The sequence below is a fragment of the Niastella sp. OAS944 genome, assembly GCA_024809215.1.
Classification (GTDB): Bacteria; Bacteroidota; Bacteroidia; order Chitinophagales; family Chitinophagaceae; genus Niastella.
Genome location: JANUBW010000005.1, coordinates 115,344 through 173,014 on the forward strand (window position 1 = coordinate 115,344; position 57,671 = coordinate 173,014).

General features: G+C 43.8%; 42 protein-coding genes and 1 tRNA gene (2 of these 43 cut by a window edge). 19 read left to right on the forward strand and 24 right to left on the reverse strand.

Translation table 11 applies throughout. The features are described 5' to 3' along the window. Nucleotides 1-677 carry the 3' portion of an acyl-CoA desaturase gene (locus GGD38_RS21295; RefSeq protein WP_375301218.1) on the forward strand. Its footprint begins 82 nt before the window's first position, so the window shows 677 of its 759 coding nt (coding positions 83-759); the start codon falls outside the window, past its left edge; the stop codon is at nt 675-677. Between the two features lie 4 nt (nt 678-681). On the opposite strand, the gene GGD38_RS21300 is transcribed toward GGD38_RS21295, so the two are convergent. From GGD38_RS21300 to GGD38_RS21325, 6 genes are all read right to left on the reverse strand, one after another. Beyond that, nucleotides 682-1,827 (reverse strand): formylglycine-generating enzyme family protein, encoded by a 1,146-nt coding sequence (locus GGD38_RS21300; protein ID WP_375301219.1) that lies wholly within the window; start codon nt 1,825-1,827, stop codon nt 682-684. 120 nt (nt 1,828-1,947) lie between these two features. After that, the gene (locus GGD38_RS21305) at nt 1,948-3,423 is read right to left on the reverse strand and encodes a T9SS type A sorting domain-containing protein (protein ID WP_375301220.1); all 1,476 of its coding nucleotides are present in this window, start codon (nt 3,421-3,423) and stop codon (nt 1,948-1,950) included. A gap of 306 nt (nt 3,424-3,729) precedes the next feature. After that, complete coding sequence (locus GGD38_RS21310; protein WP_375301221.1) at nt 3,730-5,076, reverse strand: TolC family protein; 1,347 nt, start codon at nt 5,074-5,076, stop codon at nt 3,730-3,732. Between the two features lie 154 nt (nt 5,077-5,230). Next, nucleotides 5,231-8,362 carry an efflux RND transporter permease subunit gene (locus GGD38_RS21315; protein ID WP_375301222.1) on the reverse strand — a complete coding sequence of 1,044 codons (3,132 nt, stop codon included), beginning with the start codon at nt 8,360-8,362 and terminating at the stop codon, nt 5,231-5,233. A gap of 211 nt (nt 8,363-8,573) precedes the next feature. Continuing rightward, nucleotides 8,574-9,641: an efflux RND transporter periplasmic adaptor subunit gene (locus tag GGD38_RS21320; protein ID WP_375301223.1), complete on the reverse strand. Its 1,068-nt coding sequence runs from the start codon at nt 9,639-9,641 to the stop codon at nt 8,574-8,576. Between the two features lie 134 nt (nt 9,642-9,775). Continuing rightward, entirely contained in the window at nt 9,776-10,051 is a 276-nt protein-coding gene (locus tag GGD38_RS21325; RefSeq protein WP_375301224.1) for an ArsR/SmtB family transcription factor, read from the reverse strand. A 148-nt stretch (nt 10,052-10,199) separates the two neighbouring features. Between GGD38_RS21325 and GGD38_RS21330 the strand changes: the two genes are divergently transcribed. Next, on the forward strand, nt 10,200-12,794 hold the full coding sequence (locus GGD38_RS21330) for a phosphatidylglycerol lysyltransferase domain-containing protein (protein ID WP_375301225.1): 2,595 nt from the start codon (nt 10,200-10,202) through the stop codon (nt 12,792-12,794). Here the strand turns inward: GGD38_RS21330 and GGD38_RS21335 are convergent. Together GGD38_RS21335 and GGD38_RS21340 are read right to left on the reverse strand one after the other, a co-directional pair. After that, complete coding sequence (locus tag GGD38_RS21335) at nt 12,759-13,409, reverse strand: DUF998 domain-containing protein (RefSeq protein ID WP_375301226.1); 651 nt, start codon at nt 13,407-13,409, stop codon at nt 12,759-12,761. The two genes, GGD38_RS21330 and GGD38_RS21335, sit on opposite strands and share 36 nt — an antisense overlap. 77 nt (nt 13,410-13,486) lie before the next feature. After that, complete coding sequence (locus GGD38_RS21340) at nt 13,487-15,874, reverse strand: outer membrane beta-barrel protein (RefSeq protein WP_375301227.1); 2,388 nt, start codon at nt 15,872-15,874, stop codon at nt 13,487-13,489. A 197-nt stretch (nt 15,875-16,071) separates the two neighbouring features. On the opposite strand from GGD38_RS21340, the gene GGD38_RS21345 reads away from it, so the two are divergent. Continuing rightward, nucleotides 16,072-17,097: a sensor histidine kinase gene (locus GGD38_RS21345; protein ID WP_375301228.1), complete on the forward strand. Its 1,026-nt coding sequence runs from the start codon at nt 16,072-16,074 to the stop codon at nt 17,095-17,097. Nucleotides 17,098-17,101: 4 nt separating this feature from the next. Then, nucleotides 17,102-17,809 carry a LytR/AlgR family response regulator transcription factor gene (locus tag GGD38_RS21350; RefSeq protein ID WP_375301229.1) on the forward strand — a complete coding sequence of 236 codons (708 nt, stop codon included), beginning with the start codon at nt 17,102-17,104 and terminating at the stop codon, nt 17,807-17,809. Between the two features lie 12 nt (nt 17,810-17,821). On the opposite strand, the gene GGD38_RS21355 is transcribed toward GGD38_RS21350, so the two are convergent. Further along, the gene (locus GGD38_RS21355) at nt 17,822-19,519 is read right to left on the reverse strand and encodes a carbamoyltransferase (protein ID WP_375301230.1); all 1,698 of its coding nucleotides are present in this window, start codon (nt 19,517-19,519) and stop codon (nt 17,822-17,824) included. 516 nt (nt 19,520-20,035) lie between these two features. Here GGD38_RS21355 and GGD38_RS21360 point away from each other — a divergent pair. From GGD38_RS21360 to GGD38_RS21370, 3 genes are all read left to right on the forward strand, one after another. Beyond that, nucleotides 20,036-20,106: transfer RNA gene (locus GGD38_RS21360), tRNA-Cys, on the forward strand. A gap of 42 nt (nt 20,107-20,148) precedes the next feature. Continuing rightward, the gene (locus GGD38_RS21365; protein ID WP_375301231.1) at nt 20,149-21,630 is read left to right on the forward strand and encodes an MBOAT family O-acyltransferase; all 1,482 of its coding nucleotides are present in this window, start codon (nt 20,149-20,151) and stop codon (nt 21,628-21,630) included. Next, nucleotides 21,630-22,520 (forward strand): hypothetical protein, encoded by an 891-nt coding sequence (locus tag GGD38_RS21370; protein ID WP_375301232.1) that lies wholly within the window; start codon nt 21,630-21,632, stop codon nt 22,518-22,520. The genes GGD38_RS21365 and GGD38_RS21370 overlap by 1 nt, the downstream gene beginning before the upstream one ends. On the opposite strand, the gene GGD38_RS21375 is transcribed toward GGD38_RS21370, so the two are convergent. Both GGD38_RS21375 and GGD38_RS21380 read right to left on the reverse strand, forming a co-directional pair. Further along, the gene (locus tag GGD38_RS21375; protein WP_375301233.1) at nt 22,517-23,593 is read right to left on the reverse strand and encodes an SMP-30/gluconolactonase/LRE family protein; all 1,077 of its coding nucleotides are present in this window, start codon (nt 23,591-23,593) and stop codon (nt 22,517-22,519) included. The genes GGD38_RS21370 and GGD38_RS21375 overlap by 4 nt on opposite strands. Nucleotides 23,594-23,687: 94 nt before the next feature. Next, nucleotides 23,688-24,665 (reverse strand): YncE family protein, encoded by a 978-nt coding sequence (locus GGD38_RS21380; protein ID WP_375301234.1) that lies wholly within the window; start codon nt 24,663-24,665, stop codon nt 23,688-23,690. 349 nt (nt 24,666-25,014) lie between these two features. Between GGD38_RS21380 and GGD38_RS21385 the strand changes: the two genes are divergently transcribed. After that, nucleotides 25,015-26,397: a sigma-54-dependent transcriptional regulator gene (locus tag GGD38_RS21385; RefSeq protein WP_375301235.1), complete on the forward strand. Its 1,383-nt coding sequence runs from the start codon at nt 25,015-25,017 to the stop codon at nt 26,395-26,397. On the opposite strand, the gene GGD38_RS21390 is transcribed toward GGD38_RS21385, so the two are convergent. The 7 genes from GGD38_RS21390 to GGD38_RS21420 form a co-directional block, all read right to left on the reverse strand. Continuing rightward, entirely contained in the window at nt 26,384-27,217 is an 834-nt protein-coding gene (locus GGD38_RS21390; RefSeq protein WP_375301236.1) for an amidohydrolase family protein, read from the reverse strand. The two genes, GGD38_RS21385 and GGD38_RS21390, sit on opposite strands and share 14 nt — an antisense overlap. Before the next feature lie 75 nt (nt 27,218-27,292). Continuing rightward, on the reverse strand, nt 27,293-28,117 hold the full coding sequence (locus GGD38_RS21395; RefSeq protein ID WP_375301237.1) for a hypothetical protein: 825 nt from the start codon (nt 28,115-28,117) through the stop codon (nt 27,293-27,295). 91 nt (nt 28,118-28,208) lie between these two features. Beyond that, the gene (locus GGD38_RS21400; RefSeq protein WP_375301238.1) at nt 28,209-29,318 is read right to left on the reverse strand and encodes an aminotransferase class I/II-fold pyridoxal phosphate-dependent enzyme; all 1,110 of its coding nucleotides are present in this window, start codon (nt 29,316-29,318) and stop codon (nt 28,209-28,211) included. Nucleotides 29,319-29,325: 7 nt separating this feature from the next. Further along, a complete protein-coding gene (locus tag GGD38_RS21405; RefSeq protein WP_375301239.1) occupies nt 29,326-31,344 on the reverse strand; it encodes a hypothetical protein in 2,019 nt (672 codons plus the stop codon). Nucleotides 31,345-31,385: 41 nt separating this feature from the next. Further along, entirely contained in the window at nt 31,386-32,660 is a 1,275-nt protein-coding gene (locus GGD38_RS21410) for a hypothetical protein (protein WP_375301240.1), read from the reverse strand. Further along, on the reverse strand, nt 32,615-33,187 hold the full coding sequence (locus GGD38_RS21415) for a hypothetical protein (RefSeq protein ID WP_375301241.1): 573 nt from the start codon (nt 33,185-33,187) through the stop codon (nt 32,615-32,617). The genes GGD38_RS21410 and GGD38_RS21415 overlap by 46 nt, the downstream gene beginning before the upstream one ends. Before the next feature lie 38 nt (nt 33,188-33,225). Further along, nucleotides 33,226-33,927, reverse strand: coding sequence for a hypothetical protein (locus GGD38_RS21420; RefSeq protein ID WP_375301242.1), 702 nt, complete (start codon nt 33,925-33,927; stop codon nt 33,226-33,228). Between the two features lie 292 nt (nt 33,928-34,219). On the opposite strand from GGD38_RS21420, the gene GGD38_RS21425 reads away from it, so the two are divergent. Beyond that, a complete protein-coding gene (locus GGD38_RS21425; RefSeq protein ID WP_375301243.1) occupies nt 34,220-37,606 on the forward strand; it encodes a gliding motility-associated C-terminal domain-containing protein in 3,387 nt (1,128 codons plus the stop codon). 55 nt (nt 37,607-37,661) lie between these two features. On the opposite strand, the gene GGD38_RS21430 is transcribed toward GGD38_RS21425, so the two are convergent. From GGD38_RS21430 to GGD38_RS21455, 6 genes are all read right to left on the reverse strand, one after another. Next, complete coding sequence (locus GGD38_RS21430) at nt 37,662-38,840, reverse strand: Gfo/Idh/MocA family protein (protein WP_375301244.1); 1,179 nt, start codon at nt 38,838-38,840, stop codon at nt 37,662-37,664. 174 nt (nt 38,841-39,014) lie between these two features. Beyond that, the gene (locus tag GGD38_RS21435) at nt 39,015-39,383 is read right to left on the reverse strand and encodes a hypothetical protein (protein WP_375301245.1); all 369 of its coding nucleotides are present in this window, start codon (nt 39,381-39,383) and stop codon (nt 39,015-39,017) included. Between the two features lie 163 nt (nt 39,384-39,546). Then, nucleotides 39,547-42,366: a carboxypeptidase regulatory-like domain-containing protein gene (locus GGD38_RS21440; RefSeq protein WP_375301246.1), complete on the reverse strand. Its 2,820-nt coding sequence runs from the start codon at nt 42,364-42,366 to the stop codon at nt 39,547-39,549. Nucleotides 42,367-42,369: 3 nt separating this feature from the next. Further along, nucleotides 42,370-43,611: a 6-bladed beta-propeller gene (locus GGD38_RS21445; protein ID WP_375301247.1), complete on the reverse strand. Its 1,242-nt coding sequence runs from the start codon at nt 43,609-43,611 to the stop codon at nt 42,370-42,372. A gap of 118 nt (nt 43,612-43,729) precedes the next feature. Further along, nucleotides 43,730-45,595 (reverse strand): sigma 54-interacting transcriptional regulator, encoded by a 1,866-nt coding sequence (locus GGD38_RS21450; protein ID WP_375301248.1) that lies wholly within the window; start codon nt 45,593-45,595, stop codon nt 43,730-43,732. Between the two features lie 4 nt (nt 45,596-45,599). Next, nucleotides 45,600-47,801 (reverse strand): histidine kinase dimerization/phosphoacceptor domain -containing protein, encoded by a 2,202-nt coding sequence (locus tag GGD38_RS21455; protein WP_375301249.1) that lies wholly within the window; start codon nt 47,799-47,801, stop codon nt 45,600-45,602. Nucleotides 47,802-48,026: 225 nt separating this feature from the next. On the opposite strand from GGD38_RS21455, the gene GGD38_RS21460 reads away from it, so the two are divergent. The 10 genes from GGD38_RS21460 to GGD38_RS21505 form a co-directional block, all read left to right on the forward strand. Continuing rightward, on the forward strand, nt 48,027-48,815 hold the full coding sequence (locus GGD38_RS21460) for an alpha/beta hydrolase (protein WP_375301250.1): 789 nt from the start codon (nt 48,027-48,029) through the stop codon (nt 48,813-48,815). A gap of 25 nt (nt 48,816-48,840) precedes the next feature. Further along, nucleotides 48,841-49,590: an alpha/beta hydrolase gene (locus GGD38_RS21465; RefSeq protein ID WP_375301251.1), complete on the forward strand. Its 750-nt coding sequence runs from the start codon at nt 48,841-48,843 to the stop codon at nt 49,588-49,590. 27 nt (nt 49,591-49,617) lie between these two features. After that, nucleotides 49,618-50,592 carry an alpha/beta fold hydrolase gene (locus GGD38_RS21470; RefSeq protein WP_375301252.1) on the forward strand — a complete coding sequence of 325 codons (975 nt, stop codon included), beginning with the start codon at nt 49,618-49,620 and terminating at the stop codon, nt 50,590-50,592. 7 nt (nt 50,593-50,599) lie between these two features. Then, nucleotides 50,600-51,607 carry an MBL fold metallo-hydrolase gene (locus GGD38_RS21475; RefSeq protein ID WP_375301253.1) on the forward strand — a complete coding sequence of 336 codons (1,008 nt, stop codon included), beginning with the start codon at nt 50,600-50,602 and terminating at the stop codon, nt 51,605-51,607. A gap of 31 nt (nt 51,608-51,638) precedes the next feature. Beyond that, complete coding sequence (locus tag GGD38_RS21480; RefSeq protein WP_375301254.1) at nt 51,639-53,402, forward strand: amidohydrolase; 1,764 nt, start codon at nt 51,639-51,641, stop codon at nt 53,400-53,402. Further along, complete coding sequence (locus tag GGD38_RS21485) at nt 53,399-54,718, forward strand: alginate export family protein (RefSeq protein ID WP_375301255.1); 1,320 nt, start codon at nt 53,399-53,401, stop codon at nt 54,716-54,718. The genes GGD38_RS21480 and GGD38_RS21485 overlap by 4 nt, the downstream gene beginning before the upstream one ends. A gap of 68 nt (nt 54,719-54,786) precedes the next feature. Next, nucleotides 54,787-55,845, forward strand: a complete 1,059-nt coding sequence (locus GGD38_RS21490; protein WP_375301256.1) for a helix-turn-helix transcriptional regulator — start codon at nt 54,787-54,789, stop codon at nt 55,843-55,845. A gap of 202 nt (nt 55,846-56,047) precedes the next feature. Then, on the forward strand, nt 56,048-56,575 hold the full coding sequence (locus GGD38_RS21495) for a TolB family protein (RefSeq protein WP_375301257.1): 528 nt from the start codon (nt 56,048-56,050) through the stop codon (nt 56,573-56,575). A gap of 165 nt (nt 56,576-56,740) precedes the next feature. Continuing rightward, nucleotides 56,741-57,331 (forward strand): dihydrofolate reductase family protein, encoded by a 591-nt coding sequence (locus GGD38_RS21500; RefSeq protein WP_375301258.1) that lies wholly within the window; start codon nt 56,741-56,743, stop codon nt 57,329-57,331. A gap of 141 nt (nt 57,332-57,472) precedes the next feature. Next, on the forward strand, nt 57,473-57,671 hold the 5' portion of the coding sequence (locus tag GGD38_RS21505; RefSeq protein ID WP_375301259.1) for a hypothetical protein. It continues 56 nt past the right edge of the window; the window shows 199 of its 255 coding nt (coding positions 1-199); its start codon is at nt 57,473-57,475; its stop codon lies beyond the right edge, outside the window.

Sequence of the window (57,671 nt, forward strand, 5' to 3'; positions counted from 1 at the left end):
ACCAGGCATTTACCATGAACAAATTCTGGGAAAGGACTTTTTTTATTTTCACTTATATAACACAGGGCTCGTCTTATTTAAGTCCCCGTGCGTATGCAATTATGCACCGGATGCACCATGCCTATACCGATACAGAAAAAGACCCACATTCCCCGGAATATTCCCGCAATATGTTGCAAATGATGGTGCACACAAAGCAGATCTATAGCCGCATCTATAAAGGTGAATTGGAAGTAGAAGAGCAATTTACCCGTAATTTGCCCGATTGGCCGGCTTTCGATAAATGGGCGCACTCTACCTTTTCCCGCATATGCTGGATGCTTGCATATATAGCAATATTTCTGTGGTTAAGCCCATCTCTGTGGTGGTTGCTGTTGCTGCCTTTTGTATTTGTTATGGGGCCGCTTCATGGAGCCATCATCAACTGGTTTGCCCATAAATATGGGTATACCAATTTTAAATTAAAGAACACCTCGCAAAACCTGTTTTCGGTCGACTTTCTGATGCTGGGCGAATCCTACCATAATAATCATCACAAAAGTCCTACTGCTATTAACTTTGGTAAACGCTGGCATGAAGTGGATCCCGTTTATCCTGTTATCAGGTTATTGGCCTCGCTGCGGATCATTACTTTACGAACAGACAAGCATAAAACAAAGGAAACACTCAGAAAATAAGTTTTTACTCTGCTGCGCCTACAATAGCAAAGCGGTGGGTTATAATATCGCCAATGACCTGTTTTCGAAAATATTCCTGTACTGCTGGTGTAAATTCTCCCCCACTGGTTTTATAGAGATTTTCGACAATACCCGGTGGTAGCGGTGTTTTCCAGTTAATAGTTATAAATACAATTTTCTCAATATCCTGCCGACGGTATGTACGAAGATCAGCTAATGTATTGTTTGTTTTTTGTACGTCGTAAAAAGCAAAAGTAGTGGCCTCGCCCGCATTTGTAGCTTTAAAGTGGTTGCCATTATAAAATGATCTCAGTGGCAATTCCAGGTCGTTTAATAAAAAATAGAACGGCTTGTCGATATAGTGTGTGCGCCTGTCATCGAAAATGCATTTTATATACTTTACGGTATCGCCCTGAAAGCATTTTGGCTGCGGTATATATGGGATCAATGCAAGCCGGAACCCAACTTTGGCACTGCGATCATTCGCATAGCCCGTTTTACGGTCTTTTGCAAGCTGGCATTCCCCGGCACCAACGCCCCAGCTCCCACCCCGAATATAATATCCGGTTTTTGACCCATCCTTACACCATTCGGCAACGTTGCCGCTCATATCATAGAGGCCTAATTCATTCGGTTTTTTGCTTCCCACTGGTTGCGTATGACCGGTAACTGCCACCTCCTCAATATTATCACTGCCCGCATATTTATAACCCTTACTCTTTTTTCCGCCCCGCGCTGCAAATTCCCATTGCGCCTGCGTTGGTAACTGGTAGTACTTACCGGTAAGATCATTTAATTTCTGAATATAAACTTGAATTTCATTCCAGCTAACTTCTTCAACCGGACAGTTGCCACAACCCGCATGATGTGAGAAATTTGAGCTATCGCTCATTAGGGCCCGCCATTCGGCCCGGGTGACCTCGTATTTCCCGATATAATAATCGCTTACCGTTGCTATGTGGGTGCCTGTAGATACTCTAAATTCTTCGCGCGCTTCATCTTTTAGCAACCCCATCGTATACGTGCCTCCTTCAACAGGCACCACTTCCGGTTCCTTAAACTTACTTAATGCATCAGATTTGGCGGTTTGCGCCTGACAGGTATATGCACCATTTACAATCAAAAAGTAGGCTATGAAAGCGTTTTTCATGTTTCGATTTGCATATTGATGCCAGAAAGTAGTTAATTACATAACACAAACAAAAAAAATGGCCCTCATACCCCTGCGGGATAAAAGGGCCATATCTAACCACAAAAAAACGAAACGTATTTACTTTATTACTATCTTATATACCTGCTTTTCATTGTTCAACCTGGTTGTGATCACCAGCATGTACACGCCGGCCTTAATACCATCGATCAATAGCTTATCGCTGTGGTAGTTCTTCCAGGTCCTTACTATTCTACCGCTTAAGTCCATAACTGAAATATCATGGGTGGCGCTGTTTCCGAATAACACGTTCATATTACCCGATGTGCCGGGGTTGGGATAGATCGACACCCGGGCCGATTCTTCCATACCTCGCACACCAGCCGAAGCGCTGATCGTTGATGTGTTGTCTTTATCTTTTTGTACTAAGCGATACCAGGTAAAGCCGGCAGCGGTGTTTGTTTCATTATACTGGTAGGAAATTGGGGTATTGCTGGTGCCATCGAAGGCTTTGCTGGCCACATATCCGCTGTTTTGCCATACCCCGTCGCCCGTGCTGCGTTGAATTTTAAAACCAATATTATTGCTTTCTGCTGCAGTGGTCCATTGCAGATTTACGGTTGACCCGCTACGCTCTGCATTAAATTTAATCAGCGAAACTGGTAAATTAGACCCAACAGGCCAGTTTACGGTTACCGTGGCGTCGTTATACATATTATCCGCCAGGGTGGTGAAATCATTATCTGGTCCGTCATCCATTAAACGGTAAGTGAAGGTTAACTGTGTAACCGCAGTTGAATTCCGCCAAACAGCAACGCTGCCATCGTTATTTACCACTACACTGCCATTTACCGGTGGTGTTAACAACGACCATTGTAAATCACTATAATCGTCATTGGCGTCATTATCGATCCCTGTTGCATCAACAGCATACCCGGTTGGTACAGGAGGAAAGGAATTGTTTGAGCCGTATAATATACCATTAAAAGACAGCTCATTTATATCGCCCCTGTTAATGACATCATTGAGTGCAACAGGCGCACAATTCGTTCCGCCACATATGAGCCCAACTCCGCTTATGCATAAATTATCAAATATATACTTGAAGCCGCCTTGTATACAGTCGGCATGAAATGATATAAATACCTTGAAATCTGAGGCCGCTACTATAGCCGGAAAGGTAAATGTAAAACAGGTGGTGCCTCCGTTTTTAGGCAATATATAATTATCCTGCCTTGCATAGATGTTTTCCGCCAGTTCAGCGTCTCTTGAATCTTTTACGGTTGACTTCACAAATAAAATGTCGGCATAGGTAGTACATGGAAATGGTTCCTTATTAGTACCCTGCCCATAGGCATCGGTAGCCCATATATCGAAACATACTTTCATCTTGTCCGATGTTTTGTATACCGGCGGCGTTCCAATATTGGCCGGGTTAAAGCCACCTACTCCCGGAGTAAGAATAATGCCATTGGTAAATTGAGCACCCTGCGCTATTACCCAGCCTAATGGAGCCGGAATAAAACCTTCTTCGATCTGTGCATGTAATAACAATACAGTGGTTGCAAAAAGGGTAAGTAGTAGTAACCTTTTCATAAAATGCTTTTTGTGTTTAAGAAATGTTTGGGGGTCGTGCTTTCAGGAGAATATTGGGCGGGTTGTTAAATTAAATGTCTTGGGATGGACGTGTGATTAACTGAAGGCTTTGGTGGAAACAAAGGAAGAATTGGATACGGAGAGCTCTAATAAAAATAACACTTGTCATTCAAAAATGCAACAGGCAAAATATTTAATGACCTGAAACAAGTTCATAATAATCTGTGAACAATGTTGCTGCTCCAATAAATAAAAAACCCCCGGGTGATGATCCCGGGGGCGCTCGCTCACTTTTTAACTGTACATCTACTTGATGATGAAACCTTCGTTACCACTTGTTCGCGCTAACTCTATTGCTGCGCTTCTGTAATCAAACACTGCTTCCAGATAATTTAATTGAGCGGCTGTTAATGCCAGTTCTGCATCGGTTAAATCGAGCCTCGAGGTTACCCCTTTGGCATAACGGTATTGTACAATATCGTATCCCTGCAACGCTGTTTCTTTTACGTTTAACTGCGTTTGCATACGGTCGTAAGTTTGCTTTAAATTGGCGATTACCTGTTTAACTGTTGTCTTCAACGCCTGTTGCGCTTCTGTGAGGCGGATACCCGATTGATTGCGCGCCATTTCGGCCTGGCGGACCTTTGCCTGATTGCTAAAACCCGTGAACAGGGGCAATACCACCTGCGCGCCTGCAAATGAGGTGGAAGGCCAGTTGGCATTTGCAAAATCAAACTTACTGGCCTGTGTTTGCAGCTGGTATTGGGCTACAGCCGACACTACCGGCAACCGTGCGGCCCTGGCCAGCGAAGCTTGTTGTTCGCTTACCTGTTGTTGTAATGCCAATGCCTGCAGATCGGGCCGTTGATGAAGGGCCTGCTCGTACAATTCATTTTCTGGAGGAATGGCAATGGGTGCATTTACCACCAGTGAATCGGTAAGGGTGATTTGGGTAAGCGAATCCATTCCCATCAGCGTTATCAATTGTTGTTTGCCTACCTCAATAGCGAAATTGAGTTTAAGCATATCGGGTTTCAGGTTCTCTACTGCCGTGTATGCCCGCAGCGTATCAACACGTAGTCCCCTGCCCTGTGCCAGCAACGACCTGGCATCGGCCAGCGCTTTTTCATTTCTCAACAGGCTTTCCTGTTGCAGCTTTAACCGTTCGGCCAACACCAGTATACCCAGGTAGGTTTGTTGCACATCGGCTGCTACATCGATAGCTGATTGCCGGTACAGTTCGCGCGATACCTGTTCCCGTAATTGCGCCGCCTTGCGGGTAGGTGCAGCAACCGGATTGTAAAGCGGATAGCTGGCGCTTATAGCACCTGAAAACTGGTCACGGCCACCAAATCGGTCATAGGGAATTTTACTGCTGTTGCCGTTTGCGCCAAAACCGAAGAATGCAGGCAAGGCAAAATAATGCGTGTACTGCGCGCCCAGTTGGGCTGCAGGCAGCGAAAGACTTTTTGCTACCCGTACCTGCTCACCTGCAATGGAAATATCCAATGCACTGGCTTTTAGTGTTCGGTTATACTGTTTTGCCAATAGCACGGCATCCTGCAAACCAAGACTTCTTTCCTGTTGTGCACTGCCCGTAAACGGGGCTATCATCGCCAACAGCAGAATATAATAACTTAATCGTGCGTTCATGATAATACTGTATTGTGTTGAAGAAATTCAATAGGCAATAGACAATGGGCAATTGGCGAAGCCCGTTTATAGTCGGGAATTCCACATTATTACAGCCTTGCCAATTGTCTATTGCATATTGCCAATTGGTTCGCAAAGGCTGCCGATATTCGAACTACCCTATAATTGGCGAGCTTATTTGCTTATTATCTATTGCCAATTGTCTATTGCTTGTTGCCAATTGATTTTTCCGGCTAAAAAAGCTGTACACCGCAGGGATCACAAAAAGGGTAAGGATTCCGGCAAATACCAGTCCGCCTACTACTACAATGCCCAATGATGCGCGGCTGCCAGATGAGTTGCCCAAACTAAGTGCAATGGGCAGCGCGCCGAAGATCATAGCCAATGTGGTCATTAATATAGGTCTGAAGCGCGAAGCGGCTGCCGATATAACAGCATCACGTACACTCAGTCCTTCTTTCTTGCGGTGGTTGGCAAATTCCACGATCAGGATCCCATTCTTAGTGATCAAACCGATCAGCATGATCATACCTATCTGACTGAAAATATTGATAGAACTATCACTTACCCACAAGCTAATAAGGGCGCCGGTTACAGCCATTGGCACGGTAAGCAGGATGATAAACGGATCGATCAAACTTTCAAATTGCGCCGCCAGTACCAAATAGATAAGGATAATGGCAAAGATGAATGCAAACACAAGGCTCGAACTGCTTTCCTTATAATCGCGGCTTTGTCCGGCCAGTGCCGTAGTGAAACCTGCTGGTAATGTTTCTTTGGCAATACGGTCCATTTCGTCAAGCGCTTCGCCCATGCTCACACCTGCCGATGGTGTTGCCTGTATGGTTACACTATAACTTTGATTATAGCGGTAAATTGCGGGCGGACTAATTCCTTCATGCAACGATACCAGGTTATCTAACGGCACCATTTGGTTGTTGGATGATTTCAGGAAAATAGAACGAAGGTTTTCGGGAGTAGAACGTTCTGATCTTTCCAATTGCCCAATCACTTCGTATTGACGGTCGTTATAGATAAAGTATCCGTAACGGCGTCCGCTCAACGCCAGTTGCAGGGAGCGACCAATTTCCTGTGTAGAGATGCCTAACTGTGCCGCCCGGTGGCGATCGATTGAAATACTGATCTCGGGCCGGTTCACTTTAAAATCAGGATTTACAAAACTCAGCTTTTTGCTTCCATAAACAGCACCGGTGAGCTTCGGCATTACTTCGATCAATTGTTTCAGATCGGGCGCCTGCACTACATATTCAATGGGCTGACTGGATGCAAAACCGCCAATTGTGGGGATCTGTATAGGGATCACGATCACATTGCGGAACCGGTTGCTGGCAGCCACCAGTTTCTCATACACCTGTTGCTGCGTCATACCGCTTTTTCGTTTAGCGGGGTCTTCCAGAAACACCCACTGAAAGCCACTGTTCGCTGGTTGCACCAGTGAGCCTACACCCGCAGCTACTGCAGCATACGTAACGTTATTATTTAGATCGGGAATAGAATCTGCTACATAATTGCTGATCTCTTTCATGGATGCTTCCATGCTTTCGAAGGAGGTGCCTTCGGGTGCGATCACTGCCAGCCCTACCAGCGAGCGGTCTTCAAGCGGAGCCAGTTCTGAAGGCAGTTTGGGCGCCAGCCACCAGGCAATACCAAATGAAAGAATAAGTAATGCAAAGCCCAACCAGCGATATCGCATAAAGCCTTTCAGCAGGCTTTCGTAACCGTTATTCAGTTTTACAAAGAAAGGTTCTGTTTTACGGTACAGCCAGTTGTGATGGGCACCTGCTTTCAGCAGGTAAGCACTCATCATGGGCGACAAGGTAAGGGCCACAAATGCAGAGATCAATACAGAGCCGGCTACCACTACCACAAACTCCTTAAACAGCTTACCGGTAATACCACCAAGGAACATAATGGGCAGGAACACTGCTGCCAGTGTGATGGTTGTGGATATAACGGCAAAGTATATTTCGCTAGACCCTTTACGGGCTGCTTCCAGCGGGGTCATACCTTCTTCTACCTTCGAATAAATGTTCTCCAGTACCACAATGGCATCATCAACCACCAATCCAATAGCCAGTACCAGCCCCAACAGGGTAAGCACGTTGATGGAGTAATTCATTATGTACATTATAAAGAAGGCCGATACTATAGACACCGGAATTGCTACCAGCGGTATCAGCGTACTACGCCAGTCGCGCAGGAAAATGAAAATGATAATGGTCACCAGTCCAAATGCGAGGATCAAAGTTTCTTCCACTTCCGAAAGTGAGTTCTTTACCGGAACGGTGAAGTCTTTACCCAACCTGATGTTATATTCCTTTGGCGCTGTTTTGATGATCTCTTCAAACCTTTTATTAAATTCATCAACAATAGCGAGTGAATTGGCGCCGCGTTGTGGCTGCACCCCGGTTCCCACCCCATAGCGGGCGGTTTTCCCTTCTGCAACGATCATGGCTGTACGTTCGTTCTGCGAGCTCATGATGGCCTGGCCCACATCCCTGAAGCGAACAACGGCGCCGTTCTTTTCGCTGATGATCATGTTATTGAAATCTTCTTCTGTTACCAGGCGGCCCAATGTGCGAAGGGTCATCTCTGTTTCCTGTCCTTCAATACGTCCGCTGGGCAGGTCAACATTCTCGCGTTGTAATGCAGCCTGTATATCGGCTGGGGAAAGTCCGTAAGAAGAAAGTTTTACAGGGTCCATGCGCAACCGCATGGCGCGTTTGCGGCCTGCATACGATTCAACCAGCCGCACACCGGGTATAGATTGTAACCGCTCTTTTATACTGATGTTCACGAAGTCGGTAATATCTTCCAGACTTTTAGTATCGCTTTGTACGGTAAGAAACACCAGGAACTCTGGCGGCCCCGATTTTTCAACGATGGTGGGCTCAATATCTACAGGTAATTGCTGGCGCGATTTGGAAACCTTATCACGCACATCATTAGCTGCGGCTTCCAGGTCGGCATTCATATTAAATTCCACCGTAATGATGCTCACCTGCTCGCGGCTTACCGATGAAAGTGCCCGAATGCCGTTTGCTTCTGCAATGGCTTCCTCCAATGGTTTGGTTACCTGCGAGGCAATAATATCGGCACTTGCACCGGGATAAACGGTTGTTACGGTCACTATGGGCGAATCTGTTACCGGATACTCACGGGTACCCAGAAACGTATAGCCCACTATGCCAAATAAGATCAATAGAACTGACATCACCCCCGCCAGTACCGGCCTGGAGATGCTCATTTGTGAAATGGCGCTCATATAATTATTTGAGAATGATAAATAGAAGAGGTAAGGATCAGGATAAGGTTTAAGGCTGCATGGTCAAATGGTGAATCGTGAAACGTGAAACGGCAAACGTGAAAAAGCTCGCGAATTTTTCGGGATAATTACTGCCCGATTGCCGACTTAGTAGCGAACCCCGGGTATAGGACTTTCACGTTTCACGTCTCACGTTTTACGATAGCTGCTCTTACTTAAGATTCACCACCCTAACATCTGCGCCGGGTGACAAACGCAACTGGTTACTGACAATAATGGTATCGCCCGCCTGAATTCCTTTCGTTATCTGAACACGCTCTGCATCGCGCTGCCCAACTGTTACCGCTGTTATTTGCGCTTTACCATTCTTCAGCAGAAATACAGAATATCCCTGTGAGGAAGGCATAAGGCTTTGACTGGGTATTTGCAGGGCATCGTTGGATGTATGCAGGGCAATGGCCAGGTGTGCGCTTTGTCCGGCCACCAGTTTACTTTTTGGGTTAGCGGCAATCGCTCTTACCAACAGGGTGCGGGTGTCATGATCAACAAAGGATTCTTTGGAGATCACGGTGGCATTGTATTGGGTACTGTCGCCTTCAACAGTGAACAACTGCCGGCTGCCGGCATTTACCAGGCTGGCGTATTTCTCCGGAATAGAGAACTCTACTTTTATTTGTGCATCATCCACGATCGTTGTAAGCGGTACATTGGGTGAAACCAGTGCGCCGGGATAAGTGCGAATGATGCCGATCTTCCCGGAGAAAGGAGCCCTGATGCGTGTTTTGTCGATAGTGGTTTCCAGTTGCCTGATCTCCGCTTTTAGAACAGCCAGATTGGTAGCAGCCTGGTCATAGTCCTGCTGTGATGCGGCATCATGTGCAATCAGGTCTTTCATCCGGGCCTCATTGAGTGCGGCCAGTTTTTCCTGTTGACGAAGCCGCTCCATTTGGGCCTGCAGGTCGGCATCATCCAGTTGAAAAAGCAGGGCGCCCCTTGCAACGCTATGGCCTTCTTTCACGGGTACGCCTACAACTTTTTTGGTCAACTCGCTGGCGATGGATACTTCCTGGTTGGCAGCCAGTGTACCAGCGATCTCGATCATTTGTTGAACTGCCCCCGGCGCCACTATATGAACATCGGCAGGAATGCCCGGCGCGGCCGCAATAGCTGCAGTGGTGGCCGGCTCGCTCTGGTTAGCCCGGCTGGTACAGGCATCAAGAAATACTATAATGGATAATGATACTACGAGCGAAAGACTGGTCGGTAATAAACGGTTCATTGTGCTGAAATTTAATTGATACATCGAAATGTTTCGATGTATTGGGTCTAAAAAAAATCCATTGCTGGATTGAATTGGACCACAAACGTATCGAAACATTTCAATACGTCAATAATTTTTCTCAAAATTTTTTTTTAAACCTTCAGGGCTGTAAGAAAATTAACATACTGGTCAATGACTTTGTTATTGAGGCTATACTTTACTTCGCGGCCTTCTTTTTCTGCTATGATCAATTCAGCATCAGTGAGTTGTTTAAGATGGTGTGAAACCGATGGTTGTGCCAGGTCGATCATGTCGTTTATTTCGGAACAATACAGGCAGGCCTTGTTCTTATGGATTGATTTAAGTATCTGCAATCTGTTGGGATCTGCCAGCGCCTTCGAAATTTTTTCTACCTTCTTTAGTTCCATAACAAATTGTTTACGGGTGTGAAACAGTCAAAAGTACAGTTTTTTAAATAAAAATCATAAAGCCTGCGGTTTCGGAAAAACACTGTAAATCTCGTGGGCGGCACCTATTCGCTCAGATAGTTCTACCTTTGTACTAATTTTTACGGATATGGCGCCGAATGTAAATAGCCGTATAAAACTAAAGTCATTATCGCCAAAACCTTACTGGCGTGAGATCCTCGCTATATTCACGCTGTTGCTCGCCATTGTTTTTTTTAGGAATGAAAGAAAAGAATTACAAGCCATTATTCCGCAATTACGGCAGGCCCGGGTTTTATGGTTGCTCGCCGGTTTAACAATTACCTTTATTTACATTTTTTTTGAAGGCGGTATGTACCGGAAGAGCTTTGCAGCCATTGGGCTAAAACTGAAGTGGACGCATGCCATCATCCTGTTCTTAAAACGAAATTTTGTAAGCGTTTTTTTACCCGCTGGCGGCTTTAGTTCACTGGCTTACTCGCCCTCACAAATACGTAAAGAAGGTTTTCGTCAGCCGCAAGTGCACCAGGCAAGCGGATTATTTGCCTTTACCGGTTTACTCACTGTTTTTATTGCAGGATTACCTATTGTGATTTACACCGTCTTTGTGACCAGCCGTTTTAAAAATGCATTGCTTGGACTGCTGGCTTCGTTATTCATTATAACGCTTATAGTAATAGCGGTGCGGTCTATAAAGCAAAAAAAGAGGCTATACCGGTGGATCGACAAAAAAATACCTTCCTTCACTCCTACTTTAAACGAGGTATTTGCAGCTAACGTTAGCCTGCCCAAATTTTCGGGGGCCGTTGCGTTTTCAATTGGGGTAGAAATATGTGGTATGGTACACTTATACATTGCTATGCTTGCCCTGGGTGTACCAGCTTCATTTGGTGCATCGGCTGCGGTTTATATCATTTCTGTATTAATGATGGTCTTATCGCCCTTTTTGCGTGGGTTGGGCGCAGTGGAAATATCAATGATATATGGTTTGCAACAATTCGGGTACAATGATGCGCAGGCTTTATCTATTACCATTTTATACCGGGTGTTTGAATTCTGGCTGCCTTTGATTGCCGGTTTTATTGCATTGAGCTGGAAAGCACGAAGAATATTTTTAAGGGTGGCTCCGGTGTTGTTGTGTTTTGCATTAGGCATTGTAAATATTGTATCGGTTATTGTGCCTCCCATTCATAACCGCACCCGCCTGCTGCGGGAGTATCTGCCATTAACAACTATACATGCTTCGCACCTGCTGGTGTTATTGATTGGTTTAACATTACTGGGCACTTCGGCATTTTTATTTCGCGGACTTCGTAACGCCTGGATCATTGCGCTTAGCCTGTCGTTCTTTTCGTTAATTGGTCATTTAACAAAAGCGCTTGATTATGCAGAAGCGATCTTTTCGGGTTTAACCCTTATTGTATTAATAACCACGGCATCTCAATACCGTATTCGCAGCAGCAGTAAATGGATGCAGGCCGGGTTAAAAACTGCCATGATCAGTTTTGCGGCGGTGGCCCTGTTTGGTTTTCTTAATTTTTATTTTATTAAACCCCGGCATTTCGGTGTTGATTTCACCTGGCAGGAGTCGCTGGTTCATACCATAAGAAGTCTATTATTGCTTGCCGATGATCCCTCCCTTCATCCCATAACAAGGTTTGCCCATGAATTGATATGGCTTATAAAAGCCCTTGGCTTTTTTACCTGGGCGTTTTTATTGTTTACCCTCATTAAGCCGCATGTAAAAAAATATACGGTTACCGAAAATTACCGCGAACGTGCCTTGTTTTTATTGAAGGAGTTTGGTAATTCGGCTATTGATCATTTTAAGGTATATAAAGACAAATTATTTTTCTTTTCAGAGATCCATGAAGCTTTTGTTGCCTATCGCATATCCGGCGGTTTTGCCATTGTATTGGAAGAACCCGTTTGTGCAGAAGAATGCAAAGTAGAAGTTTTGCAGGAGTTCGACAGGCAGTGCCGTAAAATGGGTTTAAAACCGGCTTTTTACCGTGTTGATGAAAGCAGCGTCCTATGGTTTAGCCAGTTAAAGAAACGCAAGCTGATCATTGGGCAGGAAGCAATATTGAACATAAACGAATTTACACTCGAAGGCAGGGGTAAAAAATCATTACGCAATGGGTTGAACAGCCTGCAAAAGAAAGGTTATACTGTTTCGATGCATTGCCCCCCGCATACAAGCGCTTTTCTTGCGGAACTAAGAAAGGTATCTGATGAATGGTTGAAAAGTTTAGGTAAAGAAGAACTGATCTTTTCGCAGGGCATGTTCGACGAAAAGGAACTGATGCAGGAAGATGTAATTGTGGTTAAAGATGCCGATGGCACTATAAAAGCTTTTTTGAATGTGATACCCGATTATGCCGAAGAAGAATGTACGTACGATCTTATACGAAAAACCAATGATGCGCCGCCTGCTGTTATGGATGCATTGATCATTCAGTTGATTGCTTATGCCAAAGAACGTGGGCAGTTGTATGTAAACCTTGGGTTGGTGCCCATGTTGGGTATTGGCCAGCCCGGTAACACGGCCGAACAGATCATTAAACTGGCGGCTGAAAAAATTAAACGGTTCCAGCATTACAAAGGACTGCGTGAATTCAAAGAGAAATATGCCACACTGTGGGAAAACAAATATCTGGTTTACGATAATGATTTTGATCTGTTACAATTACCGCTCGCTATTAGTAATGTAATGAAGCCTTAGCATCTCAACAGCTACAACAATGAGCAAAGAATAGTAATCGGCAATGAAAAGACGCTGCCAAAGCCCCCGCAAGGGTATTATATGCATTTTGGCCAGCAGGAACAGCATGATAAACATAAGCCCGCTAAAGGCAACAAAGCGGGCATAGGCACTCAAACACGGAAAATGTTCTTTCCGGAATACTCTCAGTAACACAAATGAATTTACTACAATTGCTATTACCCCTATTGTGCTGAACAATAAATGCAATTTGCCGGTTAAAGCCAGGCCATCACCTGTATGTTCATATGGAAATAATGCACTCCCAATGCCTTCGCCCAAACCATATATTACAATCAGCCATACCGATACCTGTTGCCAAAAGCCTTCGTTAAAAATGGTTCTTTGTAGTCCGTAAGCATATAATACAAACAATATACTAAAGATCACTCCCCAGGTATTCATATACAGGGCCACAGGACTTATTGATGTGCCCAGAAAACTTTCTGACTGGTTGAGCGCATCATAATTTTTATAATGCAGTCCGATAATGGCAGTTACGGCAAAATCACCTGCGCAGGCAACAAAACAGCAAATAGCTGTAAGTATAACATGCCGTGAAGAATATGTTTTCACCTGGTGGTGGTTTTTATTTTTGATGTAAACACCTATTTAGAAATTCATGTAAATCATTTTTCGATCTTATTGCAAAGTTACAACCTCCCCTGCTCTTCCGCAGCGCTACCGGTATGCTGATTGCTACGTTTTTTACTGTTTGTATCGCCAAAGCGGTAGCTCAATGAAATTCCTAACCGTTGCGTATCATTTTCAAGCCTGCGTTGCGACTGCATAAGCAGCAGGCCGCTGAATTGATCGCGCCTGATCATTGAATGAAAAATATCTGTCATGTTTAGTTTTATTGATCCCTTTTCTTTGAATACCGTTTTTTGCACTGCTACATCGGCGCGCCAGATAGGGCTGGTTCTTGTTTGACCAGCAAGGCGCGCACCTGAATACATGCCGCTTAATTCGGCGCTCCAGCTTTTTGAGAACCTGAACTGATTGGTCATTTCCATTTCAAATGTGGTAATATCATTATCAATCGTTTGCTCATAGGCTATGCCCCTGTTCTCAAGGTGAAACAATGCCACCCCTGCATTTAGCTGCCAGCCTTTAAAGGGCATCAGCTGCACAAAGGGATAAATAGTAAGCGCATGATTAACGCCAAAGTTCTGCGGCCGGGTTATATTAACCGAGCCTGAAACCTCTATCAGCGACTGAATTAATTTACTAGTATACAAATAGCCTGCAACCAACCCTAAACGATTCTTATAAGTATACCTTAATTCAATGCCCCTAAAGTATTGCGGAGTTAGGGCAGGATTGCCGGCTGAATAGCTGTACTTGTCGTTATAAAAAAGAAAGGGGTTTAATTGCTGGTAATTGGGGCGGCGGATGCGCTGGCTGTAGCTAAGTGTCACTATGTTGTTATTATTACTATCCAATTTATATTGCAAATAGCAATCGGGGAACAGGTTCGTATAATTGCGACTGAAAGATGAGTCGGGAATAACTATATTGGGTAACTGCCGGCCATGCATATTGGTGTTTTCAATGCGTACACCGGCTTTGGCGCTCCAGCGTCGCCATTCTTTTGCAATGCTTACATAGCCTGCATTTATATTTTCACTGTATTTAAAATGATTGGTATTTCCGTAATCCGGCGTATACCCATCGGCTGTTTTATTATACCAGTCATTGTTGTATTGCGTGCGTACGTAGCTTGATTTCAAGCCTGCCTCCAGCTTTATTTTTTTATTTAGCGGCATGTTGTAATCGGCTTTGGCCGACATGATATTTATATCTGCCGGCAAATTGTACATTACCTGTGTAGACAAGTACTGATTACCATCTGCATGAAGGGTTACCACATCGAGGTCACTGCTAAGTGTGGTACCTTTGCGATTGAATGTATGCAGCACATTCATATTGATGCCGCCACTGTACCATGGGTAATTACCGTGCATGGTGCCGCTTGCTATTGAATTGCTATTATAGCTAAGCTGATCGCTGCGCGGACGAACACCACCAGTAAATAATATACCTACCGTGGTGTTGGCTGAGACAAAATAATCGAGCCCCGTTCTGACATTTATACCATCTGACTGAAAGGTATACCACTTATTGATGAGTAGCGATTGTTGTGGCGAACCATTTGTGTTGTAATAATAACGGTTGTTGGTTTCTCGGTTGTAGTTGCCATCCCTTGCATGGCTCAGGTTTGCAAAGAGGTTAATTTTCTTTTTTCTGTAATTGAGCATAATGGCTTCATTGTTCCGTTGGTACCTCCCCTGGTTGTAGGCGATCAACATGCTGCCGTTAAAACCCAATGCGCGGTTCTTTTTTAACCGGATGTTGATGATAGCGCCCCCTGATGCATCGTATTGGGCCGGCGGATTACTTATAAGCTCAACCTTATCTAAAATGCCTGCCGGTAGTGATCGCAGGTATGCAGCCAGTTCCTGTGCCGATAAATAAGTGGGTTTGTTATCAATCAATACCAGCACTCCATCCTTCTGGTACAGACTGATATCGCCATCGGGTTGCACCCTTACACCGGGGCTGCGTGCCAATACTTCCAGCGCATTACTGCCCGCAACGGTTAGCATGGCATCTACGTTTACGATCGTTCTATCTATTTTGTGCTCAAGTAACGGCTTACTGGCGCCAACCACCACTTCTTTCAATGCTTTTTGTGCATTGTGCTGCAGCACTATAACGGGTAATAACAGCGTATGGTGACCGGCATCGATCGTAAAGGTATCGCTTACGTATTTTTTGAATCCTACGTTAGTTATTATCATTATATATTGCCCTTCGTACAATTTTTTAAAGGCAAATCGTCCATCCTCGCCTACAGCTATCGTTTTGTTAAATGCAGGGGCGGCAGGTTTAAATAAAGTAACCGAGGCGCCAGGTAACGGGTTATTTTGCACATTGGTGATCATTCCGCTGATGCGGCCATTGGCGTTTTGTGCTTGTACAAAAGATGCCGGGATACTTATAAATGCCAGGGTAAGCAGTATCAGAATAGGTTTCATCGATGGTTATTTGGCCAAAATTTGCCCAATCTGAACCTGAAATAAAATAAATATGTTGAGTGCCGGAAAAATGCTGTTGAGCCGGCTGATGGCAGGTTTTAATCATTCGTCACAGAATAAAGCGAATTGGAACGTTTTTATACCCTGTTCAACATATTCCCTGAAGTAAATGTGAAAACTATTACGAACTTTAAGATATGAAATTGACCTTAGCAGGAAAGATCAGGAGCGAGGCATTGATGCTTCATACGGTGTTTATCCTGGCTGTTATATGCCTGCTGATCTCAGGCATACATTACTATTTTGCATTTATACAACAGCGGTTATTGTTAACTGTATTCTGTTGCAGTTTTCTTTTGTTATGTATTTATGCCGGTCGCTGGCTTTGCCAACGCTGGTACCTGCAGCAGAAGCCTTTTCATTTCAGCATGTATGCGGTGCTTATGTTGATGGCCATGGTTATTGTTTGGCCACTTGCAGCCAAAATGATATTCAATGCACCGGGCGATATTATAGAATTTTCGGTTGCCACGCTCCCCTTTTTCATCATTGCTTTTGTAATGGGTATTATTATAAAGTTAACCCGCGCTTCCATACAAAAACAGATAAACGATGCCGAGTTGCGGGCCGAACAAAAGCAAAGCGAACTGAACCTTTTGCAATCGCAATTAAGCCCGCATTTCCTTTTCAATACCCTGAACAATTTATATGGCATTGCCATCACACAACACGAACGCATGCCGTCCCTTTTATTACAGCTCTCCGATCTGCTGCGTTACTCGGTATATGAAACTAAAAAGCCATTTGTTACCTTACAGGAGGAATTGGAATACATTCACAATTATATCGGTTTTGAAAAGCTACGGTTGAGCGACCGGCTGGTATTACACTGCGATGTGCTAACTGCAAATAATAAAAATATACGAATAGCACCCATGGTATTGATCGTATTTATTGAAAATGCGTTCAAACATGCTCAAAACACACTCGACGAAAAGATCTATGTTAGTATTAAACTATCCCTTTCGGGTGACCAGCTTTTGTTTTGTATCGAAAATTCGCACAACGAAACAAAGAAATATAATTCATTACACCAACCTTCGGGACTGGGGTTGGCAAATACCATCAAAAGGCTGAACCTGTTGTATGAAAAGGATTATATTTTAGAGCAAATTGCTGCGCAAAACAGGTATACCGTAAAGCTGAGTTTAAAAATAAAATGATACTATGTTCAACTGCCTTATTGTAGATGATGAACCAATTGCAAGGGATATAATTATTAATTACTGTAGCCACCTGCCCCAACTGCGAATTGCAGGCTGTTGCGGAAACGTATTTGAAGCAAAGGAAATAATGCAATATACGCCTGTGCACCTGCTGTTCCTCGATGTACACCTGCCGGTACTGGATGGAATTGGCTTTTTAAAAACACTGAAGAACGCTCCGCAGGTAATATTCACAACAGCTTATAAGGACTATGCTGTAGATGCTTTTGACCTTGCGGCTTGTGATTACCTGGTAAAGCCCTTTTCGTTGGAACGTTTTATAGTAGCGGTTGATAAGGTTATTGAAAAGCTTCAGGCCGGCAAAACGGCTGGCGCCGATAACCCAACCCATAACGTACCCAGTGATTATTTTTTTATAAAGGCAGATGGTAAGATATACAAGTTGCACTACCACGACATTGTAGTAGCCGAAGCAAAAGGAAATTATACCAGGATACTTTCTAATACCGGCACCATGCTCCCAACTATGTCGTTCTCTTCATTTGAAGCATTGTTACCAGCAGGTTTGTTTATCCGTGTTCATCGCTCCTTTATTATTAATAAATCCAGGATCAGCCATATAGAAGGCAATACCGTATATATTAACGATATGGCCATTCCTATAGGCGTAAATTATAAGGAGCTGTTCTTTAAAGCTATTGGGATGTAGTAAATTGGGGTTTTATTTCTTCTCAATAATATAATTCCCCAGTACCAGCACATCGAGCCCCGTAGTGAAAAAACATCGAATGGCATCATACGGCGATTCTACAATGGGTTCGCCCATTACATTAAAACTTGTATTGAGTATTACAGGAACACCGCTTAGTTTTTCAAACTCTTTCAACAGGTTATGAAACCTGCTATTCGTTTCCTTATGAATTGTTTGTAAACGGGCCGTTCCATCAACATGCGTAATGGCCGGCACTATATCGCGTTTGTCGGGCAATACATTACATACCTTCAACATAAAAGGATCAGCTACATGCTGCTCGAAATAGGTGGGAACATCTTCTATGGGACAAGAGGGCGCAAACGGACGAAATGCTTCCCGGTGCTTTACCTCGGCATTTACTTTATCTTTCATGTGCTTGAGCGTTGGATTGGCCAGTATACTGCGATTGCCAAGCGAACGAGGCCCAATTTCCATAGCACCCTGAAACCAGCCTACTATTTGTCCATTATGAAGGATCTCGGCCGTGCGTTCCTCTACATTATCATAATAGGTGGCCGACAGTTTGCAAATTTGAATCACGTTTTCAAAATCCTTGTTACTGTAACTGGTACCCACATAAGGGTCATTGTGTACAAACCCGCGCTTGTTCTTTAGGATACAATTGTACACATAATAAGCTGCGCCAAGTGCCGTGCCATTATCACCGGCTGCCGGCATCAGGTAAATGTCTTTAAAACCACTTTCCCTAACAATGCGTCCGTTGGCTACACTGTTAAGTGCAACCCCGCCAGAAATGACCAGGTAATCCTCGCCTGTTCTTTTATGTAGCCCGCGGGCCAGCTTAAGCATACATTCTTCCAAATGAAACTGAAAGGCAGCTGCTACATCCAGGTGATGCTGTTCAAATTTGGCTCGTTTATCTTTATTGCGGGGCGCCCCAAAGGCTTCAACGAATTTTGAACTATACCGTATGGGCGAATAATACTGGTACCGGAAATAACTAAGATCTACACCTATTGAAAGATCGTCATTGATCCAAAAGATTTGGGATACTGTTTTATAAAATTTCAGCGGGTCGCCTAACGGCGCGAGCCCCATTGTTTTTCCCTCATCGTAGTTGGGTATGAAACCGCAGTATTGGGTGGCAGCTTCATATACCGAGCCCAGGGACATTGGAAAGTGATCCTGTCTGAAAAAAGTATAATCAATACCTTTTGCCTGGCCCATAAAGGTGGTTGCCCATTCGCCCGATCCGTCAACAGACAGCAGGGCGGCGCTTTCGTATGGTGAGATCAAATAAGTGCCTACTACATGTGAAAGATGATGGGGTACATAATGAATAGTCGGTTTGCGGCCTTCCTTAAAAAAACTGCTATACCAGTTGGCGAAACGCTTACGCTTTAAATATAAACGTAGCACTACTTCCTGCCTAAGGAATTCACGGCTATGCAGCAGGTTCTTTATGCTGTAAAAAAACTTTTTACCCAAACCCAGTTTGGGGTCAATAGACACAGCAACATGATCTATGTCGGCCGGCTTTAGCCCTGCAACCTCCATACATTTTTCAATGGCATGAATGGGAAATTCGGTAGAGTGTTTTTTGCGGGTTATCCGTTCTTCCTCAATGGCAACAACCAGGTTTCCGTTTGAAATAATACATGCCGTAGAGTCGTGATAATAAAAGTTGATCCCAAGAATGTTCATAAGCTCTTAGTTTATGTAGATGTATTAATCCCAAGCCAATACTTTTCCAATATTTAGTTACCTAGATATTGACTATTTACCATAAATATTATAATTGAGAATTAGGGGACAGATCGATAATGGACTTTTTACGCAGTGACTACAAATGAAGCTCACAGGAAGATGGAGAATACTAAGTTAAGAAAGTAAATATACATTTTAAAAATTTCTTGTCTAAAATGGAAAGTAATAAGTAAGAATAACTGTAAGTGATTCGGGTATGTGATACTTACAAATTGGATTGATGTAGCAACAGTAAGTAATGAAATAATGCTGATCAATGTTAAGCTGAAAAAAAATTGATTGTTATATTAAATTGTTTTGTACCTTAATGTAAGAATTCAATCTTCAAGTTTCCATCCCATATATCCGGTTAAACTAACGGTAGGTCCGTCTTCTTACAAAACACCCGATCTAATGACTTTTTAATGTAACAATAATAATAAGATCCGTAGAGATATACATAATCTTATAACAGGTTCTGTGGCTGAGTGGTTAGGCGAAGGTCCGCAAGACCTTTTACAGTAGTTCGAATCTACTCAGAATCTCAAAAAAGGATCGCGCAAGCGGTCCTTTTTTATTGTCGTTAAATGCCAAAACTTAATGCCGTGCTGTTTAATTCCCTTGCATTTCTTGTTTTTCTTCCGGTTGTGTTTTGCTTATACTGGTTTATTTTTAATAAGCGCCTGCGCTGGCAAAATAGCCTGTTGCTAATTGCCAGTTATTTCTTTTACGGTTGGTGGAGCTGGAAGTTTATGGGGTTACTGGCCTTAAGCACATTTCTCGATTACGTGTACGGTTTTTCTGTAGCTTCTGCAAACCGCAAAAAAGCACGCCTTTTTTTATGGCTAAGCATTATCAATAATCTTGGTATACTTGCCTTATTCAAGTATTACAACTTTTTTGTACAGCAATTTCAACAAGGCTTCGAATTGTTGGGATTACACATTCACCCCGTTATACTTGAGATCGGTTTGCCAATCGGTATTTCTTTCTACACATTCCATGGCATGTCGTATGTATTTGATATTTACAGAGGAAAAATAAAACCCATTTCCAATTTTGTAGACTATGCCGTGTTTGTTTCCTTTTTCCCGTTACTGGTAGCCGGGCCTATTGAACGGGCAACGCACCTGCTGCCACAAATACAGCAAAAGCGCATCTTTAGTTATACGCAGGCCGCCCAGGGATGCCGCTTAATAGTATGGGGTATGTTTAAGAAGGTAGTAATTGCCGACAGTCTGGCGGTTGTAGCCGACCAGATCTTTAACAATTACCACCAGTATAACGGTATTACCCTTGTACTTGGGGCCATCGCTTTTTCGTTTCAGATCTATGGCGACTTTAGCGGGTACTCAGACATAGCCCTGGGTACTGCCAAATTATTTGGATTTGAACTGTTAAGCAATTTCCGGTTCCCCTACTTTTCAAGAGATATAGCCGAGTTTTGGCGAAGATGGCATATTTCACTGTCCTCCTGGTTTAGAGACTACCTGTATGTTCCACTGGGTGGTTCAAAACAGGGCAAGGGTAAAGCGGTCAGAAATACCTTTATCATATTCCTGGTAAGCGGTTTTTGGCATGGTGCCAGCTGGAATTTTATTGCCTGGGGTTTTATTCATGCCTGTGGGTTTTTGCCCCTGTTACTATTAAACCGAAACCGTAAACATGTTAATGAAGTGGTGGCAGAAGACAGGGCATTGCCCAATAGTAAAGAACTACTGCAAATGCTTGCTACATTTAGCTTTGTAACCTTTGCCTGGATCTTCTTCAGGATCCACGATCTGGGCGATGCTATTAGTTACACAAAGAACATTTTTACAAACTTTTACCATTGGGGTGAAGCGGTTCCCTTTCTGTTCATCTTCTATTATATTTTACCACTGTTAGCGTTTGACTGGTTGTTCAGAAGAAATGAAAGGGACCTGAAAGTTAAGGTAGCCAATAGAAATGTACTGATGGCCGTTGGTTCAAGAATAGTACAGTATACCATATTTACGCTTACCACCTTGTTCCTGCTGAATGCCATCATTCAAAAAGACAATGTTTCATTTATTTATTTTCAGTTCTGATGCTAAAGTTTATTTTTAAAATAGGTCAATTGTCCATTGTTCCGGCACTGGTGCTTGTTTTATTGGGGCTCAGGCAGGAACAGGACCGCGTAGTTACTTTAAAAAGAAAGTTATTTGAGCAGTATAAAGAAAGTGTACAATGCCTTATAACAGGCACCAGCCATACATTAAATGGAATAAACCCCACATTGCTTCCGGTAAAAGCATTAAATATTGCAGAAGAAAGTAAAGCGGTAGAAATAGATATTGAAATAATAGAGAAAAACCTGCACCAGCTTCCGAATTTAAGATATGTGATCATTCCGGTCGATTACATCACCTTCTATTTTACGGGCAAGCGGGAAGGATCGGCAGCCAAGCTTTACCATCACTGGAATTTGAAACACGGGTTTATAAATACTTATTCCATCAAGCGATACCATGTCTTTACCTGTGGGTTCCGGCTCAATGAATGTAATACAGACGACCAGCGTGATACCATTATGGGTTACAGGCCCGAATTTAAGGACCTTTCAAAAGCGTCGGCCGATTACAGGCTACATAAATATCAGCGAAAAATAATCGACTGGAACGAACACTGGATCGATACCAGCTGTGCCCCCATGATCTATAAGAGAATGGTGAATTTTATTTCCATGCTTCAGCAAAAGGGTATTCAAACCATACTGGTTACCATGCCGGTTTGTAAGCCGTTTTACGGCTGTCTCGATCCCATATTACTCAATAAGAACAAACAGTTCATCGATAACATTCTCCGTGCTACAAAAGCTAAATACATAGACCTTCAAATCAACAAAGTGTTTGAGGCCGATAGCTTGTTTTTCGACATCGATCATTTAAACGACAAAGGCGCCGCTATTGCCACGGGAATTATCGGGGATGCGTTTTAAAACTTCTCTACCCCATTTACATTCATTTTTATTGCAGTTAACTTGTCTACCGGTCCGGTAATAAATAAGGTTTTATTATTGGGGCCGCCAAATACATTGTTGGTGGCGCCGTCGCCTGTGGGCACGTTGAATATTTTAATGCCTTTTGAATTGAAAGCGGTCACTCCATATGAGTTACTGATATAAATATTCCCACGCTCATCCATCGACATCCCATCGCCGCCCATATCTGCAAACTTCCGCATATTGGCAAGGGTTCCATTGGGTTTTATATCAAACACCCAGGTACCTGCCGTATTGATATCGGGCGCCCATTTATTTACATACAGCTTTTTACCATCGGGAGTTCCCACAACCCCGTTTGGCCAGCCATCGGCATCCCAGCCCATAGCCTCTGTTGTAACCCGTACTAAAGTGTGGCTGCCGGCAGCCAGATAGTATACATATCCACCTTTGCCGGTTGGGGCTTGTTGCGAATGCGTAGGAGGCCATTCCTGCTGGCGCGGATCGCCGGCATCCCAATAACCTCTTGGAAATATGGGGTCGGTGATATACATGCCGCCATTTTTAGGATTGATCCATACGTCATTGGGGCCATTCAATAATTTGCCTTTGTAATTATTTACCAGAACGGTGTGGCTTCCGTTCGGCGCTATTTTCCATAATTCGCCATGCATATCGGCGCAGGTTATGAGATTCCCGTTTTTATCAAATGCCATTCCGTTCGAGCGGCCTGTACCCGTTAAAAATGTGGTGATCTTTCCGTTGTTGGCCGCCCATTTATAGATCTTGTCGTTGGGTTGATCTGTAAAAAATATATTACCTTTTTTATCAACGGCCGGGCCTTCGGTAAAACTAAAACCTTCGCCCAGTATTTTCAATTTTGCGTTTGGCGCAAGCAAACAGGTGGGGTCATAAATGCTCGTATCTGTGCTGCCCCGGCGGGCTGCGGCACCGGTTTCTTCACTTACTTCTTTAGTAATTGGAGCATCTTTTATTTTATTTTTTGAACATGCATAAAATGCAAAGGAGCATAGCGCTCCCGTTAGGAGTAGTACTACCTTTTTTTTCATAGCAGGCAATTTTATACAAGCTACTGTAACCTGCTGTGAATAACTTCCAATAAAAAACTATGAAGAATAATGAACAAGCCAAAACTGCTTTTACTTACTGTAACGCCCAGGCCAGTCCGTCGGGTGTTTTGCCTACATCTATGCGGGTAATTATTTCAAATGTTCTTAAATTTACCACCGCCACATAATTGTCGGGTGAGCAGGCTACAAAGGCACGGCTATTGTCAGTGTCAATCAGCAATCCGGCAGCGCCGGCACCCACTTTAACCCGTTTTAATTCCTTACGTTCTTTTACATCATAGATGAACAGTTCACCGGTGCGCAGGCTGCTTATCAATGCCAGTTTCCCATCATAGGTAATTCGCAGGCGATTGGCGCCTATAGCTTTTGCCTCAAGTGTTTGTATAACCGTTTTGGACGTTGTATCAATTATATAAATGGAACCGTTCTCTGCTGCTACAGCCCAAATTTCTTTACCATCGGGCGAAAGGTCAAAGCCCTCTACTCCCCTGCTTGTTGATACAACTGTTTGCGCCCATTCCGTACTCCCTTTACTTAAAAGGCTAACTGTGCCACCCACGGTATTGGTAGCATATAAATGCTGGCCGTCTTTTGTTACTTCCACCATATGGGTCCTGTTCTGCCCGGTGCCCATTGCCCAGTCAACCTTCTTTAGTGTGGGATCGTACCTGCCTACAGCTTTGGACCCTTCTGCCGAAAACCACAATTTACCATTGGCAAATGCAAGCCCATGCGGGCCCATTAATGGACTGGTATCAATACTATCGATTGTTTTTTGTGCTACGAGGTCAATTACATTCAACACATGAAAACGGCCGCCGCCTGTGTTTGACACATAGGCTGTTTTTCCATCGGTTGAAGCAATTACTTCGTGCGGGTCGGCGCCTACCGGCATTTTTGCAATCACCTTTAACGATACGGGATCAACAACAGCTAACGTATGATCACCTTTGGAAAGCGCCAGTAACTTACGCGTTTGCGCCTGTATAGTAGTGGCTGCAGTTAATAGTGTCACTGAACAAAGAACCATTACATATATACCTTTCTTCATTTGAATGCTTTTACCTTAACCAATATACTTATAAATCCTTTATGGAGACCAAATAGTATTATATAAAAAGTACAAGGCCAATCGTTATAGCCAATGGCCTGGTAAAAAAGATTTCAGAAAAGGGTGAAAAAACGGTGGTGCTTTCTACTTAAATTAAATAGCTTGCCATCGTATCTCCAGTACCAAACGATTCTCTTACTACTGCACTAGAATAAGCATATCCGAAATTTGCCATTATGGAACTTCGTATGTACCTACATAACTGAACTACCCTATTTGTGCTATTGGCCGGCAGCAACTGCCCAGTTATATTCGTTTACCATTTTCACTAACGGTTAATAACTGTCTGATGGAAAAAAGTGTCGTGCACTTAATATATGCGGGGGAAGAAGGCTGTCCTTTATTTGCCCCTATTCAAAAAAAGCTGGATGAAGATGGCGTTGTTTTTACCCGGCAGCCAGAAGCGGCCGGCGTTGCCATTGTAGTATGGAGCGATAAATTATCAGTAGAAACGGTAATGGAGTACATGCAACCACTTACTGTGTTTGATATAAAAATTGTTCTGCTAACTATCAACAAAACGCTTTCGGATGCAGTAAAATGGCAATTGAAGCAGGCGGGCGCCCACGAAATGCTGGAATGGAACAAGAGTGAAGATGTGTTGTTACACTTAAAAGCCAGGTTGAAACGCTGGGCGCAGGTGGAAGCATTGCTGTCACAGGACCTTATACGTAATAATTTAATTGGAACAAGTTATACGTGGAAGCGCTTTTTAAGAAAGGTGGTTGAAACGGCTTTTTTTACCAACAACAGTGTACTTCTTATAGGTGAGTCGGGCACAGGTAAAGAAATGACCGCCCGCCTGATACATGAACTTGACCAGCGGAAAGAAAAAGGTAAACTGGTGTTAATGGATTGTACTACCATCGTTCCCGAATTATCGGGTAGTGAGTTTTACGGCCATGAAAAGGGCGCCTTTACCAATGCCGTACAGGCCCGGGACGGCGCTTTTGAAATGGCCGATACCGGCACCTTGTTCCTCGACGAACTGGGTGAATTGCCATTGACCATGCAGGCCGGATTGTTACGTGTAATTCAGGAAGGTATGTATAAGCGTGTAGGCAGTAATACCTGGCGTAAAACCAACTTCAGGCTGGTATGTGCTACCAACCGTAACGTGAAAGAAGAAATTAACCTTGGCAGTTTTAGAAAAGACCTGTATTTCAGGATAGCGGCTTCGGTATTTGTTATACCGCCCCTGCGCAACAGAAGGGAAGATATACCCGAACTGGTAAGAGCATTTCTGCGTAAGGAGTTAAATGCCATTGTTGCGCCGGAAATGGATGGCGCCATTATGAATTATTTGGTACATCGTGATTACCAGGGAAACATTCGTGAGTTAAAGCAACTGGTGAGCCAGATCGTTATGCGCTATGCAGGCCAGGGTTTTATTACCATTGGTGATATGCCGGAAGAAGAATGCCCGTCGCCGCAGCAATTACAGGGCTTTACAGCTTCTTCGAACAACAGCCTGCATCAGTCTATCAGGCTGGCCATTGCCAGCGGCAAAGATCTGATGCGAATAAAAAATGATATAGCCCATTTGGCTATGGAAGTTGCCCTGGAAGATTGTGACGGCAATCTTAAACTGGCCGCCCGTAAGCTGAATGTGGAGGTTCGAACATTGCAGTATATCCGAAAAAAGAATAACGAAGTAATTAATGACTTATAAGCCAGGGATCTTTATATTCATCCTGTACAGGTAACAACTCTCTTTTGATGGCCGGCTTTATGGCTGGTGTTTTTTCAAATGCTTTGTTACGCGCCTTACACGTTAACCGAAGAAAATTAGCAGCGAGCATCAGTTGCAGATCTTTCGTATTGGTGGTAAGTGCAAAGATCTTTTGCAATTCTACTGCAGGATGCAGCCAGGGGCCATCGGTGCCAAAGAGTATTTTACGGGCGCCTGCACGCTTGTAGGCCATGGCCAGCAGATCGAACCGGCGAACCCCCGACGTGTCGGTATAAATATTAGTATGCCGCTCAAGCATTGGAATAAAAGCAATTTGCGCCCGCCAGTCGTCGGCAAAACTCGACAGGTGTGGAATTATAAAATTAACGTCGGGATATTCTGTGGCCAGCAACTCTATCATCGATACTTCCCCTACTACATCGTATAATACAGGCAGTGAGAACATGCGGGCTACGTCGCAAATTTCGCGACTGATGCGCGCATCGTGCCGGTGCACTTTTATGCCACAAAACCCGTATTGCAAAACGGCTTTGCGTACCATGTCGTATACCCGGCCCCGATCGTGAATGGCATGTACAAAAGCAAAACCATAAAAGCGTTGTGGGTTTTTGTTTACAATGGCAGCCACGGCCGCATTGGCCTGGGCATAATCGGAATGAAAAGCAGCAAACAGGTTGGTGCGTTGTATACAAGCGGCTGCCGACCATTTTAGAAATTGTGTCAATGATGCCTGCGTATCCCAGGGCCCTGTAAGCCCATCGCCCTTACCGGCATGACAATGTGCATCTATGATAAGCATAAATACAATTTCTGATTTTGAGATTTTATATTTTTTATTTGGTCCTTGGAGCTTGGAATTTGGAATTTTTAATTCTTATATTTCCCAGGTCACTATTTGAACGGCGTCGGCCGGCAAATTGGTTTTTAAGGCAATGGTTTGGGCCAGTTGCCGTAATTGCTGCGGTGTACCATGCTGGCCTCGCGCATCCAGTACAATACGTTGTGGTATAGAGTTGCCCGAGGCATCCTGCGGTCCCTGCAACCGCCTGCGGGCAATTTGCTTTTGTAATGTGCGGATCAACTGCGCCTGGTTGTTGAGGTTATAATTCTTTATTTCTATCATACTATCGGCCGGGTTAATATCCGGAATAACACTACCGGCCGGCGGTTTATACCTGCCATTGGCCTGTTGCACCCACTTCGCAGGCTGGTTATTCAGAAATGTTCTTTGGCCGGGTATGCCAAACTGCCTGAAAAACAATTGCAGGTCTTTTTCCGACTGGTGCCAGGATGGTCTTTTTCGTTGCTCAATGGCTTTGATGTAATTGTCGTACCGTTTCTGAAGAATGGGGCTGGCCCGCTTTTTTTGCTCCTGCCAGTAACGCAACAGGGCCTTGCGTTGCCTGTCGCCAATGCTTATCAGGGGCGATGTGGTTACTTTACCGGGCACAGCCGGTAAAGCACCGGGCGGCGAATTGCGTTGCACACTTCTGGCAACACGGCTACCAATATTTATGGCATTGGCCAGTATAGGACCCAAAAATTGATCGGGCAGCGTTTCGTTGTTTGTTCCCGCCGCGCAATTACCGCCCGGCCTGGGTTTTGCCAGGCGCTCATTCCTGCGTTCGCGCCAGGTTTTATGTAACCGGCCTGTATGCCGGCACGATGGGCAGTTGCATGACCGGGTATGCGTAGTCATATTGAAATGTTTAATAGTTAAATTATAGTATGCCATTTATGGCTGGCTGTTGGTGAAGTCAATTAGCAATTGGCAATAAGCAATTGGCAAATTATTCTCTAACCGGCATCAGTTTGCCTGTAATCGGGCACGCCGTAATTCGTGAGCTTTTGCCTATTGCCCATTGTCCATTGTATGCATTGGCTAATTCCTGCACAAGCCGGCGAATCTGCTCACTGGTATGGTCACTGCGCAAGATCAACGTTAATATTGGATGGGTGCCTGTATGTGAGGCCGACAAAACTGTTTTTACACCTCGTTGCTGCAGTTGATTATACATAGCTGTTGTTATGCCGACACCCGGGTGATGTACATATTGCACCGGAAAGCAGCTATTGCTTACAGGCAGTTTAACCTGCGCCATCTGGCGCCTGAACAGTTTTACATTACGCCATAGCCTGGCCCGTAACTGGTTGCCCATGGTTTGGTTCACATGCAGCGCATTCACCGCTGCCTGTATATGGGCATTGCTAACCGGACTTGAATATGCCCGTACAACACTGGCCTGTTCAAACAGCCCAATATTATTGCGTGTGCCGCCCATAACAGCCATGGGCACGCCCCATGCTTTGGCCAGCGAAACAATGGTGGTAATACAGCGGCTTTGCACTGCTGTTAGTTGTTTCCATCGCAATATGCCTCCTCCTGCTGTACCCAAAATGCCAAAGGCCTGTGTATCGTCTATAAATAATTGCCCGTTCATGCTGTTCAACAAGGCCGCGTAATGCTCAACCGGGGCTGCCCGGCCGCATACGGGGCACCAGCCATCACTTAGTACTATGGATTTTCTGCCTCTTTTGCAACGTTGTTTTATAAGCTGCTGCAGGTGTGTTGCATTTTGGTGACGGAAATAATAGACCGGAGTTCTTTTTACCAGCAATTGTTCAATGCCATATTGCGAAACCGGGTAAATATTTTCGTCAATGAATACAGTTACCGGCTCATTGCTTAAAGCATGGTAAAGGTCATAGTATAGATGCAGGGTGCTTGGCGCCGTTAGTCCACATTCCAAACCTTGCAGCCCGGCTACCTGATTGGCCACATGTTTATTCAGCGCCGGCTCGCCCAAAACAGCGGGTATACCTGTTGTAAGTTGTTCCCAGTTTTGTAATGTTGTACCCGGGTGTTTCATGGCCAGGTACAACGAGGATGTAAAATCCATTATACACCTATCTTATTGTTTGTTCTTTAAGGCGACGTAATAAGTGCACGGAAGGTTGCTGTCCATCGATCTTTCCAACTTCAAGGCTCAGGTCAATACCCGTAACGGCACGGTAAGCATGCACATAACCCTGTATTTGTTCGCGCCAGAATTTGGCCCAGTTGGCTGCCTGGTTACGGTCCGAAACAGAGGCCCAGTTGCCAAAGCGCACGGAAAGCAGTAACTGTTCGCCAAATACACCCAGGTCACGGAAATGGAGTACCGAAGTTTTGGTCCAGTTTTGCAGTGAATTCATAGATGCTACACGGTCCATCCAGGCTTCGGGATAAGCCACCATAATACGGGTGGGTAAAAACTCCCTGAACTCGGGCCGGGCCAGTAACCATTGCTGCATCAGCATTTCAATACGGGCTGTGGATGGAAGATCGCCAAACTGGTTATGGGCGCCTTCGCTTAAGATGAGGTGTACCTCCTTCAACGCATTCAGGATGGGGAAGCCATCAGCTACCACTGTGGTATCGTCCAGTTGCTTATAGAACCGTAAGGTGGTATTAAGCAGGTGATGAAAGGCTTCAATGAATTTGCTGCGGCTATCGGCCGTAGGCAACGTTCCCACTGCTTTACCGTGCAGTGAAATACCATAATGATGATCGTATTCGAGGGTTCGCCGGCGAACGCTCAGCCTGTGTTGTTCGTCCTGAATATATCCCCATATAACGTTGTTAAGCGGGCGAAGCGGATCTATTTCCAGGTTGGCCAGCGGGTCGAAGCCATATCCGTTCATTTTACCGTTTCCGTTTACGCTCATTTTTCCGTTCCCGTTTCTATTGCCGTTGCCGTTCCCGCGCAGGTTTTGGAACCGGCGGCAAATGGCAGATATGCCCTGTACCATCATACTTTCTTCGTGCCAGTAACTCCATATCAGTTCAAGAAAGCAGGGGTTGCTTAATTTATCGCTGATGATGCCAACGCAGTTGGTTTTTTTCATATCGCGGTTACCATCTTCGTCAAAGAGGTCCAGCGCCTGGTCCATGGTAATGTTCTTGATTCCCTGATCGCCCAGTTTGCGGCGTATAATGGCCAGGTAAGGCAGCACTTTTTCGTCGGTGCCATTGGTATGTACCAGGTACTGGCCCCAAAATTTATCGAGGTCGCTCCTGTCTACATCGCCGTTCTTAAGGGTAACCCGGTTGTACAGCTCTTCTACATCGCGGGTTGAAAAACTGCCGTAATTGCTTACACCGCAATTCACCATTAAAAAGGCTTCAGTGGCCACTTTCAGGCTGCGGTAAGCATCGGTATCGGTAAAAGGCAGTAAACGCCTGCCCTTCAGGTTATAGATCATTTTTCCCAGTTCCTGTTTATTTTGTATGCCATCTGTACCACAGAAAATGAAATCCATATGTTTCATATAGTTATCGAACGATATGGCTTCTGTGCCCTTTAGTATCAGCAACCACAGTGTGAGGTCGCGGGTAAAAGGTGTGGCGCTGGGCTGCAGGTTGGCATTGATACTGGTAGTGGCATTTAATGCCGACCGCCTGATGTAGATGCGGTTTTGATCGTTCACTTCAAGGAACGTTACCGTTTTATTGTCATCTGCGTCAATGAAATTGATGATCGGTTGAACGGCATAGCCTGAGTTATTGCAATCGGTGGTGCTCAATTGCCAGTGGGAAATAACGGTAACTGCTTTATCAAGCGAGTCGGGGTCATTTATGTCCAGTTTTATTTTAGTGCCTTCATTTAATTCTCCGCCACCCCGGTACACTTCATCATATACATGTCGTAGTACGCCAGCGGGAATATCCGGAAAGAAATCGAGGTAGAGTGATGATCGTGATGAGCTTGCATTCGGTGGGTCAATATAAACATATTCAATTGTTGTTTCGAATGAAATGTTTAAGATTACCGTATCGCCCTGGTCAACTTCATTAGGTATGATGCTTAGTGAGACGTTGGAGATCTGTCTCAGGTTAAGCCATCTACTTACATGATCATTCACTTTAAATAAAAAGTTTTCCATGTTAAGTTTTTCTTTTTTGATGAGTAAATAAAAGTGCTTCATTAAATATTCACCAGTGCCCAGTGTCGCAGCATTTTAGTAAGCAGCCGGTTTTCGGTGAACGGGGTTATTACATTATCGGCCCTGGCCTGCCCTACTGCAGCAAATACCAGTGAAGGGCGTTGTTTGGCAAGCAGGTTGCAGTCTTTCTTCCATTGCTGATAATGGGCCCTTAACTGCTGCGGCTGGCGTTCGTGCAACGGGAATATTTCATGTAATTGTTTCCCTTTTAATTTCGGCGGCCGGTGTTCTTTCATCAGTTTGGCAAACCGAGGCAATACCTGTTCAAACTGCTGCAACAATTGCAGTGTAGCAGGCGCCAGCCCCGTTGTGGGATAAAAGGTTTCCCATAAGCGTTCCAATCGTTGCCATTGATCGTCGGGGTATAACAGTTTACCAAATGCGATGCTGATCTTTACCCTTATCCAGGGAAAAGGATGCGGGTCGTCGTCAACTGCACGCAATACAAAGTACCTGGGAAGCGATACCACGCTGATGAGCCCTGTAGAGGCGCTGATGCCCAGGAAACATACGGCCCAGAAGTCGGACAGGATCTCTGAGATCCAGCGGCTCAATAACGTCCACGCTTCACTGTAAGGTTTTTCTTTAACGGCCAGGTCATCGAGTACCAGCTTTAGTGAAGCAATGAGGTCGAGCAGGGCCGAACCCTGGTGCCCCACTTCGTGAACCAGGGATGAACCAATACCGCTGGCCACCATTCGTTCACGGGGAATTTTTATAACGGCCACCGGGTTATCGTCGCCTCCGGGTAATCGGGTGCGTGCGCGGCGTATAGCAGCTCCATGCCCCCGATCGAGGTAACAGATCATGGGCGGTGCCTCTATATAATAGCGTGTCATTATAAGCGCATCACGGGCCAGAACATCTAACCCGGCAACCCAAATGCCGGTTTCGTTTTCGCCCCGCTGGCTTACTACATCGCAGAAAATATCGAACTGATCTAAGAGAGAATTAAAACGTAGTTTCAGCACGGCATAGGCAGCCTGGCATTTTTCAACAGGAATATTTTTTGTCTTTACGTTTCTTATAAAACACAATATCCTTTCGGTAAGATGTGCTTTACCTGCCCGCATTAACCCGAATATTTCCTTTTGTGCCGTATAAGGCACCGCTGCTGCCATCACCATGGGCATCGACATTTCAAAGGGCTGTAACTGTTTCAGCCGGGTCAATAATCCCTGTGCTTCATTGATGAGGAAACTGCGGTATCTTACATCACGTTGTATACGATCAGCTTTGATCCCTTGCGTGTCCATGTTCCCTGATTTTTGGATGCTGTTTGCTTACGTGAAAAAATGGGCCGGGCAGCCTGGTTAATGGCCTGCGTAACCAATCCTCTTGAACCGCCTGCCTGGTTAATGGCATTTCCTTTTTTCAACGCATTTCTTAAATAACGGGCGGCATTACTAATTACCCGAACATAATCTACCGCTTCGTTTTTGCTTACCTCGCCAAACAACCAGCTGCTGGCGGCGTTGGCAAGGGTATTACCTATTTTAGCCCCGGTGCTGCCTCCTGCATACTGCCCCAGGTTTTTACCAACACTGGGCAGCATTTTCTTACCAAAGCTTTTGGCGCCTTTAATAAAGTCTCGTTTTATTGCCTGGCCCTGTGCCGAATTGTACAAACGTTTACCAGCATCCCAAATACTTCCCAGGAATTGTTCAAACTCCTGTTCGCTGGCTATATTCAGTAACCGGCCGGCCAATTCGCCCTCCTGTTCCAGCTCACCGGTTTCCTGCAACAGTTCGGGGTTGAGTTCATATTCATTCAGAAAGCTCATTTGAAAATGTTTTAAGATGAGAAGTAATGGTTACCGGTTTAGGCGCCGTACAGAATGATGTTATTGCCATTTCTTTCCCATGTGCCCGAAGTTGCTCCGCCGCCTGAGTTATTATTATAATATCCAGAACGATTGTTATAGCGGCGACGTTTGCGTAATAAACCGGGTGCATGATTGTATGCAGCTTGTTTAAGGGCGCCATTAATTGCATTACCGGGCGCCTGGCCGGCACTGGCTGCTGCTGCTGCCCGGCGGGTAGCATCTGTAGCAAAACGTACATAACGGCGGGCCACTTCAAACTCGCGGTCTTCATTGCTAAGGCCTTCCAGTTCCAGCTCAAACAGGTTCGAAGCTGCACTGCCCAGTTTGCTGCCAATAGCGCCGCCAATACCAGGCACCAGGAAGTTGCCTAATGCGCCTGCTGCCACGGGCAATGCTTTTTTAGCAATGGATTTCAAGCCGCTCAATAAACCTCTGCCAACGGAAGATTTGGCAAAGTTCGATAAGCCTCTGCCGGCCTTTTTGATAAGCTTACCCAGAAACTGTTCCATCTCCTGTTCGTTTGAAACGCCCAGTAATTCGGTTGCCAGTTCCAGTTCAAGCGCTTCGCCTTCCAGTTCTCCTTCAAACTCGAATTCGCCTTCGCCTTCAAACTCACCTTCAAATTCAAATTCACCTTCGCCTTCAAATTCGAATTCATTGAATTCATATTCATTCGTAGTGCGGTCGATGTTGTGCATAATAAATGTTTTGTGATTTAATAAATGGGTGTTTTCGCATAGAAGTAAGTCAAGCCGGGTGCCAAACAGCTAACCGGTTGACTTATAACAAGTAGGTGATTTTTGCGGGATGAATTATTTTTCGCAGGCGGTAGTTGCGGTTGGGATGGAAGGAAAAAAAGATCGCATACTGGTTTGCAGTTAACTATAATTAGCTCTATTTTGGGCTTTTTTTGTAACAGGTATTTTAAATATTTCAGCATCAGGTAAAGTGTAGAGAGAATCAAAAAAAGGGCGGCAGACGGTATAATATATGTGCATCAAACAGCGGCAATTAACTTCAACGGGTTTATTATTCTTTTTGATCTTACAATGTAGCATAGGGTTAGGCCAACAACTACATACAGCACTTGCAACAGCGGCACTTCAGGTTATCACCAGTGTAAACCCTCCTTCCTGTTCACAGGAAAATGCTTCTATACTGGCAACAGCAACGGGTGGAACGCCTCCTTACACTTACTCTTTTGCCGGCTGGCCTTTTCAAAATAACAGGTTATGGTTATGCAGGGCGGGCACTTATCCCGTAGTTGTAAAAGACGCAACCGGCGCCACTGCCACCACTACGGTAATTGTAAAAAATGGTTACCAGGGCATTGGGGGCTTTTCGCGAACTGTTGATCCTACGGGCTGTACTTCGGCCGATGGCAGTGTAACCATAGATGCTGTTTATGGCAAGCCGCCCTATACGTACAGCCTTGATAATACAAACTTTCAATCGAGCCCCACTTTTACCAACCTCATAGCCGGGCAATACTATTTTATTGTAAAAGATGCAAACGGTTGTACTTTCCTTAACTGGTTCAACCTCAGAAGCATGAATTGTCCCACGCTTAATGGGGCTAATATCTCCAGGTCTGTTTCGGTTTGTAACAATGAAGGCGCTATCGATTTTTCATTATGGACCGCCGCACAGCCCGTTTCTTATTCTTTAGATGGCGTCAACTATCAAAACAGCGGCATTTTTACCGGCTTGGGTGCAGGTAATCGTGTAGTATATATGACCGATGCCAGTGGAAAAAAATACATGTATGCCATCCATATGAACCAGTCGTGCCCTATTAAAGCAAGCGCTGCTGTAACCAATGCAACCTGCGGAAATAATGATGGAAAGATCGTTGAAACTGTTACCAGCGGTACCCCGCCCTATCAGTTTTCTATTGACGGGGTAAATTTTCAGAGCAGCAATATATTTACCGGCGTACCCGCGGGTAAACATACAGTGATCATAAAGGATGCGCTTGGGCTTTTAAAAATGGATACCACCACCGTTGCCGATAATTGCCCGGTAATAACAGCAACAAGCATGGCGGCCACCTGTGGTAATAGTGGCGCCATCTATGCGTTGGTATCTAAAGGCGTGGCCCCTTTTCAATTTTCAATAGACGGCACCAATTACCAGGGCAGCAATAGTTTTACCGGCGTTACTGCTGGCAACTATACCGTTACCGTAAAGGATGCCGGTGGAAATACAGCCAATACTACGGTAAATGTTGTTGACAATTGTAATAATGTTGTTCTTACCCCTGTTCATACCAGGTGTGGTTATCCGCAGGGAAAAATAACTGCATCGGCCACCTTTGGAACGGGGCCTTATACGTATTCAATCAATGGGGTTATTTATAATGGCAGCACCTGGCAAACCAGTAATGAGTTTCCCGGTTTGTGGGGCGGCACCTATACTATAACAGCCAAAGATGCATTGGGCGCTACAGCATCCGCCAGTATTATTATAAATGACGTGCGTGAGCCATTTCTGTCGGTTGATGTAATACCGGCCAACTGCGATTTTACCGGCGCTATGTTAACCATAACCCCTATAGGCGGCGTAGGGCCGTACGAATACAGCATCGATGGCCTTAACTGGCAACCGAGCAATGTTTTCAATGTATACTCCATGCAGTATATTACGGCTAATATAAGAGGGGCAAATGGCTGCCGGATGAGTCTTTGTTGTTACCCTATATCTACAAAATGTCTTACGCTGAATGTTGTAGCCAAAGGCGCTTCCTGCGGCAACAACGACGGTACCATTAAGGTAACAGGGGCAAACGGAACACCGCCTTACGAATATTCCATTGATAATATAAATTATCAAACCGGTAATGTTTTTACAGGTTTGGGGCCGGGCAATTATACGGTGTATGGTAAAGATGCCGACGGTCTTGTAAATACCAAATACGTAACCATTGATAATGTTTGTTTGTCGGTTAATTTATCGGCTACAGATGCTACCTGTGGTAATGCAAACGGCAGCATAACAGCTGGTGCTACCAATGGTACTACGCCTTATACCTATTCCATTGATGGCGTTAATTTTCAAAACAGTAATGTTTTTTCTGCTGTAGCAGCGGGCAATTATGTTATAACTGTTAAAGATGCCAGCGGGTATACCAATACTGCCAATGTAAGTGTGGCCAACCTGGCCGGCCCGCAAATAGCAGCCAATGCAACCGCTGCCACGTGCCCAAATAACGACGGTAGTATAACGGCATTGGGTACAGGCGGAACACAACCATATACATTTTCAATAAATACCGGTCCTTTTAAAAGTAGTGGTGTGTTTAGCGGTTTGGCAACCGGTAACTATACGGCCACTGTTAAAGATGCCCGGGGTTGTACAGCAGCTCAACCGGTACTTGTTGACCTGGTGAATACCGTTACTGTTGATGCAGGTGCCGATCTCACTATTTGTGAAGGCACAAGCGTTTCCATAAAAGCAGTTTCAACCGGAAATACTTTTTCCTGGCAGCCAATCACAGAGTTAAATAACCCGGCTGTGCTTAGTCCCGATGCATCGCCCCGGGTTACAACAAAATACTACATAACGGCCCGCTTAGGCGTTTGTGAAAAGAAAGATTCAGTTATTGTAGCAGTAGTTGCGGCGCCGGTTGCCGACGCAGGAGCAAACGCAACAATCTGTTATGGTCAATCGGCACAGCTGAATGCAAATGGCGGTGTACAATATAGCTGGTCGCCCACCACTTATCTAAACGATGCGTATATAAATAACCCTACAGCCGTTAAGCCGGCAAATACCATTTCATATCACCTTACGGTTACCGATGCAAAGGGGTGTGCCTCTGTACAGGATGAAGTGGTAACTGTTTCGGTAACACCGCCGGCCAAAGTTTTTGCAGGAAATGATACTTCTGTTTATATAAATCAACTCCTGCCGCTAAATGCTATTGATGTAAACAAGAGCGGCTTTACAACATACAGTTGGTCGCCCCCGGCCGGCTTAAGCGATGCTTCAATCCAAAACCCGGTAGCTACTGTAAATAAGAATACAACCTATACTGTAGTTGCCAGTACACCCAATGGTTGTGAAGGAACCGGTACCATAACCATAACAGCGTTTGCGGTGGCAGATATTTTTGTGCCCAATGCATTTTCCCCTAATAGCGATGGACGTAATGATGTTTTCAAAGCAATACCTATTGGCATCAAAGAATTCAAATACTTTGCCGTGTATAACCGCTGGGGGCAGCGTGTTTTCTTTACAACCAACCCTGCCGTTGGCTGGACCGGTTCTATTAATGGCGCCCCCATGCAAACCGGCGCCTATGTATGGTCTGCCGCCGGTATTACATTCAAAGGCGATCTTATTGAACGAAAAGGCACTGTTGTGCTTTTCAGATAAAAAAAAGGCTGCCTTCTCACCTAAGAAGGCAGCCTCCTGTATAACAGCTGACAGTCTATTTTTTCAACGTCATTATCCTGGCATTCTTTTGTGCCTTCAACGCCAATTCAGTTGCCAGAAAACAATGTGCCTGTGTCATGGCAGTTTCGGTCCTGTTAAGTACATCATCGACAAATAAAGGCCCAAATGGTAATACCTCATTGTTGCAATCTACATGGATCATTTCTTTTTTATTGACGAGGTATAAATGATTGCCGCCTTTATTTCCTGAAAGCATATCTGTATTTTTTCTTACTTCAATATATCCGTCGGTACCAAGTATGGTTAACCGGCCGTCGCCCCAGGTATCTAAACCATCGGGGGTAAACCAGTCCACCCGTATGTAACCGGCGCCGCCGTTGCCACTCAGCATTACATCGCCAAAATCTTCGAATAAAGGTTTATCGGGGTGATGCACATTGCCTACCTGCGACATTAGCACCTGGGCTTCGGTTGAGCCGGTGAAGTGTAAATACTGATCGAACTGATGCGAGCCGATATCGGTAAGTATGCCACCGTATCTTTTTTTATCCCAAAACCAATCGGGTCTTACAGCCAGTCCGGTTTTTCCAATATTGTTGTAGATCCTATGCGGCGCCATGTTTATGGTTTGAATGACCTGGCCAATGCCGCCTGCTTTTACGATCTGGCTTGCTTTTTCGGTGCCTTTATTTTCAAAACGTTCACTGTACATGATGGAGTAGATCCGTTTTGTTTCTTTTTGCACTTTCTTTACTGCAGCCAATTGTTCTAAACTGATGATGCCGGGTTTATCGGTCAAATAATCTTTTCCATGTTTCATTACCCGAATACCTAATGGCGCTCTTTCGTCGGGTATACCTGAACTTAATACTAAATGAATGGCGGGATCTTCCAGGATCTCATTTTCGCTTTTTACCAGTTTGGCCTCGGGAAAGCTTTTCAAAAATGCAGTAGTGAGCTCGGGTTGTTTGGCATACAGGGCCACCAATTCCCCACCGCCTCTTTTTATGGCTTCCGTCATACCATAAATATGCGGGTGATCGATATTGATGACGGCAAATTTAATGCGATTGGGCGCTGTAGTTATTCCCTTAGGTTTTGGTGCTGATTCTACATATTTGGCTTTGCTCATAAGCGGCGCCATGATCATTAAACCCGATGCTTTAACTGAATCCTTTAAAAATTGCCTTCTGAGTTTCTTTTGGTTGGTCATATAACAAGGTCGTTTTGGAAATCTGAAATTTACTCCATTTTAAACATGAATCTGTTTAATAATGGCATTTTAATTTAAAATTCACCCGCCGGGCCGCCCTGCCGCTCTAATAAGCAAAAAACCCGCAGCTTTCGCCGCGGGTTTTCAAAATTATCCGTTATAATATGGCATTTACTAATCTACCTTAAGTAGCATTTGATTGTACGCCTGTTCAAGTTTGTCTTTTATTTCTGACGAGATCAAAAGCGTATTTTGGGGTTTGTAGTAAGATTCTATATCTGTTGATTTACTTGAAGTTTGAATAGCATTGCAATAAGTGATATACCTCGCCAGGGTCCGTTTTAACGAATCTACTTCATCATGCCTAAGGTAAGCTGTCAAATAAGCCGAATCGCTTTTCAGCATATCACTGATCTGTACAGCTAACCTTAAAAAATCATTGGCAGTTTCATGATTGTAACTGCTTCGTGTAAGTCTGTTGCCAATTGAATCGTAACTTGAAAGCAGTTCTGACAGGCCCTGGTATTTGATTATAGTATCCAATGTTTTATTGGTCTTTAAGGAATCGAAGCGTTGAGACAGATCATTTAATTGCTTTTCATTTTTGTTTGAGAAGTTGTCAACTTTGTTATACCCCGTTTAATTCTTTTACGAGCGTACGCACCGAAAAACTGTTAGAATATTGAAGGTGGTTTAGCCGGCGTTCCTAATAGTCCCGGTCAATCTTTTGCCTTTTGATCTCCGTTTTACCAAACTTGCGTGGATAGTAAGAGAACGTTAGCATAAAATACTGTTGCAACCCATTTGTAATGCGGGTGGTAGTGCCAGAGTAATTTACACTGTTGCTGATGTTTTGATATTGCTTTAACAGGTCCATAGCCGAGAATTTCAGTTCTCCCTGTTGCTTCATAAACCTGTATGAAGCGAAGGCATTCCAAAGAACCACCGGTTTGCTTAAACTTGTGTTGGTTATGTGATCTAACGTACTGCTAAGGGTAAAGCCAGATGGGTAATTAACAACAATGCCGAACTTGGTGGTCCTGCTGTCGTTTTTAAATGCCCGCAGGCCAGAGGCGGTTTGCCGCGAATTATTATGCTGAAAGTTTTGCCCCGCAGTGAGTACCAGATATGATTTAAATGAAAATTGCAGGGTAAAGTTATTGGAGATGCTGCCGGTTGTACTTACGTTGCTGAACCCGTCGATAAAGTTTGGTTGTTTGCCGGTCCTGAAATCTCCATTATACATGAGCTGAATATTGTTCTTATTTAACTTTCTCGAGATATTGAAACTGTAATTTACATTGAAGTTAGTGGTCCTGTCGGCATTGGTATAGTAATACATCCTTTTGCCCGAAGAGTCGTTGATGGTGCTGTCGGTTACAGGATCTAACGCCACGGAATATCTGCCGCCAAAATTACCATTGATAGAATACAGCGACTTTTTATTTTCCGTATTGAAATTACCATTGAAGTTCACAGCGTGATTGATGCTGTTCTTCAGGTTAGGGTTGCCATATCTGATCTCATAGGCATTGATATCGTCTACAATGGTATACAGTCGATCAATGGAAGGGTACTCCAGGTTTTTTGAATAGTATCCATACACGAAATAATTGTATTTCTCACGCCGGCTAAAGCGATAACTAAGCGATCCTTCCTGTCTGAAGAACTGGAAATTGCGTCGCAGGTTTCTTTGCGCAAAGGACGAGGTATTATTGTCAATTTTAAAATCGTCTAACAGTTTAAAAAATATTTGAAAGCTTTTGTAAGTGATGTCGTTCCACTTGAAAAATTCTTTCGACAATGAAAACGAGGGCGTATACTCAAATACTTCCCTTTTATTTGAGTTGGAAAGTTTGCCATTGAAAAGGGCCTGTTTAAGCGTAGTGTCGTAATCTCTTACAATAGTATTATCTGTTACCCTGCTGTAATTGACCCATTGGTTCAGGCTAAGGGTTACACCAAACAGGTTATACCGGCCTAATAAAAGCCTTTTAAAGCCGGCATAATCAAAATTTGCGGTCAGGTTCAGCGATTCATTGTTTGTGGTGTAATGCCTGTTGGTATAAGCGCTTTTTGTTGGATCGATACGGGAATTGAATTCACTTTCCTGGTCTCTTTCCGATACCGAATTGCTGCGTGATGCGTCGAGCCGGGTATTAAAGCTTTTTACAGGCTGTTCATCATCCCGTTTACTAAAGTTTACGTTCAGGCTTTCGTTATCTGATCTTCGGCTGGTAAGTGTAGTAGTATAATTGGTGCTTTGCAACTGGTCTACGGAATCTCTTACTTCAACGGCGCGGTCAGATCTGCCGCTCTCTGTATTGGTACTTACACTACCGTTAACGTCAAAGTTATCGTTGTAACTATTGGTCTTTAAATATTTGATGCCAATATCATGTTTATTTGAAAGATTGTTTTGAATACCGTCTTCGGATATAAACTGCGGATTGCCGATGGTTGTTCTGCTTTGGTAACTTTTGTCGCTGATGAAAGCGTCGGTGCCCGATTTATTGTAGTTAAGCGTAAGGCGGTCGTTTTGCCGGCTATTGCTTGATTCAATAAAATTATGAACAATAACGCCCCCTATAGAATGATTTTTATTGATGCCATTGGTACCAAAACGCCCTACATTGTATAAGTTGGGGTTATAGTTCCTGTAGGTATTGTTTTGAAAGATCTCCTGCAGGTTGCCGATACTCTTATTGATATTATTAATTCCACCTCCTATACCCGCACTACTTCTTTTGTTATACATCTGAAAAGAAAGATCGGCTTCATACCTGTCCTGGCTGCCATAGCCCACCCCTGCTTTACCAAAGTATCCTTTTTTGGCATTCTCTTTCAACTTAATGTTCATGGTAAGCAGTGAGTCCTGGGGTTTGGTTGATGGCTGGTTGATATTGGTGCGGTCGTATTCCTGGTATAGTTGTATTTTATCGATGGCCGATTTAGGCAGGTTTTGCGTGGCCACACGGGAATCTGTGGCGCCCATAAACGGTTTGCCGTCAACCAGCAGACTGTTTACTTTTTTTCCGTTTACTGTTATAGTGCCGTCGGACCAGATGGTAATGCCGCTAACCTGGTTCAGTAATTCTTCTACAACGGCGTCGTTTTTCATTTTAAAAGCGGCCGGGTTGATCTCTAAGGTATCGCCGTTCATTTTGATGGGAATGGCAGCGGTTACCACTACCGTGTCTTTACTGCTCAACATCATTAATACGGAAAGCGTGTCTGTTTTGGCTGCGTCTTGTTGAATTGATGTATGGTAACTGGCGTAGCCGGTGTAGGTAACGCTTACCAGTAACTTTTTCTTCAGTGGTAATTTTTCAAAGATGAAGATACCGTCTTTGTCAGATAATTTATAGGCCACAACCGAAGAGTCGGGGCCGAAAATGGTTACGGTGGCCAGTTCCAGTGGGGTTTTGGTTGCTGCGTCCATTACCGAACCTTTTAGCTTACCGGTTTGGCTAAAGACCAGTGTACAACAGCACAGTAAAATACAGGTTAAAAAAATGTTCTTCAAGGGTTAGTTTTTGAGTTTGAATTCAATGATCACGGGTGTGTTTTCGGGCGGATTGCTTTTTAGAAAACTTTCCAGTTCTTTGGGCACCGGCACCTCTTTATTTTTTTCAAAAAAGGGAAGTATGTCGCCGGCCTTTATTGTTTTATAGAATTTGTCCTGTTTACGTGAATTGCCATACTGTTCAAAAAGCTGTAAATTATACTGGCTGCTGTCTGGTTTTATATTTTTTACCTTGCAAATGGTATTGGTTTTCTTTTGATAGAGGTACGTTTCGTAATTGCTTTGATAGGCCATTAAAAAATAAATGAACCGGGGCGTTTCATAGAACATATACACCTGGTGAAACATCCAGCCATTGTTACGTCTGAAGTTTTCCCGGTCGGCTTTATTTTTAAAGGGTTTGTTGAAAAACGATGGCGGCAAACTGTTCTCCAACGGCAACACTATTTGATAGGCAGGAAATAAACTATCTTTTACCATTTTGTAAATGGTATCGCAATAAGGGCGGGTTACAATTTGAATATAAGGTGTATCTGTAAGATTTCGGGTTATGTTTTCTTCTGCATATAAATACTTTGCTTCATTTATATGATTGTAAGGAAAGTAGCTTTTTATCAACTGGTTTCCTTTATAGAGTTTTAATTCATAGTCAAGACTATCTTTATACAGTTCGCTTGTATTGATATTCCCCATTACATAAACATCATCATAGTAATAGGTGGAATTTAAAATGTCGTTTTGCTGCGGAATATCTTTTTTAATGGTAAATGTGGTATCCTTTAAATCGATCTTATATTTTTTAAAATACCTTTTGTTACGCGGATTACTGTAGTCGAGTTTTACTTTTATCCTGTCTCTGCTTGTGAGCTGATAATTTCTATTATTTCCCCAAAAAATAAGCTGGTCTTTATGTTCGTCATAAACCGGGTAAAAAAAGTCGCCAAGTTTTTTATAGCTTATTTTTTTAACAAAGCGCCCGTTCTTTGTATATAGCAACGCTTCCTTGTTTGCATAATTCCTTATCATTATGTAATTGGCAGTTACTTCTACGTTGGCATGCGTGGTTAGTTCAATTCCCTCTTTTATTTCCAAAGGAATAAATCGTATGGAGTCTATAAATTTTGATTGTTTTTCGTTGCCCGGCGTTTTGGGATGTACGTATATCTTTTGAAGCTGGCTTTGGGCGTTGGTTCTAATGAGCTGGGAAAACAGCATCACGATAAGGCAAAGCAAGGGTCGTCTCATTAAGGGTTAGTTTGTCACCCAAATGTATAGTTGTAAATGTTAACACGCTCTTAAGGTTACAGATCAATACTTATCGTGATGTGTTATTTATGTATAGCGGGATGTACTTATTCAAATCTTATTTAATGTACTCCTTTTTTATGCCAAGTTTTTTCATTTTTGACCTCAATGTAGAAGGGTTGATATTCAGGATCTCGGCGGCTGCCCCGGGCCCCCATATTCTTCCATTGCATTTTATTAATACCGAAATGATATGGTCTTTTTCATTCTCCGCTATCGTTTTCATAACTGCATCTTCGGAAAAGGCGGATTTGTCATTTTTTTCGACCGTTGGTAATAGTACCTCTTCAATGACCGTTCCTTTGGCAAGCAGCACACTTCTTTCAATTAAATGCTCCAGCTCACGAATATTGCCCGGCCAGTTGTAGGCCATCATCTTCTTAAGTACGTTGTCGGTAATACTGTTGATCTTTTTTCCGGCCTTATGATTATAATGGTCCATAAAATAATAAGCCAGGGCCGGAATATCTTCCCTGCGTTCGCGCAAAGCCGGCAGCATAATAGGAAACACATTCAGCCGGTAATACAAATCGAGCCTGAAACGTCCTTCGGCAACTTCTTTTTCGAGATTCTTATTAGTGGCTGCAATAATGCGAACATCAACTTTTATAGTATCCCTGCCCCCTACTCTTTCTATTTCCCGTTCCTGTAAAACCCTTAATAGTTTTACCTGCAGTTCTATGGGCATCTCCCCCACTTCATCAAGAAAGAGGGTCCCTTTATCAGCCCGCTCAAATTTGCCAATCCTTTTCTCTAACGCGCCGGTAAAAGCGCCTTTTTCATGTCCGAATAACTCGCTCTCGATCAATGTGGCAGGCAATGCCGCACAGTTCACTTTAACAAACGGTTTTCCTTTGCGATACGACAGATCGTGAATGCAGTTGGCTATCTTTTCTTTACCTGTACCGCTTTCGCCCAATATAAGTACGGAAGTATCTGAAGGGGCTACCTGCGAAATATGATCAAATACATTTAATAACAGATGGCTTTTGCCCACGATGCCTTCAAACCCTTCCCCGCTGTTCACGCGTTCAACTGCTGCTATTTTTGGTAATTGTATTTTAGCCGTCTCATCTATTTCACCCAGCAGTAAATGCTCCATGGTTTGGGTCATTGCGTACTGAATTCTTTCGAATAGGTCAACCTGTTCATTACCGTAGGCTTCGGGTCTTCGGCTATATAAACAAAAAGGGAAAGGTTTTTCGTTAGAAATGCGCACAGGCATTTCCATATGAGATTGAAGTTGAAATGTATGGGCAAATAATTTTTTTAAAGAAAGCTGTTTTAACTCTTCTATTGATCTTCCCGTGATAACGGCCAGTTCGGGTATGCCAATTACCTGGTATTCTTCAAACCCTATTCTTAAAAAGCCTGTTGCTTTATGAAGTGGTTCTCCTGCTTCATCGAAGCCGGCGGCCAAAAAATCGAATGGGATACAGGTTTGAAGGGCTGTAGCTATTTTCAGCAATTTTTGTGTGTAGGTGCCGGTATCGGTTATAACTGTTTTTAGCAGTTTACGTAAGTCGGCTTCCCGGCGGTATCGGGCGTCAACGCTGTGTGCATGGCGGTATTTGGCAATTTCAAGGGCTACCAGCAGGTCTTTTTCCCTGAAAGGTTTTACAAGAAAGCCGTAAGGTTGTGTTTCTTTGGCCGCGTTCAAAATAGTTTCATCTGAGTTGGCCGAGAGGTAAACAAACGGAATATTATCTGCTGTCAGTTGTTTTGCCAAATCGATACCTGTTTGTTTGCCCTTTAATAAAATATCTAAAAGAACAAAATCGGGTTTTTTATCAGCGATCAATTCCTGCGCCTGAATAACCGAACGTGCAATACCGGTAATGGTATAACCAGCCTGTTCCAGCAGCAGCCGCAAATAATCGGCTTCTACAAACTGATCTTCAACAATAAGGATCTGTTCTTTCATAAAATTAGTTTGGTTGTTCACTATTATCGTCATCTGTAAAATTGAGCAGAATTTCTGTACCGCCATTATTGTTCACTTTAAAGCTGGCATCGAGATCATCACTAAGTCCACGCATCAGCTTCATACCCATGGAAGCCTGTTTATTGCTATTGAATGCTGGCGGCAGCCCAATGCCATTGTCTTTTACAGAAAGCAGATAATGATCGTCTGATGTTTTCTTTAATAAGATATCTATTACGCCTTCCCTGTTACCGGGGAACGCATGTTTAAGGGCATTGGTAATGGCTTCGTTTAATATTAACCCCAGCGGAATACAGTGCGATATATTCAATTTTACGGGTTCAATTTGCAGGTTGAATTTGACCTTGCGACCGGTTTGAAAACTGTCTTTTAAATAATCGACCAATTCATGAATATAATCGGCCATATTGATGGCCGACATATTTTCTGACTGATATAATTTCTGATGCACCAGCGACATGGCCTGAATACGTTGCTGGCTTTCTGCAACCGCCTGTATGGCTTCGTTACTTTTTAAATAGGCTGCCTGTGTACCCAGCAAACCCATTACCATATGAAAATTGTTTTTAACCCGGTGATGGATCTCCCTTACCAGCCATTCTTTCTCTTCTACCAGCCGTTGCAGCGATTCGTTTTTCTTTTCAATTTGTTTTTGCTGAACCTGTAGCGCCTGGTTGGTCCGTTGCTTTATGCGGGCGTTGTTTACCAGCAAACCAATTATAACGATAAATAATAAAGCCACGCCAATGATCCAGCTGATGGTGTTTCGGACCTTTGTCAACTCATTTTGCTGAAGCTGTTTTTCGTTTTTGAGCAAACGGATGCTTTGCTCTTTTTTCTGCGTTTCGTATTGGATGGTAAGTTCTTCAATTTGCCGGCTTTTTCTTTCATTGTAAATAGAATCGTTAAGCAGTTCATATAGCCTGAGGTCTTTTACAGCAGCGGAATGATTGCCTAATGCGGAGTCGGCAGTGAACAGCATCTGATACAATTCTCTCAGGTCTATTATCCGGTCGGCCCCTTTATTGGCCAAAGCGGTATCCAGGTAGCCTTTCGCTTTTTTGAATTGGCGGCGTTGCAAATAAAACCGACCGATGTCCATATTGGCGATACAATAGGTTTCATTATCGGGCACCACATTTCTGTATGATGCGGCCATTGTTAAAAAGTATTGCTCGGCTTTGGGGTATTGTTGCAGGTCATCAAAGCAATACGCATAGCATTGTGCAACAACGGCTTTTTCCCATACGGCTTTGGGCGGATATACCGCACACAAGCTATCCATCAAAGTAAGCGCGTCCCTGTTCTTTTTTAGTTTTACCAATTGCCTAATGAGAAAGCGTGCTGTTCTCAGTATCGTTATCTTGTCTTTTTCGTCTATTCTTTTCTCCAATGCTTTCCGGTACCAATAGCTGCTTTCTGCCACGCGGCCCAGTTCATCATTCACCAGGGCCAGCTCGCCATAAAATGAGCTTAAAAACAGGCTGTCTTTTTTTTGTTCTGCCGTTTCAACACATTTTGTTGCATATAACAGTGCTTTTTCGTAAGCCCCGCGGTACCTGGCTAATGAGGAAAGCGTATAATAATCATAGGCAAGGTATTTATCGCCAATTTTACTATTGATGTCAACTATGCGAACCAACTCCTTTTCCATCAAATAAGATCTGCCTGTTTGTAAAAGGAATTCTGTCAGGTACGACCGGGCGTAAGCTTCTTTTTCGATATTTCCGGCCTGTGTGTACAATTTTATAGCCTTATCAAAATAACCGTCAATTTCGGGGGTATATTCTTTACGCCAGGCTATTTTTCGGGCAAGCCTGAGCCAGGTGCGGGCTTCTCTTTGCACATCGCCTTTTGCATGATAAATAGCGGCCACCTCAAAAAATCTTTTTTTGCCGCCGGCCGTATCATCTTTGTTAAGATGAGCTTCGCCTACCAGCAGGGTGCTCTCAAACCAAAACCCTTTTAATTTCAGCGTATCGCTTAACCTAAGGGCGCAGTTAAAAAATTCAGCGGCAGTATCCATCTTATAGTTTTTCCTGTCGCTGTTCACCTGTAACATGTAGGTCCTTCCCAGTTCGAACAGAATTTCAATACGGTCACTATCCTGTTTACTACCCTGTAGCAGTTTGAACAATTCTTTTTGGGACAAATTGCGGGGTACCGAACCCTGACCCATTGCCATTAAGGCTGTTATTATAATAAAACATATGCATATAATAGCATTTGGCATGTAGTGAAACTTCTTTGTATAAAATTAATACTAATAAACCGTGATATTTCGCGGTTTCGTTACACGCACCGCGAAATATCGCGGTACGCTTTTACTTAATCAACAGCAAGATATTGAACAGTACTCATTTATAAATAAGGCATTGTAATTGGCAATAGGTTCCCATAATTGTTACCTATGGGAAATAATCGTTCCAAAACAGTTGTCTTTATCACCGGTGCTTTTGTTCATCACAGTTGCTGGGATGAATGGAAAGCTTATTTTGAAAGCAAAGGATACCAAACCATTGCTACGCCCTGGCCACACAAAAGCGCTTCGGCCGAAGCCTTGCGTAACAGCCATCCCAATAGAGACATTGCGGCTAACCGGCTTCCTGCATTGATAGATCATTATGATAATATTGTAAGGCAGCTTCCTGAAAAGCCCATTCTCATTGGCCATTCCATTGGCGGGCTTATTGTTCAACTACTGTTACAAAGAGGGTTGGGAGCTGCAGGTATTGCCATACATTCAGTACCGCCGCAAGGCATCATTACTTTCAAATTATCTTTTTTAAAAGCCGGCTGGGGCCCGCTCGGATTTTTTACATCTGTGCGGCAATCCTTTCTTATGTCTTTCAGCCAATGGAAATACGCATTTACCAATGGAATGGACTGCGATTCACAAAAAGACGCCTATTACAAATACGCCATTCCCGAATCGAAGCTCATTGTAAGAGATACCATTACCAAAGCGGCGAAGATCAATTATGAAAATCCGCATGCCCCATTATTGCTTACTGCAGGCAGCGACGACAACACAATACCAGCTTCCCTCAATTATTCAAATTATAAAAAATACAGGCACAGTAATTCGGTAACGGATTATAAAGAGTTCAAAGGCCGCAATCACTTTGTGCTGGGGCAACCAACCTGGAAGGAAGATGCGGATCATATTCTTGAATGGATAGACCGTCAACTAGCTTAATAAACACACCATAAAAATTTGAAAAATGAAAAATTATCTCTTTTTATCGGCATTGCTAACCGCCGGCAACCTGTATGCACAGCCGGTTTCAGCCGTTAAGAACGTTGTAATTGTACACGGCGCTTTTGCCGATGGTTCGGGCTGGGAAAATGTTTATACCATTTTAAGATCGCATGGTTATAATGTAACCATGGTACAAAACCCGCTTTCCTCATTGGAAGACGATGTGGCCGCCACTCAAAGAGCCCTTGATAAACAGGATGGCCCTACCGTATTGGTTGGCCATTCATGGGGTGGTACCGTAATAACAGCAGCCGGTAATACCGATAAAGTAGCCAGCCTGGTATACGTAGCGGCATTTGCGCCGGATGCGGGTGAAACTACACTCGACATCATTAAAAAAGAACCACCAGCGCCGGAAAATGGCATCCTTCCACCCGATGAAAAAGGATTTGTGTATTACGACAAAGCAAAATTTCATGCAGGCTTCGCCGCTGATGTAAGTAAGGAAAAAGCCGATTTTATGTATGCCTCGCAGGGACCTATTGCAGTAAAAGGATTTCTTACACCTGTAACTACACCTGCCTGGAAAACAAAACCAGCGTATGCTATAGTGGCTACTGATGACAAAAGCATCAATCCCTCATTACAACGAATGATGTATAAAAGAGCCGGGGCCGTTGCAACGGAAGTAAAAGGAAGCCATGTGCTATTTATTTCAAACGCTGCGATGGTTGCACAGGTGATAGAAACGGCAGCGAAAGGCCGCAAATAAAATAACCCAACAAACATTTATAATTATATGAGAACGTACATCCCTGTTTTATTATTTCTATTGGTATTTGGTTCAATTGGATGCCAAACCAGTTCGGGAAAACTACCCGCAGCTACTACAACCGAAAGTACTGCTGCTGCTGAAACAATTGCCCCTGCAGCTCCCCCCGCCAATTTCAAACACGCTACTGCAAAAGTAAACGGTGTTGATGTTCATTATGTGATCGGCGGATCGGGCGAACCGCTGGTATTGATCCATGGCTTTGGACAAAACTGGTATATGTGGAACCGGCTGTTGCCCGAGTTCTCTAAAAATTTTACGGTGATAGCGCCCGATCTGCCGGGTGTAGGCGAATCGGGCAAGCCCGACAGCGGTTACGATAAGAAAACGCTGGCTTCGTATATCCATGGGTTGGTAAAGCAACTGGGCTACAATAACATAAACCTCGCCGGCCACGATATAGGCCTCATGGTAGCTTATGCCTATGCCGCGCAATTTTCAACCGAAGTAAAAAAACTGGCGTTGATGGATGCTTTACTGCCAGGTATTGAGCCCGTATGGAGCCAGGTAAAAGGTTCGGCCTGGTGGTTTGGGTTCTTTGGCTTTCCGCATTCGGGCGAGCTGGTGGCCGGGCAGGAACGTTTGTTCCTAACCAACTTTTGGCCAGTGGTGGGGCATGTAAAAGACCCATTCACACCTGAAGAGGTGAATGAATTTGTAAGAGCATATTCAGTACAGGGTGGAACCACAGGCGCCTTTCATTGGTTTGGCGCATTTGAGCAGGATGCAAAGGACAATAAGGAGTTTGCGAAAACCAAATTGAAAATGCCTTTGCTGGCTATGGGCGGCGAATATTTCGGCGCAGCCTTTCTTGCCGATCACAGTAAGCTTGTTGCTGAAAATGTAAAAGGCTCCAATATCAAAGGCGCCGGGCATTGGATAGTACAGGAAAATACGGCACAGGTACAACAAGATCTGCTTAATTTTTTTATGGAGAAATAAAAATATCATGAAAAAGCAATTAACCATGACTGCTATTATCTGTATTTCCATTATATTTCATTTACCTGTGGCGGCGCAAGATGCACTGCCGCCGCAGGTTCCTATCTGGGATGGAAATACTGTTGAACTGAAATTACATAAGCTGGCAGATGGCGTGTATGCTATACAACCGTCGACAGTTGAAACGGAAACCACCAAAGGTATTCCGCAGGCCACATCGGGCGGGTTCATTGTTGGCGAAAAAGGCGTAATGATAATAGAATGCTTCTTAAACAAAAAGCTGTACGACCAGGAAATAAAATTGATAAGGTCTGTTACTGATAAGCCCATTCTTTATGCGGTAAACACCAGTGATCATGGCGATCATTGCTTTACCAACTATCTGCTGCCACCGGCTACCATCATCATTCAAAATGACTTTGCAAAAGAAAACCTCGCCAAAAATTTTGAGAACATAAAACAATTCATGATCATGTTATTTGGCAAAGGCAGGGGTATTGAAGAAGCCCGGTACCGTGCTGCGGATATAACCATTGCAAAAAATGATAAGTTAAAGGTTGATTTGGGTGGCGGCAAGGTGGTTGAACTCATTAATACCGGTACGGCGCAATCGCCGGCAGATCTGTTCGTTTGGCTGCCGTCATCGAAAGTATTTTGGGCGGGCAATCCCTTTATTGCAGAAAGTCCTACCATTCCCTGGCTGTTTGATGGGTATTTTCTGGAACCTGCCGATAACCTTAAAAGAATGTACGACCTGTTGCCCGACGATGCCATCGTTATTCCAGGTCATGGAAGAATTACCACCAAGGCCGGTATAAAATATACCATCGACTATGTACAATCGCTGAGGCAACAGGTAACTGCTGCTATACAAAAAGGACAAACCCTTGAACAGGCCAAGCGAACGATAACCATGAAAGAATACGATAAGGGTTACGTTCTTTTCAACTGGCTTCACTTCAATTTTAACCTGCCAAACGCCTATAAAGACATCAGCGGCAACAAGGAAAAATAATACCACAGACCATATTACTTAAAAAATCGTCATGAATAGCTTATTGCTTATTCCATGTCTGTTATTTTCATTGCTATTAACGGCACAAAATAAAACAGACCTTATTATTATTAACGGTAAAGTGGCTACCATGGAGAGCCCCGGCGCATTTAAACAGGCCGTAGCTATTAAAGATGGCATCATTGCCGATGTTGGCACTACTGCATCGATACTTGCGAAGTACAAAACGCCTGCTACTAAAATCATCGATGCCAAAGGCCGCACCGTTATTCCCGGGCTGAACGACAGCCATATTCATGTAATACGCGAAGGATTGAACTATAATGCAGAGCTGCGTTGGGACGGCGTTACCTCCCTGAAAAGAGCCATGGAAATGCTAAAGGAACAGGCAGCCCGAACACCGCCGGGTGTTTGGATAAAAGTAGTTGGCGGTTGGAATGAATACCAGTTTGAAGAAAAACGACAACCCACTATTGACGAAATAAATGAAGCCGTACCCGATAAGCCGGTATTTATTACTTACCTGTATGGAAAAGCGTTTGTAAATAAAAAAGGCATTGAAGTTTTAAAATACGATAGTAACACCCGCTACGAAGGCAGCCTGGTTGAATTAGATAGCAGCGGATCGCCCACCGGTATGTTATATGCAAAACAAACTCCAAAGGCCATTTATACCACGCTGGCCCTTACAACAAAATTAAATCGGGAAGAACGGTTGAATTCAACCCTTCAGTATTATCACGAATTGAATAAGTATGGGTTAACGAGTGTAGTGGATGCCGGAGGCGGTGGCCAGTTTTATCCCGATGATTATTCGGTTGCCATAGAGCTGGCACGTGCCGGAAAGTTAACGCTGCGAACTTCCTATTTCCTGTTTGCCCAGGTGGCCGGTAAAGAACTACAGGACTACCAGCATTGGACCAGTTCAGTTAAGCTCAGGCAAAACGATAATATGCTTTTGCCATATGGCTATATGGCCGAAGGTGCAGGAGAAAACCTGGTAGCAAGCGCTGCTGATTTTGAAAATTTCCTGGAGCCACGTATTGAGCTCTCCGATAAAATGGAAGCCGACCTGGAGCCCATTATACGATTGTTTGTACAGAACCACTGGCCATTTCGTTTACATGCTACGTATGGTGAATCAATAGACCGGATGCTTACTGTTTTTGAAAAGATAAATAAGGAAATCCCTTTTAATGGTTTACACTGGTTGTTTGACCATGCAGAAACGGTAACCGATTCGGAGTTGCAACGAATTAAAAAATTAGGCGGCGGTATTGCGGTTCAATTCAGAATGTTTTACCAGGGCGAGCTGTATAAAAAAATGTATGGAACGCCCGATCGCCAGGTTCCACCCATAAAAAAGATGCTCCGCATGGGTATTCCTGTAGGGCTTGGTACAGATGCTACCAGGATCTCTACTTTTAATCCATGGATCTGCCTGTATTGGGCAACCACGGGCAAAACAATGGGTGGCGATCAGTTCTGGCCAACCCGGGATGTGCTTACAAGATTTGAAGCCCTGCAGTTATACACGGTGGGTAGTGCATGGGTAAGCGGTGATGAGAAGTTAAAAGGTAAAATTGTCAAAGGCCAGTATGCAGATCTAGCAATTATCAGCGAGGATTATTTTTCCATACCTGTTAATGATATCAGGAACATTCATTCTCTTCTTACCATTCTAAACGGCAAACCGGTATATGCTACCGGCGACTATTCAAACCTCAACACCGCGCCGCCGCCTGTAATTCCTGAATGGAGCCCGGTAAAATATTATGGAGGGTATCAAAAATGAAAACGGTAATAATAACGCCCCTGCTTCTTTTATTATTCATTGGTGCAAACGCACAAAGCGACACAACGCATGATTGGTATAAGAGAATAAAATTTATTCCGCTGTCGGCCAATGGGAATACCTATTTGAGTTTTGGCGGTGATTTTCGCTACCAGTATTTCTACTTTAAAAATGAAGACTTTGGCGATGAGCCTAAAGATAAAGATGGCTATATGCTAAACCGCTTGTTGGTGCACGGCGACCTTCATATAGGAAACAGCTTTCGCACCTTTGTACAGTTACAAAGCAGTGGTGCGGGTGGCAGGCCAAATGCAAGCCCGGTAGATGATAACCCACTGGAACTGCACCAGGCATTTGTTGATCTTTCAAACCGGTCAACCGCTCCATTAAGACTAACGTTGAGGGCAGGCCGGCAGGAGCTGTCTTACGGGTCACAACGTTTAGTGAGTGTACGTGAAGGACCTAACAACCGGCAATCATTTGATGCAGTTAAATTGATGGCCGGTTGGAAAAATGTTAAGGCCGATGCTTTCTTCAGCCATTACGTTGCTGCCCGCAAGGGAATATTTGATGATAAGTTCAATAAGAATACTTTATTCTGGGGTAACTACTTTACTTTTAAACAAGTACCAGTCGTTGGCGGTTTGGATCTGTATTATTTAGGATTGCAACGCAAAGAAGCTTCTTTTGATAATATCAAGGGCAAGGAAACCAGGCATTCCTTTGGCACACGCCTCTTTGGTAACGCAGGCAGCTGGGACTATGATGCCGAAGCCCTTTATCAATTCGGCGATATTGATGGAAGAGATATTTCTGCATGGACCGCCTCGTTGAATACCAATTACAAATTTGAAAACTGCTTTCTTCAACCGGAGCTGGGAGTAAAAACCGAATTGATCAGCGGCGACCAAAAGATGGATGACAATAAAATACAAACTTTTAATCCATTATTTCCGCGGGGTGGATATTTTGGGCTGGCGGCGCTTATTGGGCCCGCCAATCTTTTCGACATTCATCCTGCTGCGTCGCTCAATTTCTCAAAGAAGACAGCCCTGAATTTTGATATTGACTTTTTCTGGCGGTATAGCAACAACGATGGAATTTACGGCCCCAATACCGCGCTGTTGTATTCCGGTAAGCTAGCTACAGAAAGGCACATTGGTAATCAATTTTCAACCGACTTTGTGTTTACGCCCAACCCATATTTTTACCTGCGTACAGAATTCACCTGGCTAAAGGCAGGTTCTTATTTAAAGCAGGTTAGCGCCGGTAAGAACATTTTATTTGGTGGGGTTACTATACAGTTGAAGTTATGAGGAGCAGTTTAGACGGCCCCGTTTTTGTTTATTAACAAAACCTATCAGCTTTCTTATCTTTACACCTTATGGCCAGCAGATTAGAACGCCTCATGCGCATTTATAACCGCCTCCGCAGGGGGCCAGTTACCATTGAAATACTTTACAAGTGGACAAAAGGTGCCGGTATCAATATCTCTCAACGGCAGCTGTATAGAGATTTGCAGGAACTTTGCGCTTTGAGATTTTTGGAAGAGGAAAGTGTTGTGGAACGTATAGGTGAGAAAAATCAAAAGATATTCCAACTCGTCAGATATCAGTCTGAAACTACAGTTCAACAAAAGGAATGGGCGACCTATGGCTTGCTTCGAAGTCTGGCTCCCCGCACCCTGAAGGAAATCCGCAGGGAAACCATGGAGAAGTTTGATACTGTATGGTATCAGCATTATAATCAGGGAAAAACTGAATATAGCTTTAAAACATTTGAAATAGGAATATTGAATAGCCACTTCTATGATTATTTGCATGAGCAGGAAGTGTTGGGTAAACTTGACGAAATCATTTGGGCTATTGGCAACAACCGCAAAATACAGATACAAACGGTTTTCCATGACAATAGCCATGCAGAGGACAAGTTAGAAATGCCAGCTTCCATAAACCCTCTTTACATTCTGATTCACCGGGGACATTTACATGTATGTTGCATTCATGAAGCCACTGCAACCCTGCTGATTTTTGGAGTAGACAAAGAGCTACAGTTCGAGCTGACCAATGAGATGTTTCGGCGAAAAAAGTGGGAGCCTGTCTTTAAAAAGGAAATGGTCAAAAGATTTGGCATTACAGCAAATAAAGATGACAAGGTGTATGATATTGAGCTTGAAATTACGCCACGGGTAGCCATGTTCATGCAGCACATCTTCTGGCATCCTTCACAAGAATTTGTTACCACACGAAAAGGAACGTTGGTATTGCGAATACAATGTGGTATTAACCGGGAGCTAATTGGTTGGATCTTGATGTGGCTTAGCCAGATGAAAGTCAAGAAGCCGCTCGCACTTAAAAATGAGGTAAAACGGCAATTGCAGTTAGTTCAGGAAATGTATGAAAACAATTTGCCCCCTGAAGAATTTAGCTATGATCATAGTTAAATTTTTAATTTAGCGCTATTCCTCTTTCAATAAATTTGCCAACAGCCGTATCGGATGTTCTCAGCTTTATTGTCTTCCATTCCTCCTTTCATATCAGCATTTTAGCGCTTTAGCTGATTGACAGAATTTGACAACATGTTAATGTTTATTTGCTGCTACATTCATTTGACACGACATATAGCTAACCCCAATTTTTAAAAAAATGAAAAAACTTCTCTTAAGTTCAATTGTATTGACAGTATTTTCTGCGTCAATCGTTCTTTTTCAATTAAGTTGTAAAAAAACAGCAGAGGCACAAACAGGAACAAGCTACTCTTTGCCACCTGCAACGACTACAAATTTAGGTGGTATTATTGTTGGCAACGGACTTAGCGTAACAAGCAACGGAACGCTATCGGTAAACTCAACAACAGGAGGAATTTATCAATTAAACAAAATAGTATTTGCAAAATTACTAACGGGCGGAGGTGCCACCGAGATCTGGACAATGAATTATGATGGAACTAACCAGACAAAAGCAAATATCACAATGCCTGCCGGACAGCATATTACTGATGAGTACCCAAAACTTAGTCCAGACGGAACAAAAATTGTTTTTATCGGAGGAACTACAGGTTCTAACGGCAATGACGATGACATATACATTAGTAACATTGACGGTTCAGGAGTTACAAAAATTTATGATATGCCTGTGGGGACAGGGCACACGTTGTTGGGCGGAGCGTATTAGCCATTTTCCACAATTGATCAGCGGCGATAAAAATATTTAAAGCAGGTGCAAGTGAAGTTGTGAATTGTTCATGGAAGATCAAGTCACAATCACCCCTTTAGATTGTCGTTTTAGCCCCCCATTGCCTTAAGAGGCGCCTGGTACATTTGTAAAAACAAATCTACTATGCGAAAGTTGATAATGAAGATGTCGGTTTCTATCGACGGTTTTGTAGCCGGTACTGATGGCCAAAAGGATTGGGTGTTTAAGACTGGTGACGAAGAGTCAATGGCATGGAGTGTTGACCAAATACAGCAGGCAGGGTTGATTATAATGGGAAGAAAATCATTTGAGACGATGGCGCCTTACTGGCCAGCTGCAACGGGACCTTTTGCAGCACCGATGAACGAGATACCTAAAGCTGTTTTTTCAAAGAGTGGATTTAAGAGCAGTGATTATATGAAAACGGTCACAGAAGAACAATCCCCCGCCGTGGCTTCCTGGGCCGAAGCGCGGGTCTTTGATGGCGATCTTGCCAAAGAGATCAGTAAGCTTAAAGCCGAGCCGGGAAAGCCGATCGTAGCAATTGGCGGTGCGGGATTTATGCAGAACTTAATAGCAACAGGTTTAATTGATGAATACCAACTGGCCATTCATCCTGTGGTATTAGGTTCGGGGTTGCCAATTTTCACCGGTTTAAAAATACCACAATACCTGAAATTGGACGAGGTAAAGGTTTTTCCGAAGGGGGTTGTTGTGCATAGTTATCATGCGTAGAAAGGCGCGTCTCATAGTTTTACTTACTGTACTGGCAAAATATGTCACGGAAAAAAGCAAAGGCAACCGGGGCATTATCTAAGCAGTGGCGTTCTTATTTCAGGAGATAAGTCGAACCAGGAAGAGCCGGTTATTGAACAATTGGACGTTGAACTGGGCCCTCCCGGCGAAACTACCACCAAAGTTAAACGGTTACATCGTGCACGTGCTTACATGCACCAATACACTACCGAACCACCAACTGCAGAAACCATATGGATAAGTGAAGGCAGCAAAGATCCTTATAATACTTTTAGCGGGCTGGACTCAACTATTAAGTACTGGTTTCGGGTGATAGCTA

What these genes read in the sequence shown, in the direction of transcription:
- GGD38_RS21300 (WP_375301219.1), bottom strand. Translation starts at nt 1,827, where the DNA reads ATGAAAAACGCTTTCATAGCCTACTTTTTGATTGTAAATGGTGCATAT.
- GGD38_RS21305 (WP_375301220.1), bottom strand. Translation starts at nt 3,423, where the DNA reads ATGAAAAGGTTACTACTACTTACCCTTTTTGCAACCACTGTATTGTTA.
- GGD38_RS21310 (WP_375301221.1), bottom strand. Translation starts at nt 5,076, where the DNA reads ATGAACGCACGATTAAGTTATTATATTCTGCTGTTGGCGATGATAGCC.
- GGD38_RS21315 (WP_375301222.1), bottom strand. Translation starts at nt 8,362, where the DNA reads ATGAGCGCCATTTCACAAATGAGCATCTCCAGGCCGGTACTGGCGGGG.
- GGD38_RS21320 (WP_375301223.1), bottom strand. Translation starts at nt 9,641, where the DNA reads ATGAACCGTTTATTACCGACCAGTCTTTCGCTCGTAGTATCATTATCC.
- GGD38_RS21325 (WP_375301224.1), bottom strand. Translation starts at nt 10,051, where the DNA reads ATGGAACTAAAGAAGGTAGAAAAAATTTCGAAGGCGCTGGCAGATCCC.
- GGD38_RS21330 (WP_375301225.1), top strand. Translation starts at nt 10,200, where the DNA reads ATGGCGCCGAATGTAAATAGCCGTATAAAACTAAAGTCATTATCGCCA.
- GGD38_RS21340 (WP_375301227.1), bottom strand. Translation starts at nt 15,874, where the DNA reads ATGAAACCTATTCTGATACTGCTTACCCTGGCATTTATAAGTATCCCG.
- GGD38_RS21345 (WP_375301228.1), top strand. Translation starts at nt 16,072, where the DNA reads ATGAAATTGACCTTAGCAGGAAAGATCAGGAGCGAGGCATTGATGCTT.
- GGD38_RS21350 (WP_375301229.1), top strand. Translation starts at nt 17,102, where the DNA reads ATGTTCAACTGCCTTATTGTAGATGATGAACCAATTGCAAGGGATATA.
- GGD38_RS21355 (WP_375301230.1), bottom strand. Translation starts at nt 19,519, where the DNA reads ATGAACATTCTTGGGATCAACTTTTATTATCACGACTCTACGGCATGT.
- GGD38_RS21365 (WP_375301231.1), top strand. Translation starts at nt 20,149, where the DNA reads ATGCCAAAACTTAATGCCGTGCTGTTTAATTCCCTTGCATTTCTTGTT.
- GGD38_RS21370 (WP_375301232.1), top strand. Translation starts at nt 21,630, where the DNA reads ATGCTAAAGTTTATTTTTAAAATAGGTCAATTGTCCATTGTTCCGGCA.
- GGD38_RS21375 (WP_375301233.1), bottom strand. Translation starts at nt 23,593, where the DNA reads ATGAAAAAAAAGGTAGTACTACTCCTAACGGGAGCGCTATGCTCCTTT.
- GGD38_RS21380 (WP_375301234.1), bottom strand. Translation starts at nt 24,665, where the DNA reads ATGAAGAAAGGTATATATGTAATGGTTCTTTGTTCAGTGACACTATTA.
- GGD38_RS21385 (WP_375301235.1), top strand. Translation starts at nt 25,015, where the DNA reads ATGGAAAAAAGTGTCGTGCACTTAATATATGCGGGGGAAGAAGGCTGT.
- GGD38_RS21390 (WP_375301236.1), bottom strand. Translation starts at nt 27,217, where the DNA reads ATGCTTATCATAGATGCACATTGTCATGCCGGTAAGGGCGATGGGCTT.
- GGD38_RS21395 (WP_375301237.1), bottom strand. Translation starts at nt 28,117, where the DNA reads ATGACTACGCATACCCGGTCATGCAACTGCCCATCGTGCCGGCATACA.
- GGD38_RS21400 (WP_375301238.1), bottom strand. Translation starts at nt 29,318, where the DNA reads ATGGATTTTACATCCTCGTTGTACCTGGCCATGAAACACCCGGGTACA.
- GGD38_RS21405 (WP_375301239.1), bottom strand. Translation starts at nt 31,344, where the DNA reads ATGGAAAACTTTTTATTTAAAGTGAATGATCATGTAAGTAGATGGCTT.
- GGD38_RS21410 (WP_375301240.1), bottom strand. Translation starts at nt 32,660, where the DNA reads ATGGACACGCAAGGGATCAAAGCTGATCGTATACAACGTGATGTAAGA.
- GGD38_RS21415 (WP_375301241.1), bottom strand. Translation starts at nt 33,187, where the DNA reads ATGAGCTTTCTGAATGAATATGAACTCAACCCCGAACTGTTGCAGGAA.
- GGD38_RS21420 (WP_375301242.1), bottom strand. Translation starts at nt 33,927, where the DNA reads ATGCACAACATCGACCGCACTACGAATGAATATGAATTCAATGAATTC.
- GGD38_RS21425 (WP_375301243.1), top strand. Translation starts at nt 34,220, where the DNA reads ATGTGCATCAAACAGCGGCAATTAACTTCAACGGGTTTATTATTCTTT.
- GGD38_RS21430 (WP_375301244.1), bottom strand. Translation starts at nt 38,840, where the DNA reads ATGACCAACCAAAAGAAACTCAGAAGGCAATTTTTAAAGGATTCAGTT.
- GGD38_RS21445 (WP_375301247.1), bottom strand. Translation starts at nt 43,611, where the DNA reads ATGAGACGACCCTTGCTTTGCCTTATCGTGATGCTGTTTTCCCAGCTC.
- GGD38_RS21450 (WP_375301248.1), bottom strand. Translation starts at nt 45,595, where the DNA reads ATGAAAGAACAGATCCTTATTGTTGAAGATCAGTTTGTAGAAGCCGAT.
- GGD38_RS21455 (WP_375301249.1), bottom strand. Translation starts at nt 47,801, where the DNA reads ATGGCAATGGGTCAGGGTTCGGTACCCCGCAATTTGTCCCAAAAAGAA.
- GGD38_RS21460 (WP_375301250.1), top strand. Translation starts at nt 48,027, where the DNA reads ATGGGAAATAATCGTTCCAAAACAGTTGTCTTTATCACCGGTGCTTTT.
- GGD38_RS21465 (WP_375301251.1), top strand. Translation starts at nt 48,841, where the DNA reads ATGAAAAATTATCTCTTTTTATCGGCATTGCTAACCGCCGGCAACCTG.
- GGD38_RS21470 (WP_375301252.1), top strand. Translation starts at nt 49,618, where the DNA reads ATGAGAACGTACATCCCTGTTTTATTATTTCTATTGGTATTTGGTTCA.
- GGD38_RS21475 (WP_375301253.1), top strand. Translation starts at nt 50,600, where the DNA reads ATGAAAAAGCAATTAACCATGACTGCTATTATCTGTATTTCCATTATA.
- GGD38_RS21480 (WP_375301254.1), top strand. Translation starts at nt 51,639, where the DNA reads ATGAATAGCTTATTGCTTATTCCATGTCTGTTATTTTCATTGCTATTA.
- GGD38_RS21485 (WP_375301255.1), top strand. Translation starts at nt 53,399, where the DNA reads ATGAAAACGGTAATAATAACGCCCCTGCTTCTTTTATTATTCATTGGT.
- GGD38_RS21490 (WP_375301256.1), top strand. Translation starts at nt 54,787, where the DNA reads ATGGCCAGCAGATTAGAACGCCTCATGCGCATTTATAACCGCCTCCGC.
- GGD38_RS21495 (WP_375301257.1), top strand. Translation starts at nt 56,048, where the DNA reads ATGAAAAAACTTCTCTTAAGTTCAATTGTATTGACAGTATTTTCTGCG.
- GGD38_RS21500 (WP_375301258.1), top strand. Translation starts at nt 56,741, where the DNA reads ATGCGAAAGTTGATAATGAAGATGTCGGTTTCTATCGACGGTTTTGTA.